The sequence below is a fragment of the Alphaproteobacteria bacterium genome (assembly GCA_035625915.1).
Taxonomy (GTDB): Bacteria; Pseudomonadota; Alphaproteobacteria; order JACZXZ01; family JACZXZ01; genus DATDHA01.
On the sequence record DASPOR010000233.1, the window covers coordinates 1 to 46,412 of the forward strand.

A 46,412-nucleotide genomic window follows, 5' to 3' on the forward strand; every position below is an offset into this window, starting at 1 on the left:
AGCCGGCGCGCAAATCGTGCAGAACCAGTTCCTTCTGACGGGGTCGGCCAGTTGGGACGTTGACCTTTGGGGCCGCATTCGGCGCACCATCGAAAGCGACGTCGCGAGTGCTCAGGCAAGCGCCGCGGATCTCGCTTCTGCGCGGCTGTCCGCCCAGGCGACGCTTGCGACAAATTATTACAATCTGCGATCCGCCGACGAATTGAAACACCTTCTCGACGACACCGTCGTCGCCTTCACGAAGTCCCTGCAGATCACCAAAGACAGGTTCGCGTCGGGTACCGCTGCCAGAACCGACATCCTTCAAGCCCAAGCCCTGCTCGAGTCGACCCAATCCCAGGCGATCAACGTCGGCGTGCAGCGCGCTCAGTTCGAGCACGCCATCGCGGTGCTGATCGGCAAGGCGCCATCCGATTTTTCGATAGAGCCCGTGCGGCTCACGACTGAGTTGCCCGTGATTCCCGCCGGCGTTCCTTCGACGCTCCTCGAGCGACGGCCGGATATCGCGGCGGCCGAACGTCAGGCCGCTGCAGCGAATGCGCTGGTCGGGGTCGCGATCGCCGCCTATTATCCGGATCTCACGCTCTCCGCTTCGGGCGGGTTCAGCAGCAACATGCTCAGCAATCTTCTTCAGGCGTCGAACAGCATATGGTCTTTTGGCGGGCAGTTGAGCGAAACGGTCTTCGACGCAGGCCTGCGCGGCGCCCAGGTGGATCAAGCGCGCGCAGTCTACGACCAGAACGTCGCGACCTACCGCCAGACGGTGCTTTCGGCATTCCAGCAGGTCGAGGACGAGCTCGCGGCAATTCGCATCCTTGCCCAGCAGGCTGAAGTCCAAGCGCTTGCCGTTCGCGACGCGGAGATTGCCGTGCAGCTCACGCTTGAGCAGTATAAGGCCGGCACCGTCGATTATACCGCCGTGATCACCGCCCAGACCAATGCACTGAGCGACGAGGAAACGGCCGTTGGAATATTGCAAAATCGTCTGGACGCGAGCGTCAGCCTCATTCAAGCACTTGGTGGCGGTTGGGATTCGGGGCAACTTCCCGACCCGGATCGGCTGGACGCCAGCATCGGCGCGAACGCCAATTCGACGCAAACGGCTGCAACGACCCAGCAGTAAGTAGCCTGTACCAAGCCGAGGCAGATATTCCAGCGCCCGGGTCGTCCGTATGTCTCCAACCCGATTGCGCATCCAATTTGATAGGATGTCCATCCGCGCCGCCACGCGCGCGGCACCTTCTGCAAAGGACAGTCCGCATGAGCACCAGCAAGACCCTTCGCGAAAAGTTCGACGACAATGGCCTTGCACGAATCATGGCTTCGCACAGCCCACTCTCCGCACGCCTTGCCGAAGAGGCGGGATTCGACGGTCTGTGGGCTTCCGGATTCGAGCTTGCGGCACTTTATGGGCTCGCCGACGTGAGTCTGGTCACCATGAGTCAGCATCTCGAGATGACGCGCGCCATCGCCGAGTGCACAAACCTTCCCGTCGTAGCGGACATCGACACCGGCTTTGGCAATGCGATCAACGTCATTCATACAGTCGCGCGCTACGAGCGTGCGGGTGCGGCCGGCGTCGTCATCGAGGACAAGAGCTTTCCCAAGGTCACAAGCCTCGTTGAGGGCGGGCGGCAGGAACTGATCCGAACAGAAGAGTTCCAGGGAAAAATCGCAGCTGCAGTCGCGACGCGTTTTAGCGTCGATTTTTTGATTATCGCGCGCACCGAAGCCTTGATAGCGAACCTTGGAACGGCCGAAGCGCTAAGGCGTGCTGCGGCCTACGAGGAAGCGGGGGCGGATATGATCCTCGTTCACTCCAAGCAAAAATCATCAGCGGAGATCGAAAGCTTCGCGCACGCATGGAACGGAAAACTGCCGATTGCGATTGTGCCGACGGCCTATCCCGAATTAACCGAGGCCCGCATCCGTGCCCTTGGAAAGATCAAGATGGTCATCTACGGCAATCATGCGATCCGGGCGTCCGTCGCGGCGATGAAAAGTGTTTTCACCAGAATCGTCGCGGATCGAGGCATTCATAATGCCGATCGGGAGATCGCGTCGGTTGAGGAGATTTTTCGACTCCAAGGAATGGACGGCATCCGCGAGGCCGAGCGGAGATTCCTGCGCTAAGCGATATTGTCTCGCATATTGCATTTGATGCGGGCCGAACGCGCCTGTGGCTCAGAAGAGTTCCGGCACGAATGTACGCCCTTCAAGACTTTCCTGATCGTCGTATTTCCCCTTCTTGGAGCGCTTGGGGAGCTTTACCTTGTCGCGCGGCACGTCCTCATAGGGAATGAGCTTCAGTAGCTGCGAAATGCAGTTCAATCGCGCCCTCTTCTTGTCATCGGAGCGCACGATGTACCAGGGCGCAATATCCGTGTCCGTCTGCTTCAACATCGCATCGCGTGCGCGCGAGTAATCGAACCAGCGCGTCCACGACTCGACGTCCATCGGACTCAATTTCCATTGCCGCAGCGGATCGTCGATGCGGGCCTCGAACCGCCGTGCTTGCTCCTCCTGGCCGACCTCGAGCCAAAACTTGATAAGCTTGATGCCGCCCCCCACGACGAAGCGCTCGAGCATCGGGCATAGCATGAGGAAGCGTTCGTATTCCTCCTCGGAGCAAAACCCCATGACATGCTCCACGCCGGCGCGGTTGTACCAGCTCCGATCGAAGATCACGAGCTCGCCGGCCGCGGGAAAGTGCGGCACATAGCGCTGCATGTACATTTGAGATTTTTCACGGTCCGAGGGTGCTGGCAGTGCTACGGATCGGAAGATGCGCGGACTCACCCGCTCCATGATGGCCTTGATGATGCCACCCTTGCCCGCGGCATCGCGCCCCTCGAACACGACCATGATGCGCAGACCCTTGTATTTCACCCAGTTCTGGAGCTTGCAAAGTTCGGTTTGCAGCTTGTGCAACTCCTTGTTGTACTCCTTGTTCTTCATCTTCGGCTTATTGCCGTGGCTTTCCTTCGCCTTGGCCGCCTTCTTCGTCTTGTTAGCCATGTCCTCGCCTCCCCATATCCCGGCTGAAATGTTAAGCGGTCTTGAGTTCTTTTGAAGTTTTCGCAGGGCGGCCGGCGTTCGCTTCGGAATCCCGCGAGGTCGCCGAGGAGTGCTGCAGCCGAAATCAATGACCGTCAGGTGCCGGCACCGTCAGAACGACGGTGCCAAGGCAGAAAATCCTACCTACCAGCAGAGGTACACCCCGATCTCGCCGATCATCCCGCCAGGATAGTTCAAAACGCGAACCTGCAGCTTGTATCCGAGTGGCCGGAGCTCCTTCTCGTAATAATCGTATGCCTTCTTGGCAAATCCATCGAGGGAAGCCGGCCAATCCGGTTCGTTGTTGTTGATCCGCCGGCCCCCGTCGTTGGTGAAGCTCGCCGGGAAAGTGAAGATTTCGACTTCCCGCAGGCCGTTGGAGGCGGCGCGCCGCACCGCATTGTTGATGCGGTCCTTTGCTTGCGGCTGAATCTCGCGCGTCATGAACATGTCGTGGAGGACCTTCGCCTCTTCTTCCTTTTTATGCGCGGAGTCCATTTCCTTGCGGGCCTTGGTCATTTCCACGTCGGTGGTGATCTTCGTGAGGTCCTCAGGTCGTAAAAAGTCGCTCATGGTGTCCCTCGCAGTCCTTCGATCGCGTTTGTCTACCATCCCCCCACCGCCGATGCTGGAAAGATGCACCCATCGCCCTGAAAAGCGGCGCCCCGACAAATCGCAGTTTCTGTATTAAACGTATTTTATCGAGAAATCACACCTATGACTTGGGTCAAATTCGGCGCACCCCTTCGATCGACCTTGATACGATACGATTTATCGAGTGGCACAGGAAAAGCGCAAGTATAAGTTGCAAACGGCCAGCCACACGGAACTCCCGGCGCGCTCAGGAAATATCAAAGAGCGGCATCGCGCAACAGCTATGGCTTTACAAACTCGCACGCGGTGCGACGCTTCGATGACCCATGTCTCCGTCGCTGCCGGGAATCGACCGCACTGAATCGGGAGATCACATGCCCTTCCTGCGAGTGGGTTGCCATCGTATGGTGGTTCCTAGACAACAACCGAGGGGTAACGCGAGGGCCTGCTTACACATGTCCCTTGGATCGACTGCATCGGAGCGCTTGGCGCGCGTGGCGCCTGGATTAGCTGCACTTCTTCGCTACCGGTTCGCGGACGACTTTCGCCATGATCTCGTGGCCGGCATTTCGGTAGCGGCGGTGGCGTTGCCTGTCGCCATGGCGTATGCGGAGCTTGCCGGGTTCAATCCGGTCGTGGGCCTCTACTCGAGCATCTTGCCGCTGGCGGCTTATGCCATCTTCGGCACATCGCGAAATTTGATGGTGAACCCCGATGCGGCCGTCTGCGCGATGATTGCCGCCGCGGTGACGCCGCTCGCTGCCGGCGATCCGGATATGTACGCCTCGCTCTCGATTACATTGACGTTCTTAAGCGGCGCGATTTGCATCGCCGCCAGCTTCCTGCGATTGGGCGCCATGGCGGACTTTCTATCCAAGCCGATCCTCGTTGGTTTTTTGAACGGTATCGCGATCAGCATTCTGTTGGGGCAGCTCGGCAGGCTATTTGGTTTTTCCATCGAGGCCGAAGGAATAGCTCGCCGCCTGCTCGAATTCGTCGCCAAGCTCCGGCAAACCCACGGCCCAACATTAGCGGTCGGGCTGGGCAGTATTGTGCTTTTGCTTGTGTCAAGGCGATTTCTGCAACGCTGGCCGGCAGCGCTGATTGTGTTGGCCGTCGCTGCTGCGGTGGCGGCGCTGCTGAATCTAGACGAACAGGGTGTCGCAACGCTGGGGTTGATTGCGGCCGGACTACCATCGCTTCATTGGCCTGCGTTTCCGATTGAGGACATGCCCTCTTTGGTCGCCAGAGCTGCGGGGCTGGCCCTGATATTATTTACGAGCGGCATGTTGACCGCCCGTAGCTTCGCATCGAAAGGTGGCTACGCGATCGATGTCGATCAGGAGTTTGCCGCCCTCGGCGCTGCCAACCTCGCCTCCGCAATATCCCAAGGTTTCGCCGTCACCGGTGCCGATTCGCGTACCGCCATGGCGTACTCGGCAGGCGGCCGCACGCAAATGACGGGACTGTTAGCCGCAGTGGCGATTGCGATGGTATTACTGTTTTTGACTGGTCCGTTGGGGTACGTCCCAATTGCCGCACTTGGTGCTGTGCTGGTGTTTTCCTCGTTCGCGCTGTTCGACCTGAAAACGCTCCGCGAAATCTGGAAAGTCGATCGCGGCGAGGTCGCATTGTCCGTGATCACGACGCTTGGCGTGGTTACGGTTGGCCCCATCAACGCCATTCTGCTTGCCGTCTCGCTGGCACTGATGCGCTTCGTAAGGCGGATCGCAAGGCCCCGAGACGAAGTTCTTGGAAAGGTGGATGACCTGCCCGGTTTCCATTCAACCGATCGACACCCGGGTGCCAGGACATTTCCCGGCTTGGCCCTTTATCGTTTCGACGCGCCCGTAATCTTCTTCAATTCTGACTATTTCAAGCGGCGTGTCCTGGCTACGGCCGAGGCCGCAGGTCCAGAGCTGCGGTGGATCGTCATCGACGCGATTCCGATCAGCGAGTTCGACATTACAGGGCTCCTTGCACTGCAGGATTTGTCGCAGACGCTCAGAGCGCGTGGAACAACCCTCGTTCTGGCGGGACGCAAGACCGAATTCCTCAATTTCCTGCGCGAAACGGGCCTCTATCGCCCCGAACATGAGGAACGAATCTTTCCAACCCTCCGTGAAGCACTGAAAGCCTATCGACGGGAATTCGGCCAGACTGACGCGCCCACCGATGAGGATTAGTGTGGTGGATTTGAAAGTCCCGTCACTTTGGTGGCACCCGCGTCTAGGAGCTTCAAATCCGAATCCCACACAAGGGCTGTCGTTCCCAGTGCGCAAGCTCTGAGCGGTTAATTTGCGCAGCGATGTCGATACTTCGCAGCAAAATTCGCACATGGCGAAACGGGAGATGAGAATTCGATCGGCCCGATTTCGCCGTGACGGAAAGCGCCTAATGCGCCAGAATTTGCTGGCAACACCTTAGTCCGCTTGCACCGCATCAACCTCGTCAACCCATGCTCGCAACAACGTGTAACCGACCGCGAGGATCGTCGGCCCAACGAAAAGGCCGATGAGCCCGAAGGCGATCAGGCCGCCGATGACGCCGACGAGAACGAGCAGCAGCGGTAGATTGGCGCCTCTTTGAATCAACACGGGACGCAGGACGTTGTCGAGTGTTACCGCGAGTATGCTGAATATGAGCAACACCGTCGCCCAGACGGGGTCCTGCGTGGCATACATCCAAATGATCGCTGGGATCAGCACTAGGCCGGGCCCGAGCTGCGCAATGCACAAAAGGAAAACGAGAGCGATGAGGATCGCGGCGAACGGCACGCCGGCGACGACCAGGCCGATGCCGGCGACGACCGACTGTGCCAATGCCGTAACGACGACACCGAGGGCCACGCCGCGAATAGCTTGAGCACCCATTCGAGCCGATTGAACGCCGCGCTCGCCGGCAAGTCGCCGCCCGAAGCGCAGGCATGCTGCAGCGACTTGCTCGCCGCGCGCATACATGATAGCCGCGATCGCCACTGTCAACAGGAACTCGACTAGAAGCAATCCCAAGCCACCAACGGCCGAGATCAACCACCCCGTAACGGCACCGGCATAGGGCGTGGCCTTCTTCAGCAACTCTTGCGTACCGAGATCGTCGAGGTCCCGCCAGCCCTGGGCGATCGCGGAGCCGACCCAGGGGATGTTGGTGAGCCAGCTAGGCGGGGGAGGCATTTCCATCGTGGAAATCGCTCCCAGCCACTCGGCAATTTGACTGGCGTTATGTACGATTGTGGCGATCGCAAGCCAGAAAGGCACAACGAATAGCAACAGCAGTGTAAGCGTCATTATTGTCACGGCGAGCGCCCGGCTGTTCCACAAACGCGCCTCTGCCCGTCGCATGATCGGCCAAGTCGCGATCACCAACGTTGCGGCCCAGATGGTCGCCGGAAGAAATGGCCGCAGCATCCATAACGACGCGCCGATCAGTACTGCGATGAACAGCACCGCGAGCGTTATCCGAGACAAGTCTTGTTTGAGCTCGGCCATAGGCTGTTTCCCCGAATTTGGGCCGATTTCTCGGGCAATGCGAATGCGCCCTCATGTGGCCTTTAATCCGAAATTCGCTCAGGGTCCCGCACCCAGATGCGGCGAATTTCGGATTCGCCACACTCGCCTGAGCCGGCATCGCCGCCCTGCGCGCGGGTGCCCGCTTGCTCTTCGCACTGCAAAGATGCTTCGAGCATCTGTACGTGTCAAAGGCGAAAGCAAAGCGTTGAGACCAGCGGCTAACCCTGATCCCGGCCTTGTTATCCCAGTCAAGCTACTTCAGCGATCACGATTCCGCAGCACCGGGACCTTGCACGGTGATCACGATGCGGCGATTCTGCGCCCGACCCTCCGGCGTATCGTTGGTCGCAATCGGATGCGTATCTCCGAAGCCTTTGGCCGAGACAATATTCGCATCGATCCCTTGGGACACCAAAAAATTTGCAACGGTTGACGCGCGCCGTGTGGACAAAACGAGATTGTCGGGGATGCCCGCCTGCTGTAACTGCGCCCCGATCGGTGTATTGTCGGTATAGCCATAGACCACGATCTTGACGTCTTTAAAGGCCTTCAGTCGAGGCACGATATTCTTTTTCAGTTCGGTTTGTCCCGCAGAAGTGAGTTGGTAGCCCCCCGGCGGAAACAAAGTGTCCCCAGCTTCGACAAAATTCTGCTGAGCCTGGGATTGCGCGAGCTGGGCCTTGAGCTGCTGGTTTTCCGCCAGCAGTGCGTCGTATTCTGATTTGGACGCGCAGGCCGAAAGGGCCACTGCGCCAACTATGATGACAATCGTTGTTCTAACCCAAGTCCTCGAATTTGGCGTGTTCGATCTCATGGCGACGCACTCCTCTATGAAGCGATCACGAGGTGCACCCAGCCCCTGGGGCTGTGGGATAAATTTCTGAGTGCCCGTGCAATATCCTCCCGACAATGATATGGGTCAAATTCCAGGACGTTGATGATTTGGGTGCGCGCTAGTCGCGGCGGTCAGCGGTCGCCGCGCGCCCTTGAACCGCCTTACATTATCGCCGGGCAATTTTGCGCCACATTTTCGTGCCTTTGATCTAAGTCACAATTAGTCGACCATTTCTGTGATAATGGATTTTGAGCAACACGCAGATCGCCAGGCATGTTGCTGTTGCGTGAATGGAGGCTGCTATGATTGTGATCTTGGCGGTATTGGTGGTGATCTCTGCCGGCGTGGCCATGGATGTACCGACTCACCCCGGGGAGCAATCGCAGACTGATACAATCACGGTATCCAGGATGGAGCACGGCGCAAACTGACAAATTTCTACGATCTTGCAATAATCGGAGCATAGCACGGCCGCGCAGACATGCGCTCAACTGGCCGCAACGCTCATACGCTGTTGATTGTCGGGTCCCTTGTGATCTGCGTTCAGTTCTGCGCAGACGCCGGGTGATCCGAGCGCCTTTCCACAAGGACGGAAATTGCCCTCTTGGCAAAGATGTCGATGATCTCGTATTCGCCGCCCTGCTGACGCGGCACGTAGTGCAACCTCACTTTTCCCTACCGATAGAACAAGCGTATTCCGGCTCGGTTCAGCTCGATGGCAGCGGGATGCCGAACTGCAGGCAGTAATTCCGGAAGCGGTGTACTTCCGCTGCGTCCAGTCCCAAATCGCTCAAGCTCGCATTGCGACGGCGGCGATATTTGGATCGCGTTCCCGTCAGGTGGCGCATCTGCTCCAGGGCTGGTTGGCTCGGCGCGCAGTCCAAGGATTGATAAATCCGGGAAACGGCCTGCATCGGGTCGGCCACCAGCGCGGAATAATCGAGGTCGATGAAGTGGCCGGCCAGTTCGGGGTGACGATCCCGAAAGCGCATGGCGCGACTCATCCGCTCGGCTAGTTCCCGGGCTTCCCGGTCGCGAAGTTCGTCAAGATCCCCCAGCCGCCCAAAGAGTCCTGATAGCACGCCGGTGAGCTGCAGCGACGATCTCAACACCTCAAGGGGATCGCGCTGAATGTAAACGATCACCGCATCGGGGAACACTGCGAATAACTCGTCCAACGCATAAAGATGGTCCGGCGACTTCAGCACCCAGCGCTTGGTCGGTTGGCGCGATTGCAAGTGCTGGAGGAACCGTCGCTGCCAGAGGTAGGCAGGCCCGAGTTTTCCCGAGCGCAGAAATCGCTCGTAGCTCGGGATTCGGCAGGTCGAAATGAAGGCTTCGGACAGGAACGTGAAACTGTGGATTGCCGTGCATTCGTGCGGCGTGCCGGCGCGCATGGGATGAACCTCATCCGCGCGCGGCGCCAGCCGCCGAAACCACCATAACCGCGCGTTTGCACGGTGCATTCGCGAATCACGGTACGCACCTCCCGCTTCCGGGGCCGGGAGCGGAAACATTATCTCCCAGACCTTGGGGCTGCGGCTGTCCGGGTCCTGCGACAAAAGTTCATGCAGGAATGTGGAGCCGCTACGTGGCATGCCGGTGATGAAGACTGGCCGCCGGATCGGAGACGCCTCCAAACTACTCAACCGCGCCCGCCATGCTGCGGCCAAACGGAGGCGCATTTCCAGAAGCTCCGACAGGTGTCCGTGCATGAGAAATCGGCCAAGCGGGTGGAGATCAGCTTCGTTCTCAAGGCTCGTCGCGAGAACTGAGAGTGCCGCCTCGACGGGCGGATCGCCAAAATCCGTCAAGCCGGTACGCCGCTCAGCGCGCGCGCAGAGCGCCTCGCTCTCCAAAGGCCACAGTCGCCGGCTCACCGCATCGCCAAGGACTCGTTGGCCGGTCTTATGGACTTCCGTGTGTCCGCCGCCAACCTGCTTCACGCTTCTTCGCTTCACGCGTCCCCCGCATTTGAAATCCCACCCGTCAGCTTATCGTAATTTACCGTCGTTGTTGACCTAAAGGTCTGTTGCATGATCTCGACCGACTACAATTAACTTAAGGCTTAGATCGCCGACGTGCGAATCTGGCTCACAGATGCATAGACAACAGTGCCGCGCTGACAAAGCCACTCGAGGCTTCGCTAAATGCACGGTGGCGGCAAACCGTCGCATATGCAGACCTGCGACGATCCGGCGGTAACCTACTCATGTGGCGGATCCGAAATTTGCTGCATCCAGGTGCAAGAATGTGATCGAAACTCGGATTCAAAGCCTCACGATCAACATATTGAATTTATTGTGAATTCCATCTCGACGTTGTCTAAGATATCAGACTGCGCCGTGTTCGGCCCTGAGGACCGAAATTGCCCCGCCAATCGACGCCCCCGTCTTCACGCGCGCTCGCCGAACCTATGGGCTGTCCTTACGCTGGATTGTCGGCGCCTATTTGGCCCTTCGATGACCATGCTGTGCCATGTAAGCATCGCTCCAATGCGTTCAATGCAAGACAGCTCCGGAACCTTCGAACCAGTTGGAACAGCGCCCAAAAAATGGTGAAAGATGCGCGCATAATCGAGGCGGTAGCATACGTCCACCGCGTGAACACAAGGAAGGAGCCGAGAGCCCCTCGCGTCAATCCATTCTCGCGAAACGCCGCAGAAAAAAAGCGTTACGTCGATGGCGGGCCATATAGTTTGACATGCATCAAATAGCTGTATCTTGAGCAGATGCCTTTGTGCATCATTGCGGGGGGCCTTGTTTGATCGCCATTAGGTACTATCCAGTGGCGGGTGCGCGCGAATCGCGGCTTGGCCTTTGCGCCATGGTGGGGCGATATCTTTTTTCGCAGGTATTAATCGATCAGGTCTGGATAGACCAAGTGAAGATAGTCGCCCAGCCCACCCGGACGAATTAGATATCCCATACATCGCAGCACGGATGGAGCAGCGCAGACCCTAGGGAAATGACGACATGAACAATGTTTGGGTGGGGAAACTCGATCGAGCTGCCGTCATTTGGCACGGTGGTGAGGATGGACCGGTACGTGTCGGCAGTGAGGCGCACAAGCGCCTTTTCTGCCGCATGCTGCTCGACACACACGATCCTTACAAGCCGACTTCGATGAATTGGCCAGCCCTCACCGAAGGTGAGCGTAATCGACTCATCAGCCTCCCGATCTGGGACATTGCCGTGCAGACCGAGGGCAGGGCCAAGATGCGGGTGCTCAGCTATGCGGAGCACGTCACCGATCCGCTGCTCAAGGAGGCCATAACGCTCAATGGCTTTGAGGAAGGGAGGCACAAGGAGGTCCTTTCCCACATGGTCGCGGCATATGGCATCGAGCTTGCGGCGGAGCCTCCGTACATCAAGCCGCGCGACGCGGAGTGGGCTTTCATGCTGATGGGTTACAGCGAGTGCGTGGACAGCTTCTTCGCTTTCGGTCTGTTCGAACTCGCTAAACGGTCAGGTTTCTTCCCGATGTCCCTGGTTGCGATGTTTGAGCCCGTAATGCAGGAGGAGTGCCGTCACATCTTGTTCTTCACAAACTGGGTCCGCTGGCATCGCAGGAATCTGTCCCTATTGAGGAGAGCGATTTTCGATGTGCGCCGGCTCTCCGTATTCCTCCGTCTCATTCTCGAGCGGATCGAGACCGCACGCGATGTCGGTGGTGGCGACAACTTCACCATGACCGGACACGAGTCGATGGGCATCGAAATCGACCTTGCTGGTCTGATGAAGACTTGCCTCGAGGAAAATGAGCGACGAATGAGCTGTTACGACGAGCGTCTGCTCCGTCCGACGTTCATGCCGCGAATGGTCCGGATTGCCCGTTGCTTCGTGCGAAACCGGAAAAATGCATCCATCGGAGAGAGGATATGAGCGCGGAGCATTATTCCGGCGAGAAATTCTCGTCGCAGCAACGATAGTCCCATCTCAGCGTCGAGAGTTGTCCGACTTTGAGACTGCGGCCCTCTGTTCCTTCCTATTGCGGTCGAAAGACGTCTTGAGACCCCGACCGCCGCTCAGAAGCATCATTCCATTGTAAAGTATAATCACCGTAAGTCCGAACCCGACGACCATCTCCTCATCGAGCCCAAATGCCAGCGCCAAATACATAGCGCCAACGGTGACGCCGACGATAATGAGATTCCACCGCGCGATCGCATGTTCGCGTCCGTTGGAGTCGGTTCCCTGTTTTTGCTGTTTCAACGTTCGTTGGCGCTTTCGCCACCCTGTCGTTGAACAGTCCAAGCCGGCCCCTTCTTGCGACAAGGGCATTGCACGATTTTCCGCGCTCGATCGAATCAGTGTTTCCAGTCAGCGTGGGGGTCACCGTGCTATCGGCAACATGACCCTGCTCGCCGCCGCCCGCAATATATCAAATCGTACCGTGTCTGACCCGTGCGTCGAAATCAATCGGTACCGACCTATCCCGGAGTGGCGACATGCTTGGCAATTGGGACATGCATTGATATTCATCCACCCGCGCGCGCGTATTTTCAACTGCCGTCGCAAGGCAATACAGCGTCCAGATCTCCTTGCGATGATTGCGAACGCCCTTTTGATGATCGGTCCAAAGCCGTTCCATGCTATCACGAGAAAACCAATCGCGGAGCGGCGAGAAATTGTCGAGAATCACGCTTCCGACGGCCTCTTTAAGCGGACCACGCAGAAGTCTTGCGAGCGGAATTGCAAAACCATGTTTCCTGCGTTGGACGATTTGACGCGGCAAATGGCGCAGCGCCAGCTTTTTGAGCAGATACTTCGTCTCAAACCCGCGGATCTTATCGCGCGAGGGGAGGCTCAGGGAAAATTCCGCAAACGCGCGCCCGAGATACGGCGTGCGTGCTTCAAGACTGACATACATCGACGCCCGATCGATTTTCTGGAGAATGTCCTCCGGTAGATACGTCGTCGCGAACAGGTAGAGAAGCTCGGCGGTGGACCATGTTCTCGGTTCGCGTTCGGCGAGTCGCTCCGAGATAGCATCGGCACGACTTGCAGCCACGGCATCGAGCGCTTCGGGGCGCCATAAACGGCCCCACTGCTCTGGAGCGAAGGGCGCCATGCAAGCTGTCCACTGCCGAGCCGGCACGAGACCACAGCTTTGACTCAACTGCCGCAGCAGGAAATCCGCACTCATATAGGACGCACTGTGCGGAAACGCGGCCAGCACTCGACGCCCTGCACGTCCGATCCAGCTCGGGATCATCGCAATCGCTCCCGCGGCGCGGTTTGCCTTGAAATTGATGTAGCCAGCAAACAACTCATCGGCGCCGTTGCCGTCAAGTGCCACGGTCACATGACGCCGCGCTGCGCGGCAGAGTGCCCAGGTCGGCAGCAGTGAGGGATCCGCCAGCGGTTCGTCCATTCTGGCGGTAACGACATTGAACGCATCGAGAAGTGCGGCCTCGTCAAGTGTGATGACCTCGTGGGTAAGCTCGAGGTTGTGTGCGAGCGCCTTCGCGGCCGGTGTCTCGTCGTAGTTCGGTCCGGGAATGGCGACGGTCACGGCCCTTAGCCCAGGCGCATGGCGCGCGACGAACGCCGCGATAAGTGACGAATCGATACCGCCCGACAGGAAAACGCCGACCGGCACGTCGGCGATCAGGCGATCGCGGACGGTGGTATCGAGAATTGCCTCGAGCCGATCGAGCCGCTGGACTTCGGTCTCCCGCGACACGCGCTCGCCGAACTCGTCCGGGTCGGGACGCCAGTAGCTATGGATCTTCGAGCGGCCTTGTACATGCGTCAGTACGTTGCCGGGAAGCAGCTTGCGTAGGCCACGGCGCAATGAGCGCGTGCCAGGCAGATACTCAAAGGTCAGAAATGTGGCAACCGCATCTAGATCGACAGATGCGTTCCGGCACATCGGATGGGCGAGAACGGCGCGCGGCTCGGAGCCGAAAATGAGTGAGCCGTCTCCCTCGGAATAATAGAGCGGCTTCTCGCCGAATCGGTCGCGCGCAAGATAAAGGCATTCGGTCCTCGCCTCGTAATAGGCAAAGGCAAACATGCCATCGATCTTCTCGAGTGTCGCCGCGACGCCATCGCGCTGGAGCAGGCGAAAGAGCACCTCCGTATCGGACCGGTCGGCGAGGTCGACGCCCGCATCAATCAACTCGGCGGCAAGTGCGCCAAACCCGTAAATCTCACCATTGAAAACGAGCGCGTCGCCCGTCGTCCCGTCGACACGGGGTTGATGGCCGCCCGATAGATCGACGATGGCCAGGCGCAGATGCCCGAACGCAATTTTTCCGTCGACGTGAATGCCGTTGTCGTCCGGTCCGCGATGCGAAATCGGCGAGAGCATGCGTCGAAGCACTGCCGCGTCATCGGCGGCGGTACTAGACGAATCGCGGAGAAAACCGACAATGCCACACACAGCAGATGCTCCAAGCAATCATTCGATATTCGTCGTCTTTCGCACGATGTATGCGCGCTTGTCTCGACTTTCAAAATAGGTTCTCATCTCGATCTCGGCGATGACACCGAAAAAGAAGCACAGAAGTGCCGTGACGGTTAGCAGCACCACGAGAAGCGGCAAGGGCGTTTGAATGAATGACGTGCCCTCGAAAAAGCGCAACCACAACGCATATAGACCGGCGAGGAAACCGAACCCAAGTGCGTACAAGCCGAGTACCCCAAAAAATTGCATCGGCCGATCCATCGCCCGATCGATGAAATATAGCATAATCAGATCAAGCACCACTCTGGGGATCCGAGATAGGCCGTATTTCGATGTGCCGTGACGTCGGGGATGATGAGTCACGGGCAACTCAGCGAGTCGCGCACCCTCCCAAGTGGCATAGACTGGGATGTAGCGATGCATCTCGCCGTAAAGGCGTACATTCTCGATGGTCCAGCGGCGATAGGCCTTGAGAGTGCAGCCCAAATCGTGAAGCCGAACGCCCGTCATCCAGGAGATCAATACATTGGCCATGGATGACAGCGACCGCCGGCCCCATTCGGTGTCGCGCCGGTTCTGGCGCCAGCCCGAAACGACGTCATATCCCTCGTCGAGCTTATCGAGCAGACGAGGTATATCGGCAGGGTCATTCTGCAGGTCGGCATCCATCATTATGATGATCTCGCCCGTTGAATGATCGATCCCTGCCATCAACGCCGCCGTCTGTCCGAAGTTGCGACGAAATTCCACGACCTTGAATCGGGGATCGGCCGCCGCGATCTGATCGAGAACATTGCCCGATCCGTCGGTCGAACCGTCATTGACAAAGACCGCCTCCCACGTATGGCCAAGTGGTTCAAGCGCTCCCGTCAATTGCTTGCACAAGGCCGGGAGGTTATCGACCTCGTTAAACACAGGGAGGACGATTGACAGATTCAGCATGATACTTTGCAATCCCGTCGAGTATTAACCAGGCGCTCAGCGCCACTATTCCGCCACGACGATGCCTCGCATAATTTTTGCTGGCAGGCTATCGGATTAGTCGCGCTTGCCGCTACATTCCCGGCCGGAAGACGAAAATTGATATTCTGCGGCCATGACTGATGTTGACCGCATCGATTTGCGCCTCGCGTACGTAGCGCAATCCAATCGCATTGGCGCGCTCCACGAAGCGATTCTCATCGTGCGCCTCGACGATCCCAAACCGGCAGCCGCCACCGTGTAGAAAGTCAGCGACGCCAGCGCCATTTGTCAATACCGTCTGCGTTCCAAGCAGAAATACGAGACTCGGCTCGTGGAATCCGGTGGCCGCCGCGACTGGATTTGCACAATCGGCAGCCCTCAACAGCTGCGCCAAGGTGGCGCTCGGAAAGAGCGGCTTGAGAGCGGGCACGACAACTGCGAATAGTGCCACGGAGCCGACGATGTATGCGGCAGCCGCACGCAACAGCGCGCGCTCGGGGCCATCGGTCTCGTAGTGTCGCCAAGCGAAATAGGCGAATGCCAGAGCCGCTGCGGCAAAGGGCCATGTCATCAATCCCAAATCACCGGTGACCGCGATCAGGCCACCAATCACCACAACAGTGAAAATCGTCGGGATCAGGAACAGTAGGAACGTACCGCCCACCAACCAGCGCGACCGCGACAGAACGTTCGAATCGATGCAGCTTGCGACCAGGATTGCGATTGCTGGGTAAAGCGGCAGCACGTAGTGCGGTAGTTTCGTTTGTACAGCTTCGAAAACGATCCAGGCGGGAATGAGCCACGCGAGCAGAAAGCGAACCGCCGGTTCGCGACGGCTGGAATACACATGTGGCGCCGCCAATGCGGCGAAAATCGAGCCGGGCCAAAATGCGAAGGGGAACATGAGTAAATAGTATCCCGGCGGGGCGCCGTGGGATTCCTGGCCGGTCGCCACCTTGCCCAACATGTCGTGGCCAATCGATTCGGAAAAGAAGGCCGTGCCGGTCCGACTGACGATGGCGATAACCCAAGGCAGCACCAGAACGATAAACCATGCCACGCCCGCCAATGGCTTGAACGCGATCAGCCAGCGGGCCGAGCGGTCAAAAACGACGAGCGTTGCCGCTACGAGTGCGACAAGCAATACGATGAAAGGTCCCTTCAGCAACACGCCGGCCGCGAGCGCGGTCCAGAAAATTCCTGGAAGAAGCCAACTCTTCGCTTCGCTTCCTCGTGCATGTAGCTCGCGCAAATAGATTCGCCCCATTGAACCGAGGATCGCGGTCGTCGACAGAACCAGCATCGAATCCGTTCTCGCAAGCCGGGCTTCGATGGCCATGAGAATAGAGACCGCCAGCATGAGACCAGCGAGCACGGCAGGTCGGCGTGGCACGAAGGCGAGCGCTGACCAATATGTCAAAAGCACGGCACCTATCGCGCCTACGACGGAAGGGACTCGGTATAACCAGATCGCACTCAATGCACTTGGATATCCTAAGAGGACGGCGGTTTTGACGACACCCGCCTGCAGCCAATTGATGCCAGCGGGCTTCTTGAAAAAATCCTCGTTCTGGAAACGAATGTCGACATAGTCGCCGGTCTCCACCATCTGCTTGCTGATTTGGGCAAAGAGCGGCTCGTCGCGGTCAATGGGCGGAACTTCAAAGATGCCGGGGACAAAGGTCAACAACGAGATGAGAACGAGGACGGCAACTGCTCTGCCATGGCTGGCGGTAGCAAAATCAACAAGCGCCACAAGTTTCGCGGTTGGCCAGGACCGTCGCGATTCCCCTGGGGATGCAGCGGTCATGTCGAAGGGGCGCAATGGACACGTTCAATTGATGCCGTGGGGGAAAGCCCACATGGTCTTGGCGAGCTGACATTGAAAAAATTGAAGCAAATCATTGTTGCATCTCGGCGATCTCCTAAGAATTTATAGTCTGTCGCTCCACGAGCCGGGCGGTGATCCGGCTTGGATTTGAAACGGCGATATTGGCTAAGGTCGGACCTCTTTTTGTTCATTTCCGATGCATTCTCGGAGCCGCGTGCTCCAATTTTTTCACCCTCTTCATCAATTCGCAGTTCTCCACAAGGACTCGATCACCGTGTCAAAATTGGCGTATGCGGCGAACCTCTCGATCCTTCTCCCAAGCAATCGCTCACAAACCTCGGCCAGACAATCATCCCGGACCGTCCCGTGAGCGCACGGCGCGCGAGTAGCTTGGAACACGATCTGCGGATGCCGTCATCCTCCTTGCATCGAATTGAAAGAGCGACAATCACGGCCCGCGTCCCACCGGTCCGAACTTGGAGAATTTGAAAACTCAAAGGCGAAGCACTCCCACCGATGGCCAAGTCGATAAGCCATCCATGAATTTGGTGTTCGCCTCCCTCTCAACCGCGCGTCCTAGGTCATCCGGTCCAACGACCATCGAGATTTTGACCGATTATCGATATTGCCGTCCCTGCCGATCATTGATCCCTGCCGATAGACCATATTAGCGGAATCCTCACCTATCGAGTGGGAATTGTCCCGTTTTGCCAAGTTGCAACAAAATACTTCCTTCTCGATTGCTAATTACCTTACAATTACCTGACAGAATGTAAGCCTGCGTGAATCCGTTGCCAGCGATGCCGACAAGAGATCAAGGGCGGCCCATGCGGATCGTCCTTTACGAACTCGACGCGACCTGTCCGACGCGAAATATCTTGGTCATTTGAGCTTCGTCTTGGACAGCCCAATCAAAACGAGTGAGAATTCGACACACACGCTCACGTTACCGCCGCGTCATATTCGTACACCCAGCCCGCCTTGAGGCCAGATCCCCGCGGATTGATCAGGTTGCTAAGTCGATAGCCGACATCTCGGTAAAGGCGAGCCCATGGCGAGACCAGATGGTTTTTTCTGCCCTGCGCACGAGACGCCAGCTGGACCCGGCTCGTACGCGGGATGCGCAGTGCCTCGTAACATCGCAATGCGACCTCGACCTCGGATGTGTCCGAGAGAACCTTTGCCAGGACAAGGCCGTCCTCCATGGCCATTGCCGCACCTTGCGAGAGATAGGGCAACATGGGGTGCGCGGCATCCCCGAGCACCGTGATGCGGCCGATTGTCCAACGCGCCATTGGATCGCGGTCAAAGAGCCCCCATTTGAACACCTGATCCGCCTGCTGGAACAGGATCTGGAGCTTGTCATGCCATCCTGGATAAGCCGCCATCAGCTCGCTCTTGGTGCTCCGCAAATTCCAAGATTCCTCGAGCCACACACGAGTTTCGAGACAGGCGACTATGTTCACGGCATTGCCGCCCTTCACGTAGTAAGTGACGACGTGGCCGTTCGGCCCAAACCAGATTGAGGTGTCCGGCGTCACAAGCTCAAAATCCGGCCGCTCGAAAGGCACGACGCTCCGCCAGCAAATGTTTCCGGTGAATCGAGGGGCGTCGTCTCCGAAGAGATCGCGACGGACGATTGATCGTATGCCATCCGCGCCAACGATTAGATCCGCCTCTATCTCGCGCCCGTCGGCGAAGCGGGCAATTGCAGCCGTGCGCTCATTGCGAACCCCGGTGCACCGCGCCGAGAGATGGATCACGTTTTCTGGAACACTTTGGAGTAGGAGCTTCTGCAGATCGCCGCGATGGACATGGACATACGGAGCGCCATAAATTCTCTCGCATGCGCCGCGCAGGGGAGTCCGAAAAACAGATTTGCCCGTCCGCCAACTTCGGCCGACGATCGCGTTCGGAAAGAACCCATATAATTGCAGGTCATTCTCGCAGCCAAGGGAGCGTAGCACCTTGACGGCGTTCGGCGATACTTGGATGCCTGCGCCGACCTCCACCAGCTCCGCGGCCTGATCGAACACGGCGACCTCAAACCCTCTCATTGAGAGGGCGCGGGCCGCGCTCAAGCCCCCCATCCCAGCGCCAATGATCGCGACTTTGGGAGGTCGTGCCATTTTCCACTCCTTCACCCGGCTCACGGCAGGATGAGGTTCGTCCCTGGGTTGACAATAAATTATACGATCGTGTAATTAATTCAGTCAATCCATTCAAAGGGGGCTCTGTGATGAACACATCCGCTGCGCAGCTGTTGAAGGCCTGGAAGGAGGTGCTGCGGCTATCGAGAGTAAAAACCGGCGAATCGGTGACGCTGCTGACCAGCACGAACACCAACATGGACAACTACCGAGCGGCGGAGATAGCGGCTTCGGAGTTAGGTGCGAACGTCGCCGCCCTTTCGTTGCCTCCATTGAACGGCGATCGTTCGCTGAGCCGTGACCAGACCGCTTATGTTGGCGTGACCGCTCTCAAGGAGAACAAGGCAGCGATGGCTGCGCTGCAGAACAGCGATCTTGTCATCGACCTGATGCTTTTGTTGTTCTCGCCCGAGCAGGCACGCATTCTCGCCTCCGGAACGCGAGTCCTCTTGGCCGTCGAACCTCCGGAGATCTTGACCCGGATGGTGCCGACTATAAGCGACAAGCGCCGAGTCAAGGCAGCCGAAGCCCGGCTCAGACAGGCCAAGACAATGACTGTGGAATCCACTGCCGGCACCAAACTGCTGTGTAATGTTGGCACTTACCCGATCATCTCTGAATACGGCTTTGCAGACGAGCCAGGACATTGGGACCATTGGCCAAGCGGCTTCCTTGTGACCTGGCCGGATGAAGGCACCGCGAATGGAACCATCGTCATGGATAGAGGTGACATTATCTTTCCCTTCAAGGAGTATCTGCGCGCGCCGGTCGAACTGACCGTCCACGATGGTTATATCCGCGAGATCAAGGGTGGCTTCGAGGCCGATTACCTGAAATCGTATATGAGCTATTTCGGGGATCCCGAGGTATACGCTGTTTCGCACCTCGGGTGGGGGCTGCAGCCCAAGGCGCAATGGACCACCCTTGGCCTTTACGACAAGGAGGCCACGCTCGGCCAGGACGGCCGGGCATTTTACGGAAACTTCCTCTTTTCAACCGGCCCGAACACGGAAGCGGGGGGCAATCGGAACACGCCGTGTCATCTCGACATCCCCATGCGCAATTGCTCTGTCTCGCTCGATGGGGAGCCGATGACCGTCAATGGGGACGTGATTCCAGCCGATCAGCGAGCCATATGAGGTCGAAGGCTGGGACTGCGAGGGCGCCCTGCGGTGCCCTGCATTGATGTTTTGAAAGTATCCCTAAGACAGCCACCGTTACTTCCGCAGAACCGACATCACGCTTGGAGTCCCATTGAGCACGAAGAAGACCAACGCCAGACCGGCACGGCGGCAGGGCCCGGGACGACCTGGTGGGATTAGTCAAGGGCGAGACCAAATCCTTGATGCAGCCGAGGCGGCATTTGCCGAATTTGGCTACGTCGGCACCTCAATGCGAGAAATTGCAAACCGGGCAAACGTGACGACAGCTCTCGCCACCTATTACTTCGGAACCAAGGAGAAGTTGTTCGAGGAGATTTTCCTACGGCGCGGCCTTCCAATTGTGGAGGAGCGCATGGCTGAGCTATCGGAGTTAAAGGAGCGAAAAGGTCGCTCCATCGAGGTGCGCGATCTCGTGAAGACCTATCTCGCACCGATCTTGCGTTTGCCCAGAACGGCAGAGAGCCGGAACTTTCTTCGGATCCATGCCAGGTTACATATGGAACCGGAGGAGTTTGGGCTGCGGCTGCGTCGAAAAGTCTACAACGAGTCGACCAAAGCCTATGCGGAAGCGTTTCACGAAGCTTTGCCTCATCTACCACTCAAGACCTTATATTGGCGTCTGATTCTCCTCGTAGGCTCCACCCTGTATGTCATCTCCGGAACGCATCGGATCGCGGAGCTAAGCGGTGGTGCCTGCAATCCCCATAACGTGGACGAGTTCGGGGAGCACATTGCCGATTTTGTTTGCGCAGGTATGCTCGCACCGATTGGACTCGTCGGTGACGTTGCTGAGAAGTCAAGAAAGCGTCCGCTGCATCAAATGGCAATCAGGCGATGAGCCCTCTCTGAGTACTGACCGGCCCCCGATCTTTGGTCCAGTTGTTAAGTTAGTCGAACATTGATTTCGGCGCGAGGCCCGGGCACGCGGAACGCTTCAATAGGAGTGCTCCGTTGGGCTAGCTGCAGCACGATGGTTGCCGGCGCCGACTTGGCGAGATTCGGTCGCGCAAAGGGTGGATATGCAATACCGGGCCGACATGGGGTCGACAATTGATGAGATGCTCTATCTAGTTGCCCGCTAATTTATTGAAAATATTGGCTGGGGCGCCAGGATTCGAACCTGGGATCACGGAATCAAAATCCGTTGCCTTACCACTTGGCCACGCCCCAATCCACGTGGGCGTTAGGGTTTAACGCCGTGCGCCAAAAGCCGCAACCCTCCTCGAGCGACCGGGGACTGGCTGCCAGGGCCCCGGCTTGACGGGGAAATGCCGCTCACCCCGTGCGGTCGCGCCGCGCCGCCTCGCGACCGATCGCCGCGAGGTCCGCTTCGACCATCTCGCGCACCATCCGAGCGAAGCTTGTTTTGTGCCGCCAGCCCAATATCTTGCGCGCCTTGGTGGCGTCGCCTTGCAAGCAATCGACGTCGGTTGGCCGATAATAACGGGGATCGATTTCGACAAGCGTTTGCCCCGTCTTGGCATCGAGCCCTCGTTCCTTGGCAGCTTTGCCCTGCCAGTCGATCTGCCGGCCGACCTCGGCAAAGGCACGCTCGACGAATTCGCGCACCGTGTGGCTCTCCCCTGTGGCCAGCACGAAGTCGTCCGGCTGCTCTTGTTGAACGATCAGCCACATCCCTTCGACATAGTCGCGCGCATGGCCCCAGTCGCGTGCGGCATTGAGATTTCCTAGATAAAGACGGTCCTGGAGGCCGCACTCTATCGCGGCCACGGCACGCGTAATTTTTCGCGTGACGAAGGTTTCACCTCGAATCGGGCTTTCGTGATTGAAAAGGATACCGTTAGAGGCATGGAGACCATAACCCTCGCGGTAATTTACGGTGATCCAGTAGGCATAGAGCTTGGCCACGGCGTAGGGACTGCGCGGCTCGAACGGCGTGGTCTCGCTTTGGGGCACCGGCGCGTTGCCGTAGAGTTCGGATGTCGAGGCTTGGTAGAACCGCGCCGTCTTTTCCAGTCCGAGAATGCGGATCGCCTCAAGCAAGCGCAGCGTGCCGAGTCCGTCGGCGTTCGCCGTGTATTCCGGTGTTTCGAAGCTCACTTGCACATGGCTTTGCGCCGCAAGATTATAGATTTCCGTCGGTTGCGTTTCTTGAACGAGCCGGATGAGGTTCGTCGGGTCCGTCATGTCCCCATAGTGAAGGAAAAAACGCACGCCTTTTTCGTGGGGATCCTGGTAGAGGTGGTCGACGCGCTCGGTATTGAACGAGGAAGACCGCCGTTTCACGCCGTGGACGACGTATCCCTTAGCGAGGAGAAATTCGGCGAGGTAGGCGCCGTCCTGGCCGGTTGCACCGGTGATCATAGCGACCTTGCGCTGGTTCGTTTTTCGACTTGCCATCGGTGTCCGCAGCCTCTCCAATTCGGCCGCAAGCTATCCGATCCGCGGATGCAGCAAAAGGCCCGAGGCGCCTGTGCCATCGCAAACGCGCCCGTTGTCTCGATCGTGGAGTCCGAACTGTCGTGCAAATTATTGTTTCATTGAGATAATCTTGTATAGTTTTGGCTGGACCCGCTCACTCGGAACGGCTGAATGGCTACGGACGAAGAAACCCTTAAATCCACTGCCCATAGTGAAGATGCCCCGGCCTCCGCGTCAGCGCGCCGACAGCCGGACCAACCGCCGCCCCCTACCGGGGTCGCGGCGGATGCAGCGCGCCGCGCCGCCGACGCGATCGGGCTAACGCCGGCGGATTGGCTAAACCAGCTGGTGCGGGAAGAGAGTGCCGCCCAGATTGCGCCTGCTCAAGATGGGTCGGCGAGAGAAAAAGCCACACCAACTGCCAGCAACGGACCTGCGGTAGACGATCTGCCGGCAGAGGTAGGGCAAACGGTCGCCGAGGCAGCAGCAGCGGCAGGCATACCTGTCCACACCTGGCTCGCTCAACTTCTCAAAGAAGCGAGCATGGAGGAAGCTGGCGTCGTCGATGTGCGTAAGTCGGGCCGCCCGGCGGAACCGGGCGGAAAAGCCACGGATGAGGCGTCCGATGTGATGGAAGCGGCTGCGAGGCAAGCGGCAGCAGCGGGCGTGCCAGTGAGCACTTGGCTCAGCATGCTCATCAAGGATGCAAGTGCGGGCGGATCCGCGACCGCGGACGGAGCGTCTGCCTTGACGCCCACCTTGCTGCAGGTTTCGACAAAGGCACTGGCGCCAAGCCAGTTCCAGATGCGGATATCATTCGATCCTGAGGCAATCGCCTCCCTCGCGAGTTCGATCCGAAGCCGCGGCGTGCTCAATCCAATCATCGTGCGCAAGCGCGGCACGACAGATAACGAGTACGAGATCATCGCGGGCGAGCGGCGCTGGCGGGCGGCGATGGAAGCCGGGCTTGCGGATGTGCCTGTGCTCTTGCTCGACGCACCGGATCGCGATGCAATGGAGATCGCACTGGTCGAAAATCTCCAGCGCAACGACCTTTCTGCCCTCGAGGAGGCAGAGGGTTATCGCCGGCTGGTGGAAGAGTTGGGAGAGACGCAGGACGCACTTGCGCGCGTCGTCGGCAAGAGCCGCAGTCACATCTCGAACACGCTACGCCTTCTGCGTCTACCGCCTTCCGTCAAGACGATGATCAATGAAGGTCGGTTGAGTGCGGGACATGCGCGGGCGGTGCTCGCGGCCCAAGATCCCGAGGCTCTTGCCAAGCGCGCGGTCGAGCATCGCCTCACTGTGCGCGAGACAGAGCGCCTGGCGCAGGGCCTTCCGGCCGGCACTAGTACCAGTCCGCGCCAGAGCCCGGAAAAGGACCCCGACCTGGAACAAATCGAAGATGAGCTTTCGCGGCTGTTTGGCGTCGCGGTCACAATTGCACTGCGTGGTGGCGATCGCGGGGCGCTCACGATCCGATTCAAGGGCCTCGAGAAGCTCCACGAGGTCATTGCACGCCTTAGAATGTAGTAGGCGAATTGCGGCCGCACGGCGAACTGCCATATCAAGAAAATATTTGCCGATCTGATGTATAAAGAAGGCGGATTTATTACGATAGGAAAGCTCACGGCGCGCTCTACCCTTGATACCTCTAAGCGCTCGTGAGATTAGAGTTGGCCATGGCTGCTGATCGACGCTTTTCTATCGCGGACCTCGATCCCGAGGCTTATGCTTTGGCGGAAAAGGCCGCTCGGGCCGCCGGCATCGGCATTGAGGAGTGGATCACCCGCGCCATCGTGCGCAAGATGTCGGCAATTGCCCAGACGCCGCAGAAACCGCAAGCGCCCGCGAAAGCTTCACCGTCACCGCAACCGCATGCCGACATGCCATCCGACACTCGACTCGACGCCCATTTCGCGCCGGTCGAGCGGTCGACGTCGACACCTTCGATTGGCAACGTGTCGCCGGCAGGTACTTCAGCGCCCCTTGTGGCCGAAGGACTTGTTGCCGGCGCCACGACGGAGCCGCTTAGCGAGAAGGTACTTCTCGCCGCACTCAATGCGGTATCCGGCAGCGAGAGTGGCGCAAGCCCTTTCCCAGCGCGCCATTCGCAAGCGACGCCAATGGCCGCACCGGAGATCGATCCAACTCAGCGACACGCGATCCAAGAACGTGACACCGATCTTGCGCTACCGTCTGGCTTGCAATCGGCACCACCGCATGACCTTGCGGAATTGAAACGCGTGCTCGAGAGGCTCGGCGCTCACAACGCTGGTCCATCGGCCGTCACAGCTCCGGCACCAAGCGAGCAGCCTTCCCGCCCACCTTTTCATGACACCTCCTCCCCGTCCCACGCCGCGATGCCTCAAGCCCCGTCGCCAGAAACGCTGCGGGCGCGTCTTCCGGCGTCCGGCCCCCGTGTCCAAGGGCCGGCTTTGGCCGCGACGGTCACCCGGTTGAGCGGGGTCAATATCAAAGCGCAAACGGCGCTCGCGAGTGCTGACCCGCCGTCGGCAGAAACCGCGAACGTCAATATGACGCCGATGAAATCAGTCGCCGCTCCATCTCTCTCGCCTCGCGAACCCAGCGAAAGTGAAAATGCGGCCCCAACGACGCAAGGAGCTCGGGGCCAATCGTTGCGCGAAGACGACCCTCTTGAACTCGACGAGCCGATCACTGAGGCCGAAGCGAAACTTCTCGAAGAGGACTCGGGCGATCCGTGGCAAGAGACGGCAGCCTCCAAGGAAAAAAGCGATGACGACCGTGGGTCCGCACGCGCCGGCCGGCTACGTGCGATCGCGGCACTTATACTGATCGCCGCGGGATCGGCGGCTGCCGTCTACTATTGGCCGAATATCGACGCCGCGACCGGTGTCGATAAATTCGTCGATGGGACTGTGTTGAGGGTCGAGCGGACGCTTGAGACCGCCAAATGGCGAGCGATCATCGCAATAAGGTCGAACACTGGGACGAAGGCGGGGCAACCGGTCGAGATGACGGTGCCCGTTGCGCATTCCCCTACTGAAGCAGAGCCAAACGGTGCTACGGCGGCGCAAACTGCGGCAAATCCGGCCGTAGCGAGCACCCCATCCGCTCCGTCGCCGGCTTCAGCTAATGGGGCAGCCGACGAACACGCCTCTGACGCTTCGGGCGAAGTTCCGCCGGTGCCGCAAGCGGCACCGCCGGCACCTGACAGTGGATCGCCGTCAAGCTCAACCAGCGCACAATCCAGAGCCGCGACTGCGGGCATGGCCGACAGCACGCCACCCCAGATCGCCGCCGTGCCGCCGCAGGCAAGTACCGCACCAGCACCTCCGACGACAATGGCGACGCCGCAAACGGATACCGTGGCACTCCCGCCATCGATGAAGGTCAAGGATATCGAAGCGCTCGCCAAAAAAGGGGATGCGCGCGCCCAGCATGATCTCGGGGCACTCTACGCGCGAGGCGACCGCGTGCCCCAAGACTACAGCAAAGCGTTTTATTGGTTCCGAGAGGCCGCACTTCAAGGTGTCGCTTCGGCGCAGTACAATCTCGGCGTTCTCTACGATCGGGGCCTCGGGGTCGAAAAGAATCCCCTCGAGGCGTTGCTCTGGTACCTCAGCGCCGCGGAACAAGGGCACGTTGCCGCTCAATACAATGTCGGAACAGCGTACTCCGACGGAAAGGGCGTGCCAAAAAATTATACCGAGGCTCGCAAGTGGCTGACCAAGGCGGCGGAGCAGGGCCTTGCACAGGCGTCTTACAGCCTCGGCGTCATCAACGAACTTGGGCTTGGCGCGAATGCCGATCCGATCGAGGCCTATGCGTGGTACAAGCTGGCTTCCCGCGGTGGCGAGAGCGACGCGGAAAAACGCCTTGGCGAGGTCGCGGCTACGCTTTCACCCGCGCAGATCGCCGAAGCGAACAAGCGCTACGATGCCGCAGTCGCAAGCATTCCGCTCACACCTGCGGCTCCAGCGGACCGTTTCGCCACACCCCCGTTGCAACATCAGGACTTGCCACCTGCAGCACCGGGCGGAGGTTCGGGTGCGCTGCCATCGCGAAAATCGACGTCACCGCCGGCCGCGTCCGCACAGCCGGTTCCATCGCGCGCGGCACCGGCCCCACTTGCTTCCACACCGTCAGCGACGGTCGACCAGCCATCCGCGGTAATTGCCGATATTCAGCGTTCCCTTGGCGAGCTCGGCTACAACCCAGGCCCCGCAAGCGGCCGCGTCGATCTGCAGACAGCAGCCGCGATTCGCGAATTCCAAAAAGAAGCGGGTCTGCCCGTCGATGGCCAGGCGACGCCTCAGCTCCTCCACTTTATTAAGCAGCTCGCGGGTAAGTCATAGCGAGATCGGCGCCCGTCGCGTTCACGCCGCTGTCGAGCGCCGATGTCCGCTTCAATGACGCCAATCGCAGTACTATCGCTTGCCGCCTGTTTGTCATGATAGGGCGTGCGAGGGAAGAGTCGGAGCCATCGACGTCACAATGAAGCGGCGCTGCATCACTCGCAAGCAAGACAAGAAGTATCGTGCAAAAGACGGCCGGGAGCCACCCACCAGGGAGGCCGCGCGAGCGATTGCGCTGCGCGCGAAGCTGCGCCCTCGTCGTCGAAAAGGCCAAAGCAGGTGGCGCCACTTCCCGACATGCGGGCGAGGCGGCAACCCGGCGCGCCGCGCAACGCGTCGAGGACGTCCCCGATCGCGGGACAGATGCTCATTGCTGGTTCGGTAAGGTCGTTTTGCCGGGACGCAAGAATCCCAGCGAGCGCCCGCGCATCGTATGGAACTTCGGAAAATCGACCCGGTGTTGAAAAGTCGCCCCGGCGCGCCCGAAAGACATCGGGCGTCGCAACGGCGATTCCGGGGTTCACGAGAAGTATCCCGGCAGCCGGTAATGTCGGGCTCGATTCCAGCAATTCGCCAATCCCGCCAACGAACGCCGACCGACCGGCGAGACACATGGGCACGTCAGCACCGAGTGCCAGCGCAATCGCCATCGATTGGTCGACGCTAAGCGACAGATTCCAGAGCTTGGCCAAAGCGCGCAGGGCAGCCGCCGCGTCAGCCGAGCCGCCACCGATGCCCGATGCAACGGGAAGACGCTTCGTAAGCGTAATTGCGGCGCACGGCGTTTGCGGCGCGTATGCGGCCAGTCGCCGTGCTGCGCGTAGTACGAGGTTTTCCGGACCACTCCCGAGTGCCGAACTGAAAGGACCATCGATAGCGAGGGAGAGCTCCGTGGCCGAAGACACGCTCAGCGTATCGTATACGGACACGAACGCGACGAGGCTATCGAGCAGATGATAACCGTCCGCACGTTTGCCGACCACGTGAAGGTACAGATTGACTTTGGCCGCGGCAGCGACGCTAAACGCGCCGAATTTCAACTGTTGTGCTCGCCCGGCTTGCCCGCATCGTTCAAACCGTGGTCGAGCTTCGCCCCGATCTGCCCTACGAGATCCGGCTCGGGCTTAAGGCTTAGTGCGCGGCGCCATTGGAATTGCGCCTCGTTGTAGCGCCCGACGCGCCAATAGGCGTCGCCCAGATGGTCGTTGATCACCGGATCCTCCGGCCTCAGCTCGACCGCGCGCTCGAGGTGGGTGACGGCGCGCTGATAATCGCCCTCGCGATAAAGGACCCATCCCAAACTGTCGACGATATAGCCGTCGTCCGGACGAAGCTGTACTGCGTGCTCGATCATCCCCTTGGCTCTGTCAAGGTTCTCGCCCCGATCGACCCAGGAATAGCCGAGGTAGTTGAGGACGCTCGGCTGGTCCGGCGAGAGTTCCAGCGATTTCAGGAAGTCCGCTTCCGCGCGCGGCCATTGGCCTGAACGCTCGAGAGCTATGCCGCGCGCGTAATAAAGCGACCAGTCGCTTGCATTCGGAGTGCCAAGGCGCGCAATCGCCATGTCGTATGCAGTAACCGCATCGGAGAAGCGCTCGGCGCTGCGCAGGAAATCGCCCTCGGTCGCGTAGGGTTCGGCTCGATCGGGCCATTTCTTGCCGATCGCCTCCAACTCGGCGACCGCATCGTCGAGCTTATCCATCTGGCGCAATACGTCGGCAATTCGTAGCTGCGCCGAGAAATAAAGCGGATCTTCCGGTTGGATCTCGCGATAGAGCGCTAGCGCTTCGTCATTACGATCGTCGGCGGCCAACGTGTCTGCGAGGGTCAGTTTCGCGACCGTGAAGTCGGGCGCCATGAACACGGACAGTCGTATGTATTGAAGTGCGAGCCGCGCACTCGCGTCCTGGCGCAACGCGCTTCCGAGATCGAACATGGCTTCGCCCATGCCGCGCTTCGCATCGGCTACCTCGGGCTTCGGCTTCTCGCCGCTCTGCAGCGCCTTCAACGTGAGTTCGATCCGCACAGTGTCCGGCGCACCGGCCGAATAACGTCGAAAGAGAGCCTCGGCTTCTTCGAAGCGACCTTGACGGGCATAAAAGTTGGCGAACGCGTCGACCACCCGGAACGAGGGATTACTCTCGCTTTCGATCGCCTTCTTGTAAGCTGCCTCGGCAGCGGCAGTGCGACCCGCAACGTCGTTGATGAATCCCGCATGAAAGTCGCTCAGCACTCCGAACCCGCGAACGCTAGACAGCTGATCGAGTGCCTTAAGCGCCGCGTCAGTGTTGCCTTCGCCTTCGAGCGCCCAAGCGAGAAGCAACGGCGCTGTGACCGAGCCGAGGCCAACCCGTGGCATTTGCGACATTCGCATTTCGGCCGCGGCGAATTGACCGGCTTTCGCATCCTCGAGCGCAAGCATGACGTTCGCGAGCTGGTTGTCGGGAAGCGCCACGACCAGGCGATGAGCCAACCGATCGGCCTCCTCGAACTGCCCTTCACCAAGTACAAGCTGGAACGTCTCGCGCAAGAAATCGACGTTGTCCGGGTCGCGCTTGAGCGCCTCGCTCATGTATTTGGCGGCAGTGGCGCGATCACCGTCATTTTCAGCTTGCTTTGCGGCGAGGTAGTACCCGGCCGCCGACTGAAATATTCCTGCGTCCGGATCTTCGGACGTGTTAACGCTCGCGGCGCCATGGGCAGCCGCGACCACCGCGGAATCGGCGGCGTCCTGATCGCCGGATTCACCGCAGCCGACAAGCAGAAGTGCAAGAACCAACCCGGTCGCTGCGCGCAGGGTCGCAATCCTCTCAATACCCAAATCGACCAATGCAAACCTCCGTGCCCGGCGATAATACGCGCGTACATCCCACGGCCGCAATTGAGTGAAACGCCAGCATCTTTGCCACCGATACGCGCCGGTGCGCCCATATCCGACGCTTCATGTACCAAGATTTGATTAATGTTGGTACAGAGGCCGCGATTCTTTGCCTATTTCTCCGCAAAGTCCAGCGTTCCGCCACGGGGGTTTGTCAAGCCGGAGCGAATTGAATTTTCGCCAAGTCAATGATATAATTCACATATTCGGATAATTTGGCCCGCCGCCGCCTTCCGGGGCGACCCAGTCGATATTTTGGGTCGGGTCCTTTATGTCGCAAGTTTTGCAATGGACGCAATTTTGCGCATTTATTTGCAGCCGTGGCGCACCGCTGTCGTCGCGCAGAATCTCGAATACACCGGCTGGGCAAAAGCGCTGTTCGGGCGCGTCGTAGACGGCAAGATTGACCGAGATCGGCACTTTTGGATCCCTGAGTTTTATGTGGGCTGGTTGATTTTCCTCGTGGTTCGTGTTCGAGATGAAAACCGAGCTTAATTTGTCGAAGGTGATCTTCCCATCGGGCTTTGGATACTCGATCTTGGGGCACTCGCGCGCCGGCTTGAGGCACTTGTTATCCGCATGCTGCCGCAATGTCCAAGGTGCGCGGCCGCGCAAAACATATGTATCGAACCCGGCGTGAATGAGACCGGCATGAAGCCCCCAGCGGAAGCCCGGGCGGATGTTGCGCACACGGCGAAGTTCCTCCCAAAGCCAGCTCGATTTCAGTTTCTCGGTATAGGATCGCGGCTCGCCGCGGCCGTCGCCCTCGCCGAGCGTGTCGAACACCGCTTCCGCAGCGCATATCGCCGATTTCATAGCGCCATGAGTGCCCTTGATCTTGGGGACGTTTAGAAAGCCCGCGGTGCAGCCGATCAATGTCCCGCCGGGGAATGTCAAGCGCGGGATCGACTGAAAGCCGCCCTCGTTGAGCGCGCGAGCGCCATAGGCGATGCGTCGTCCCCCTTCGAAATAAGAAACGATTGCGGGATGAGTCTTGAAGCGCTGGAATTCGTCAAAGGGTGACAGATACGGATTCTCGTAGTCGAGCCCGATCACAAAACCGACGGCCACCTGATGATTTTCGATATGATAGAGAAATGAGCCGCCATAGGTGCGCCGGTCGAGTGGCCAGCCGACTGTGTGGATGACCAGGCCTGGGCTGTGATTCGACGGAGTTATCTCCCATAACTCCTTGATGCCGATGGCAAAGGTCTGAGGGTCCACGCCGTCGCGCAACTTGAACCGATCGAACAGCATTTTTGTGAGTGAGCCGCGGCAGCCTTCGGCGAAGAGAGTCTGCTTTGCGCGCAATTCCACGCCGGGCGTGTAACTCTCCAAATGCTTGCCATCCTTGGCGATCCCCATATCACCGGTCGCGACGCCGACCACCCGGCCCGCTTCGTCGTAAAGAACTTCCGAGCCGGCGAAGCCTGCATAGATCTCAACGCCGAGTGCCTCGGCCTGTTTCGCAAGCCATCGGCACACATTGCCGAGGCTGACGATATAGTTGCCCGCATTGTGCATCTGGGGTGGGGTCGGCAGCCGAAACGCGGATTTTTTCGTCAGATAGAGGAAGCGATCGTCGCTTGCAGGCGTATTGAGTGGTGCTCCCCTTTCCCGCCAATCGGGTAAAAGCTCGTTGAGGGTACGCGGCTCGATGACCGCACCCGACAAAATATGGGCGCCGACCTCAGAGCCCTTTTCGATGACACACACGGAGATTTCGCGCCCCGCAGCGGACGAAAGCTGCTTCAATTTGATCGCGGCCGAGAGACCGGATGGCCCTGCACCCACGATGACGACATCGAATTCCATGGCTTCGCGCGACATATTTTCCCCTCCCCGCGGCGACGTCCGCCTGAAACGCCTTGCCGGTTGCACGCATGCGGACCGCTTAAGCTGACACACCGATCATCGGACTGATAGAATTATGCCATGAAGGGAAGAAGGGATAGAGCTTCGATGGTCGCGGCGCTCGCTTGGCAGATCGATGCCGGGGCGGATGAAGCGATCGGTGAGATACCCATCTCCCGCTATCGAAATGCCGTTGGACTGGCGGAGGCGGTCGGGAACCCGATTGGTCCAGTGCCGAACGAAGGGGCATCCGAGTCAAAACCTGCGCTGACGACTGCGACCTTCACTCGCACGATTTCGCGGCCGACACCGACCCTCAAACCGGCTATCGACAATACGCGCGCCGCGCGCGAGCTTGCGAATGCGGCGAATACGCTCGAGGATCTCAAGGAAGCGCTTCGCGCCTTCGATGGCTGCCCGCTCAAGGAGACAGCGACCAACCTCGTTTTCGGCGACGGCAATCCGCAATCGAAAGTCATGCTTATCGGCGAGGCGCCCGGTGCTGATGAGGACCGCCAGGGCAAACCCTTCGTCGGCGTTTCCGGTCAATTGCTCGATCGTATGATGGCGTGGATCGGCCTTGACCGGACGAGCTTCTACATCACGAACATCCTTTATTGGCGACCACCCGGCAATCGGCAGCCGACCGCCGCCGAGATCGCCGCTTGCTTGCCATTTGTCGAGCGCCACATCGAGATCGTCGACCCGTCACTATTGGTGTTCGTCGGCGGCTCATCTGCCAAGACGCTGCTCGGACGAAACGAGGGCATCATGCGCCTGCGCGGACAGTGGTTCCAATATCAGAGCACCGGAATGTCTCGACCGATTCCCTCGACGGCAATTTATCACCCTGCTTATCTCCTGCGCTCGCCCGGACAAAAACGCAGTGCCTGGCGGGATCTTCTTGCGGTGAAGGCGCGTCTTCAAACGGTACCGTAAACGTTTGCGATAGCGGAATATCTTGACAATTCGCGTTTCGCGAATATGCCAGCAAGTCTCCAAGGGTTGCCACAGCGGTCACGATCCGCTATTTAGGTCTCGTGACGTTGCGACAAATACTAAAACAAAATGTGAATATACGGGCACCGCGCGTGCCGACGGGGGGCGGTTTCCTACTGCTCCTTAGCTTGGCATGTATATCCGGCACGATGCCGGTCGCGGCCGCTGCAGAGGGCGATGGCGTGGAAACCGCATCTCTCTCCGCGGGCGGGTTGCGTCCATACGACGAGATTCCTTTGCCGCTGCCGCTCAAAGACGAGGACGCGGCTCGTTATCGCCATATCTTTAAGCTGCAGGAGCAAAGCCGTTGGTCCGAGGCGGACCGCGAAATCGCGAGGCTCACCAACAGAGTCCTCGTCGGAGAGGTGTTGGCCGAACGCTATCTATCGTCGAATGCTTATCGCGCTAAGTTCATCGAGTTGAGGAATTGGCTGGCAAACTACGCCGATCACGCCGATGCGCCCGGCATATACAAGCTTGCCGCGAAACGCATGCCACGAGGGGCGACACGCCCCCGTAATCCGGAAGGCACCACTTTTAATGCTGCCGCCGACGAGACCGCGGTCAGCGATAGCGTTCGATCTCTCAGCCCGTCGGCTCGGCGGCGGCTTGCCCGCATGCGAAGCGCAATCCGACACGACATCGACGAAGGCTCCTATGGTGCGGCTCGCGAATTGCTCGCGAGCCCCGAGGTGCAACGTCTTTTCGATCCGGTCGAATACGGCCGGCTCGACGCCGAGATCGCCGACGGCTACGAAGCGCTCAACCAGGGTCGCGACGGGCTTGAGGGTTTGCCGGCCGTGCGAAGCAAGCGGGGCCCTGCGGCCGAGGAGTGGGACAGTGGACTGGCCGCTTGGCAGTCAAAGAAATACGACGTGGCGGCCCAGCATTTCGAGCGGCTGGCGATGATCGACTCCATCGATTCCTGGACCCGTGCCGCAGGTGCCTATTGGGCCGCGCGGAGCAACCTTCGCGCGGGCGAACCCGACAAGGTCCCGCATTGGCTCGAGATCGGCGCAAATTTTCCCTATACCTTTTACGGCATTCTTTCGCGCAAGCTTTCCGGCAAGTCGTTTGACTACAACTGGGACCTACCGGCCTTCACCCGCGTAGACTCGGCCCAAATCAACGCAACCGGTGCCGGCCAGCGCGCGCTTGCGCTTATCCAAATCGGCGAAGACGCCCGCGCCGAGCGGGAGCTTCGACGCATAAACTCAGCACAGCCCGAGATGGCGCATGCACTGCTCGCCGTGAGCCAGCGAACCGACATGCCCTCCCTCGCCGTGCAGCTTGCTAAGCAGGTAACGGACAAGAACGGGCGACACTACGACGCGGCACTCTATCCGGTTCCGTCCTGGCAGCCGGCGGGCGGTTATCGCGTCGATCGAGCATTCGTTTTTGCGCTCATTCGACAAGAGTCGAATTTTTCGGCTCAAGCAAAGAGCCAACGGGGTGCACGCGGATTGATGCAGCTTATGCCGAGCACGGCGCGCTTCATCTCTAGCGGAACGAGCTATCGCGGTGCTAGCCGTCAGCTTTCCGACCCCACTCTCAATATAGCGCTCGGACAGAATTATCTCGCTCATCTCATGGGCACGGACTTCATCGGCGACAATCTTTTTTGGATCGTGGCCGCATACAATGGCGGCCCGGGGAATCTCGCGCGCTGGCAGCGAGAGATCCAACCGGCCGACGATCCGCTCGCCTTTCTCGAGAGCATCCCAAATCGCGAGACTCGCGAATTCGTCGAGCACGTCATGGCGAATTATTGGATCTACCGCGATCAGCTTGGTCAGACGGTACCCGAGCTCGACGCTATTGCCGAGGGCAAATGGCCGACCTATAAGTCAACCGACGGCAATTTCATTCCGGCGGTGACGAAAAATGGCGGGAATTGATGAAAATCGCCCCTTCGTTCCGGTCAACATCGCGGTCCTGACCATTTCCGACACACGCGAGGCTGCTGCCGACAAATCGGGCGACACACTCGCCGAGCGTCTCGTCGGCGCGGGCCACAAGCTCGCGGCGCGAGCGATCGTCAAGGACGATATCGCCGCGATCGTCGCCAAGCTCAAGGAATGGATTGCCGATCCCACAGTCGATGTCGTGATATCGACTGGCGGTACGGGGGTCACCGGTCGCGACGTGACACCCGAAGCACATCTCGCGGTGTACGAAAAGGAAATCCGCGGCTTTGGCGAGCTATTTCGGATGCTTTCCTACGAGAAAGTCAAGACCTCGACCATGCAATCCCGTGCTGTGGGGGGGGTTGCAGGTGGGACCTACCTTTTCGCCTTGCCCGGAAGCCCGAGCGCATGTCGCGACGGCTGGGACGAGATTTTGCGCTGGCAGCTCGATTCGCGTTATCGCCCCTGCAATTTGGTCGAATTGATGCCGCGGCTTCAGGAACATCTGAAGCGCGCAAGCTGAGAACGCTCGCGCCAACGCAAATAGCTCTCGCCGTCATCCACGTCATCGAGCTCTGCGAGCATTGCCACGCGTAGGCGCGGCGCCACACCGGCGAGTGTATCCGCCAGCGCATATGCACTCGACCAGCGAACATTATGGAAGAGTGGCGGCAATCGAGGCCGGCGCCTTGCGCCGACCAGCCAGTAACCCCCGTCCTTCGCCGGTCCGAATACGAGATCGTGACTGCCCAATGTGCGGAAGGCGGCGTCGATTTGCCAACGCTCGATTTCCGGGATGTCGCTCCCGACAATCACGACAGGACCGGGCGGCAATTCGTTCAATGGACGACGCATGCGCGCGCCTAGGTCGCCCCGACCCTGCGTGCGCCGCGTGATTCCGCGCGGCGAGATACGAAGCGTCTTCACCCGCCCCTCCGGCGAAACATAGAGCCAGCATTTCCAGCGCCTGTCGCGCCCAAGGCGGCGCATGACGAGAGCAAGCGAGTTACGGTAGAAACCAAGTGCGGCAATTCCGCCGATATCGGCAGCCAGGCGGCGCTTGACCCTGCCGAGGCGTGGGATTTTTGCCATGATGACGAGATGCCGCCTCACTCTCATGCGTAGAGCCGGCGTATGAGGCCCGGCGGAATACCGAGGAAATAGAGCGCGAGGCAGGACAAATTACGCATCGAACGCAGGAGCCACCCGTCGCGCCGATAGCGTTCTGCCGATGTAACGGCGCGCGAATTAAGCATGATGAGGCGCCTGCGCCCAATGCGTCGCACCATATCGACGTCCTCCATGAGCGGCAGGGGCGCGAAACCCCCAAGTTCGCGGTAAAAGTGCTGGGCGATCAAAAGACCCTGATCGCCGTAAGGCATTGCAAGGAGGCGGCATCGCAATGCGACGATGCGCTCAAGGCGGCGTGCCGAAGCACTATTGTCGTCGAGCGCAAAGCGAAATACCGCGGCGTGCTCAGCATTCTCCGGCCGCTCGATGAAATGCGTAACCTCGCGGCTCCATCCTGGCACGAGACGCGTATCAGCATGGAGGAAAAGGAGCCAATCGCCCCGTGCCGCTTCACCACCCGCCCTGAGTTGACTGCCGCGTCCCGCTTCGATGGCGAGCACTCTGGCGTTGTGGCCGCGCGCGCGGGAAACGGAATCGTCCGACGATCCGCCGTCGACGACAACGTACTCAAACGTGATGGCGGCTTCCCGCAGCTCGGCAAGTGCGTTAAATGTGGCATCGAGCGTCGCGGCTGCGTCGAGAGTCGGGATCACGATGCTGAGCGAAGGTGTCACGCGTTTCCATTGGGCGAGTTGCGGCGATACACTCGCCTACCACAGACGGGTGCATGGCCCAACTGAAAACCATGGCGATTGCTGAGGACAATCCGATATCGATGCTGCCCAACCTCGTGGCTTGCCTCGAAGCCTTGCGCGCACTGCCGGATTTTGCGGCACTTGACGCCAATGCGCTCGAGCCGGCCGGCTTCACCGGAATGGCGCACGATCACATCCGCATCAAGGGGCAAGGCCTCATCCTGCGCGTCCCCCGTGTTTCACAGTGGGGCCTCGCCGCCGTCGTCAATCTCGCCTATCAAAGTGCGTGCTTCCGCCGCGCCTACGCAAGCGGCCATACGCCAGCACTCCATTCGGTGCTGCCGCCGAGTACCGATTTGCCGATGGGGGCACTTCTCGTCGAGGAGATCGAGGGCCGTAAGCCTCGCCTTCCAGGAGATTTGGCTGCAATCGGAGCAGCGATCGGCGCCATGCACGGCCTCACGCTCCCGCGAATCGAGGATCGCCGCCCACTCCTCTCACCGATCAATTCGCTTGCGGCGACACTTAAAACCATCACATTGCAAGCGGCTTTTCTCGAGTCCGCCGGACTCAATGTGGACACATTGAGAGCTCTCCGCGACGAGCTCGATTGGGCCCGAAAATTCGTCGACCGATATGCACAGCCGACCGAGCCGACATCCCTCATTCTGACCGACAGCCATCCGGGCAACTTCGTGATCCACCTCTCCGGGAAGGCCTTTTTTGTCGATCTCGAAAAGGCGCTCTATGGGCTACCCGCAATCGACTTGGCGCATGCAACACTGTACACCTCGACGCGCTTCGATCCCGATATCGACGCCGTCCTGACCGAAGGGGAGACGGCGAGCTTCTATCGGGATTATTTGGCGAAGGTAGAGGCGAGACGTGCTGCGCAGCTTCGGCCGTGGCTCGCCCCGCTTCGGCGCCTCGTTTGGCTGCGGACAATGACTTGGTGCGCCAAATGGACGGTCGAATCGCGCGGGAGCGGCGGGTGGTCGCGGCAGCGGCTCGATGCGCGCACGCGCAGCCATATGGAGGCGTGCCTCAAGGACTTCTTCGATCCTGCGACGGTCGCGCGTCAGCGCAGCGAATGGAGCGGCGGGCGAGCCGTCGAGTTCGGCGCGTGAGCAAAAAGGCCGCTGCGGAATTTCCGAACATCGATCCCGCAGCCCTCGCTGCGGGCCTCGATCGGGACGGCTATACAATCGTCCCCGCTCTTCTTGGTGCCGATGCTTGCCGCGATCTTGCGGCACTCTATGACCGCGAAGAGCTTTTCCGAAGCAGGATCGTGATGGCGCGCCATGCCTTCGGCCTCGGCGAGTATAAATACTTTCGCTATCCCCTGCCTTCGGTCATTCAGTCGCTCCGCGAAACCCTATATTCCCACCTCGTCGTAACGGCCAACCGTTGGTGCGAGTGGCTCGGCGCCGAGGAGCGCTATCCCGCGACACTTGTCGACTATCTTGCAATCTGCCACGAGGCGGGACAGGCACGCCCCACGCCCCTCATCCTCAAATACGAAGCGGGCGGCTACAATTGCCTCCACCAGGACCTCTACGGTGCTCTGGCCTTCCCGCTCCAGGCGACGATACTGCTTTCATCGCCGAGGGACGATTTCACCGGCGGGGAATTTCTCCTCGTTGAGCAGCGTCCGCGTGCCCAATCGAAAGGCGAGGTGGTAGCCCTCGCTCGGGGAGACGCCGTCATCTTTGCGGTCAATCGGCGGCCTGTCGCGGGCAAGCGCGGATTCTACCGCGTTGCCTTGCGCCACGGCGTGAGCCGCGTGCACAGCGGCCATCGCCACACCCTGGGCATCATCTTCCATGACGCCGCGTAAGCACGCCAAAGGGCATTGCCGGGTTCCCGATCGATGTTCTTGAAATGTTCTGGCAACTACACTAAAGTCCCGCGATGGACGAAAGGCTGCCTGATATGCCTCGCAAAGGGCGAGGAGCAGTGTCGAACGCGACCGGCCGCTTCGAGCCTACGCATTATGAGCGCACCGACGACGGTTGGGGCCGAGCGACACCGGGCGACAGCGACGACGAACCGCCTCCCCTACGCACGACGGTCACACTCGATACCTCGCGTTCTGCGATTGTGCGCAACCAATCGCCTGACATCCCATTCGACCGTTCGATCAATCCCTATCGGGGCTGCGAGCATGGCTGCATTTATTGCTTCGCCCGGCCGACACACGCGTATCTTGGTCTGTCACCCGGCCTCGACTTCGAGAGTCGGCTTCTTGCGAAGCCAGACGCTCCAAAACTTCTCGCAGACGAGTTGCGCAAGCCTGGCTATCAGGTCGAGCCGCTAGCCCTCGGCACCAACACCGATCCGTACCAGCCGATTGAGCGCGAGTTCAAGATCACGCGCGGCATTCTCGAAGTCCTGCGCGACTACAATCACCCCGTCATGATCACGACGAAGTCGACGCTCATCCTGCGCGACCTCGACATTTTGGCGCCGATGGCAGCCAAGGGCCTCGCGCGCGCTGCCCTCTCCATCACGACCCTTGACCCCGATACAGCCCGAGTGATGGAACCACGGGCGCCGCGCCCGGAGCGGCGACTTGAGACGGTTCGCGCGCTGAGTGCCGCAGGCATTCCGGCGTCCGTGTTGACGGCACCCATCATTCCCGCCCTCAATGACTGGGAAATCGAGCGTTTGCTCGAAGCCTCGGTTGCGCATGGCGCGGTCGATGCGGGTTACGTGCTGCTGCGCCTTCCGCTCGAGATCAAGGACCTCTTCATCGAGTGGCTCGAGGCGCATTTCCCCAAGCGCGCCAAGCATGTGCTGGCGCTCATGCGCGAGATGCGCGGCGGCAAGCTCTACGACGCAGAGTTCGGCACTCGCTTTTCGGGAAAAGGACCCTATGCCGAAATGATCGCGAAGCGATTTCGCCTCGCCTGCAACAGGCTCGGCATCGGGAAAAAGCGCCGGCGCCTCGATTGCTCACAATTCATGCCGCCGCCGCGAACTGGCGATCAGCTTGCACTATTTTGAGTCCGAAATTTCAATCGGACGAATCGCCGATGGATCGACCCAGTTTTCCGGCTGATTGGGATCGGGTGTACTCTGGAGCTCTCAGGAGATAGAATTACGCCCTATTCTTTCGAGGAGCGTCCCAGCATGAAGGCAATCCTGAAGGATCGCGTGGTCGCGGAAAGTGACGACATTGTGGAATGTGGCGGCTATCAATATTTCCCGAGTAATGCGGTAAGGAAGGAATGGCTCGTGAAGGCGCCCAAGACGGAATCGGATCGCGCCTGCCCTCACGGGGTCCAATTCTATGATGTCGTGATCGATGGGGTGCCCCACAAGCGCGCCGCCTGGTCCTACGAGGCGCCACGGCCCTCGATGAACCAAGTCGCCAACCGTTTTGGCTTTTGGGAAGACGTCGAGGTGCGCTGAAACTCATATCCCTTGATGCACTGTCGCCGTGCCGAATCTCTTCCACGAGCTTGAAGCGACGGGCGTCGTCTGCGGCGTGGACGAGGCCGGACGCGGACCCTGGGCGGGGCCGGTTGTGGCCGCCGCCGTCATTCTCGGGCGCAGCCGTGCTGCACTCTGCGCGCTGCCCGCAGTTTTCCTCAAAGATCTCGACGATTCGAAGCGCCTCGCGCCAGAGCGCCGTGAACGGCTTTGCCATGCCCTCCGCGAAGCCGCGCGGGACGGATCAGTCGTTTTCGGCATCGCGGCGGCGAGCGTTGCGGAGATCGATCGACTCAATATCCTAGGCGCTACACACCTTGCCATGGCAAGGGCCGTTGTCGCACTTCGCGTGCGTCCCGACCTCGCGCTGATCGACGGCAATCGCGCGCCGCCGCTTCCTTGTGCAGTCAAAACGATCGTTCGCGGCGACGGGCTGAGCCTGTCGATTGCGGCCGCTTCGGTGCTTGCCAAGGTCACCCGCGACCGCCTCATGTCGCGACTTGGTGCGCGCTACCCCGACTTCCGTTGGGAACAAAATATGGGGTATGGCACGCAATTTCACCGCGAGGCCTTGTATCGCCATGGTCCCACCCCTCATCATCGCCTGAGCTTCGACCCGGTGCGATCGCGGCAGGGTTCGTTAAGTATTTGACTCCCAATATAAAAATTCTTGACCCGCCGAGTCGCTTGACTCAAAGTGTGCTCCCTCCAGGGGAGCCGAATGAAACTAAACCAGATCCTGATCGGCGATTGCATCGAGCAAATCGGCTGGCTGCCATCGGGCTCGGTCAACATGGTGTTCGCCGACCCGCCCTACAATCTTCAGCTCGCTGGCGAGCTTCACCGGCCGAACAATAGCCGCGTCGACGGCGTTGACGCCCTGTGGGACAAGTTCGACGATTTTGCCGCCTACGACTCGTTCACCCGCGCCTGGCTCGCCGCCGCCCGTCGCGCACTCAGCGACAATGGCACTCTCTGGGTGATCGGCAGCTACCACAATATCTTTCGCGTCGGCGCCATCCTTCAGGAACTTGGCTTTTGGATCCTGAACGACGTGATCTGGCGCAAGACGAATCCGATGCCGAATTTCCGCGGCCGTCGCTTTACCAACGCGCACGAGACGCTCATCTGGTGCGCCAAGGACCAGAGCGCGAGGTACACCTTCAATTACGAAGCAATGAAAGCCCTGAATGAGGAGCTCCAGATGCGGAGCGACTGGCTGATCCCCCTTTGTACCGGCGCCGAGCGTGTCAAGAACGGCAGCGGAAAAAAAGCGCACCCCACGCAAAAACCCGAAGCACTCCTTCACCGCTGCATCATGGCCGCGACCAAGCCCGGGGACCTCGTGCTCGATCCATTTTTCGGCACCGGAACCACCGGCGTGGTCGCCCATCGGCTCGGACGCAGGTTTATCGGCATCGAGAAGAATGCCGAATATGCGCGGATCGCGCAGGATCGCATCGCAGCCGTCGTGCCGAGCGACGATCCCGCTGTGATCGCACTCAAGGCCAAGCGCGAGGAGCCACGTATTCCTTTTGGCACGCTCATCGAGCAAGGCCTCGTGCGACCGGGCGAAATCCTGGTCGATCCCGCGCGCCGATTTAGCGCCAAGGTGCGGGCGGACGGTACCGTCATCTCAGCGGAGCATAGGGGTTCAATTCACCAGGTGGGGGCCGCCGTGCAAGGTGCTCCCGCCTGCAACGGCTGGACGTTCTGGATGGTGGTCCGAAAGGGTCGTCTTGTTCCAATCGACCTTCTGCGTCAGCAATTTCGCGCGGAGATGGAGCGAGTGAGCTAAACGCTCTCGCAAACTCCTCCTCTCATGTGCTCAACTCGCCGCCGCGGCCGCATCGACACTCGGCAGAACGAGCGTAACACGAAGCCCGCCGAGACTTGCACTCCCGAGCGAAACGCTGCCGCCGTAGAGCTCCGCGATATCGCGCACGATCGCAAGCCCGAGCCCTGTGCCGGGGACGGCCTCGTCGAGGCGCTTACCGCGCTCGAACACTTGCGCACGCTCCTCCGGGGAAAGCCCGGGTCCATCGTCCTCGACGTCGACGACCGCGCGCTGGTCCGCGCGCGCGAGCTTCACCACGACGCGTTTTCGTGCCCATTTGCAGCCATTGTCCATGACGTTGCCGAGTATCTCCTCGAGGTCCTGCCGCTCGCCACGAAAGGCGATCCCGGGATCGCCTTCGACGGCGATAGTGATTCCCCGATCGATGTGGATGCGCTCGAGCGTGCGCTGAAGATCCTCGACAACCGGCAGGATGTACGTTCGCGCGCCGAGCACGCGGGCGCGCGCCGCCGTCCGCGCACGCGCGAGGTAGTGGTCGACCTGGCGTCGCATGACGCCGGTTTGTCGCGCCACGGAGTCGGCGAGCGGGCCCGTGGAGTCGCCCGACTCGTTCGAGAGAACTGCAAGCGGTGTCTTCAGTGCATGTGCGAGGTTGCCGACATGGGTGCGTGCGCGTTCGACCACGTCGGCGTTGTGCTCGAGCAGTGCGTTGAGCTCGTCCGCAAGCGGCTGCACTTCCTTTGGAAAGCTGCCCTCGAGCCGCTCCGCTCGCCCGGCGCGAATTGCCGCCAGTGCGGCCTCCATGCGTCTCAGCGGAATGAGGCCGAAGCGCACTTGGATGAATACCGCCGCAATCAATCCACCGCCGAGGAGTGCAAGCGCCCATGCAAGCGCTTTGTCGAACCGAGCCACCTCGCTGCCGATTTCACTTTGCTCCGCAGCGACAATGTAATGGAGCCGATCGGGCATATTTGGCAATGAAACGTCCCGCTCGACGACCCGTAGACGATTCTCGTCGGGGCCGTCGATTTCATAGATGAGGAGTGTACCGCCCTCGTCCGGCCGCGCGTCGAGCACCATGTCCCAAAGAGACCGCGAACGCAGGATTGGGCCATGCGGCCCCGCAATCTCCCAGTACCAGCCGGAATAGGGTTGCGTGAAGCGCGGTTCGCCGAGCCCACGCGCAAGCTCGAGCCGGCCCGCAGCACCCGCCCGGCTTACCGCGATAAGCCCGTCGAGATAGACTTCAAGGCGTGCGTCGAAGCTGCGCTCGACCGAGTCCTCGAAGATGCCGGATAGTGCAAAGCCGCCTGCGACCAGCGCGGCGGCGATCCATAAGCCCGCCCCTGCCACAAGGCGAAAGGCGAGCGAATTGAATTTCACGGCGAAGCCTCGGGACCCTTGGCCCGTGAATCGGGCGGGGTGAGCTGATAGCCGAGCCCCCGAACGGTTTGAATCAGCTCGGCGCCAATCTTCTTCCTCAATCGTCCGATGAAGACCTCGATCGTGTTCGAGTCCCGATCAAAATCCTGGTCGTAGAGATGCTCCGTCAGTTCTGTGCGCGACACGACCCGGCCGCGATGGTGGAGGAGGTATGCGAGCAGTCGATATTCCTGCGCAGTGAGCTTGACTGGCACGCCGTCGCGAGTGACGCGAGAGCTGCGCGTATCGAGGCGGAGTGGACCGCATTCGAGCTCTGCACTTGCATGGCCGGCGGCCCGCCGGATAAGCGCCCTTAGCCGTGCGAGCACCTCTTCCATTTGGAACGGCTTCGTGACGTAGTCGTCCGCACCGGCATCGAAGCCCGCCACCTTCTCGCTCCAGCGATCGCGTGCGGTCAGGATGAGGACGGGCATGTTGCGGCCGGCACGACGCCACCGCTCGAGCACGGTAATGCCGTCGACCACCGGCAGTCCGAGATCGAGCACCACCGCATCATAGGCCTCGGCCTCGCCGAGGTAATGAGCTTGCTCGCCATCGTGGGCGAGGTCGACCGCGTATCCCGCCCCTTTTAACGCCTCCGCGATCTGGCGTGCGAGTTCAGGGTCGTCCTCGACGGCGAGGATACGCATGGCTCACGAGCCCGCGTGGCAGGCGTCCAAGGCGCCCTGTCCCTTCACTTTGAGGATTTGGGTCGTCGCCGCATCGACGTCGAGGCGAAGGATATCCCCTTTGGGCATCATCATGCGCAGTTGGTAAAGCCAGAGGTCGCCGCCCTCGCGGGAGGTGCGTTCAAGTTCGACCTCGATCACTTTGCCGCGGCAGCGACTCTGGACCGAATTCACGATCTCGCCCAAAGGCCGGATTTGACCGGAGGTGAGCGCTTCGCGTGCGAGTTCGTGGTCGTCGCTGGCCACAGCCAACCCTGGCGTTCCCGGCACTAGCGCCAGGGCCGCGACCAACGCACGTATTGGATCTCGCATGGTGCCTAAATAGGCCGCACCAGCTGAACGCGAGATGAACGCTTCTCTCAGCATAGGTTCAGGGAGAATAGTCGAAATTCAGAGCCGAAACAAATGGACCAGACAACAGCCGACGGCGTTCGCACCGCGCAAGGTCGGACTTGCCCGCTAACGCTGGACTTGAAATGCGAGGGCTGGAGACGGGGACATTCACGCATGCGCGACACACGTCTTTATACCACGGCCTTCGCGGCGGCTTTCGCCTCCTTTCTCGGCCTCGGGTCCGGCGCCGCCGCCGGCCTTGCGACCCCGCCGCAAAGTTACGAAAGCGAACGGATCGCCGGAGAGACGCTGCCAATTTGGCTGGTGCGCTATAAACTTCGTCAGCGCGGCTATCAGGACATCTATCGGGTCAATGTCGAGGGCGACGGTTTTGCGGTGCACGCGCACGACTGCTGGGGGCGTCACGTCAAGCTCTATGTCGACGGCTGCAGCGCTCAAGTGATTCCGCGTCCCGGTTTTGGCTTGGCGCACCTTTGTCTTGAAGATGTAGCACCCCATCTTGCATCGCTCGGCTACGACTGCCTGACCGAGCCGACTTACCGCGACGATCACTTTCAAGCGCTCGCTCGCGACACGGCGGGTGTGCGGAGTATCGTCAACATCGATCCGCTGAGCGGTGCGGTGTGGCTCGCGGATGCATAAATCGGCTTGAACGAGGCAAACAGGCATACATGCGCTGACCATCGACATTGAAGGCGTCCTTGCGCAACCCCTGAGCGCAAGGATTGCCGGGTCTGGACGCCGCGAGGCGACCTTGGCCGCTCTGCCTACCCTCCGTTTGCCAGAGCGTGCTCGACGACCTTCTTCATGACGGTGGGCAACGCGTGGTCGGAGAGACGGTCGAGGCGACACCAGCAGGGCATTTGCCCCTCGTTAGCCCCGATGGTGCGCCCGACCGTCTCTTCGAATTTTCCCGCCAGGACCGTGAGCTCAAGCTCGAAATGCGTAAAGCCGTGGCGTACTACGCCGGGGAGTGTGCGCCACGATGCCTCGGCCGGCGCGGCATGGCCTGCATCGGCAAGCGGCAATCCACCCACGCACCAATCGGTCGAAGGCAGCTCCATCAAGCCGCCAAGGAGGCCGTTTTCCGGCCGGCGCCGAAGCAACACCTCGGTGCCGTCGCGGATCAACCAAAACACATAGCCGGCGCGCAAGGGCCGCGCGGGCTTGGCCTGCCGGCGCGGCAGCACCTTCTCAAGGCCCCGCTTGTGCGCAGCGCATTGGCTGAACCACGGGCAAAGCGAGCATCGCGGCCGACGCGGTGTACAAATTACCGCCCCCAGATCCATCATCGCCTGCGCATGATCGCCCGGCCGCGCATCGGGCGTGAGCGTTTCGGCAAGCGCTCTGAGGCTCGCCTTCGAGTCCGGAAGCGGCTTCTCATTGGCAAAGAGGCGCGCCACGACACGTTCGACGTTGCCGTCGACAACCGTCGCCTTGCGATCGAAGGCGATCGCAGCGATGGCAGCCGCGGTATAGGACCCCACGCCCGGCAAAGCGCGCAAAGCTTCCTCGCTTTCGGGAAACTTGCCGCCGCGGTCATGACTCACGGCTTGGGCGCAGCGATGGAGATTGCGCGCCCGGGCGTAGTAGCCGAGTCCTTGCCATGCGTGGAGGACATCGTCGAGACTTGCTGCGGCCAACGCCTCGACCGTGGGCCAGCGCGCGAGAAAATCTACGAAGTAGGGCGCGACGGTTTTCACCGTTGTCTGCTGCAGCATGATCTCGCTGAGCCAGACTCGATAAGGATCGGGGCGCTCGCCCGCTGCAACGCGCCAGGGCAACGTGCGGCGATGGCGGTCGTACCAGGTGAGCAACGCGCGACGGAGCCTAACGATTTCACCGGATGAGAATGCGGCCGCATTCTCGCACGCCGCAATTTTTTTGGAGGCGGTAGTCGAGCGCATCATCAGGGCGTAACATAGGCGCGTTGGCGTTCCGTTGATAGCAGGAGATTGCCTTGTGAGCCGTTCGGGTGGCAGGCCGAGAAGCCTCGCGCTGCTCGTGCCGGG

At 60.0% G+C, this 46,412-nt stretch carries 37 protein-coding genes and 1 tRNA gene; 18 read left to right on the top strand and 20 right to left on the bottom strand.

Features of this window, described 5'->3' with window-relative positions:
• Nucleotides 1–1,123, top strand: a 1,123-nt coding sequence (locus VEJ16_18820) for an efflux transporter outer membrane subunit (GenBank protein HYB11717.1), incomplete at its 5' end; no start/stop codon positions are given.
• Between the two features lie 137 nt (nt 1,124–1,260).
• A complete protein-coding gene (locus tag VEJ16_18825; protein HYB11718.1) occupies nt 1,261–2,133 on the top strand; it encodes a phosphonopyruvate hydrolase in 873 nt (290 codons plus the stop codon).
• Between the two features lie 51 nt (nt 2,134–2,184).
• Here VEJ16_18825 and ppk2 read toward each other — a convergent pair whose 3' ends face one another.
• Both ppk2 and VEJ16_18835 read right to left on the bottom strand, forming a co-directional pair.
• Nucleotides 2,185–3,018 carry a polyphosphate kinase 2 gene (ppk2, locus tag VEJ16_18830; GenBank protein ID HYB11719.1) on the bottom strand — a complete coding sequence of 278 codons (834 nt, stop codon included), beginning with the start codon at nt 3,016–3,018 and terminating at the stop codon, nt 2,185–2,187.
• A 183-nt stretch (nt 3,019–3,201) separates the two neighbouring features.
• The gene (locus VEJ16_18835) at nt 3,202–3,630 is read right to left on the bottom strand and encodes a hypothetical protein (GenBank protein ID HYB11720.1); all 429 of its coding nucleotides are present in this window, start codon (nt 3,628–3,630) and stop codon (nt 3,202–3,204) included.
• Nucleotides 3,631–4,145: 515 nt separating this feature from the next.
• On the opposite strand from VEJ16_18835, the gene VEJ16_18840 reads away from it, so the two are divergent.
• Nucleotides 4,146–5,837 (top strand): SulP family inorganic anion transporter, encoded by a 1,692-nt coding sequence (locus VEJ16_18840; protein ID HYB11721.1) that lies wholly within the window; start codon nt 4,146–4,148, stop codon nt 5,835–5,837.
• 237 nt (nt 5,838–6,074) lie between these two features.
• Here the strand turns inward: VEJ16_18840 and ydiK are convergent, their stop codons facing one another.
• The 3 genes from ydiK to VEJ16_18855 all read right to left on the bottom strand — a co-directional run bounded on the left by ydiK (nt 6,075) and on the right by VEJ16_18855 (nt 9,710).
• The gene (ydiK, locus tag VEJ16_18845) at nt 6,075–7,139 is read right to left on the bottom strand and encodes an AI-2E family transporter YdiK (GenBank protein ID HYB11722.1); all 1,065 of its coding nucleotides are present in this window, start codon (nt 7,137–7,139) and stop codon (nt 6,075–6,077) included.
• A gap of 286 nt (nt 7,140–7,425) precedes the next feature.
• Entirely contained in the window at nt 7,426–7,974 is a 549-nt protein-coding gene (locus VEJ16_18850; protein ID HYB11723.1) for an OmpA family protein, read from the bottom strand.
• Between the two features lie 728 nt (nt 7,975–8,702).
• Nucleotides 8,703–9,710 (bottom strand): sulfotransferase, encoded by a 1,008-nt coding sequence (locus tag VEJ16_18855; protein ID HYB11724.1) that lies wholly within the window; start codon nt 9,708–9,710, stop codon nt 8,703–8,705.
• A gap of 1,260 nt (nt 9,711–10,970) precedes the next feature.
• Between VEJ16_18855 and VEJ16_18860 the strand changes: the two genes are divergently transcribed.
• On the top strand, nt 10,971–11,879 hold the full coding sequence (locus VEJ16_18860; GenBank protein HYB11725.1) for a ferritin-like domain-containing protein: 909 nt from the start codon (nt 10,971–10,973) through the stop codon (nt 11,877–11,879).
• Between the two features lie 499 nt (nt 11,880–12,378).
• Here the strand turns inward: VEJ16_18860 and asnB are convergent, their stop codons facing one another.
• The 4 genes from asnB to VEJ16_18880 form a co-directional block, all read right to left on the bottom strand.
• The gene (gene asnB, locus VEJ16_18865; protein ID HYB11726.1) at nt 12,379–14,385 is read right to left on the bottom strand and encodes an asparagine synthase (glutamine-hydrolyzing); all 2,007 of its coding nucleotides are present in this window, start codon (nt 14,383–14,385) and stop codon (nt 12,379–12,381) included.
• Between the two features lie 18 nt (nt 14,386–14,403).
• A complete protein-coding gene (locus VEJ16_18870) occupies nt 14,404–15,351 on the bottom strand; it encodes a glycosyltransferase family 2 protein (GenBank protein HYB11727.1) in 948 nt (315 codons plus the stop codon).
• A gap of 112 nt (nt 15,352–15,463) precedes the next feature.
• Nucleotides 15,464–17,128, bottom strand: a complete 1,665-nt coding sequence (locus tag VEJ16_18875; protein HYB11728.1) for a glycosyltransferase family 39 protein — start codon at nt 17,126–17,128, stop codon at nt 15,464–15,466.
• 1,016 nt (nt 17,129–18,144) lie between these two features.
• Nucleotides 18,145–19,332: an FAD-dependent monooxygenase gene (locus VEJ16_18880; protein HYB11729.1), complete on the bottom strand. Its 1,188-nt coding sequence runs from the start codon at nt 19,330–19,332 to the stop codon at nt 18,145–18,147.
• A gap of 110 nt (nt 19,333–19,442) precedes the next feature.
• Between VEJ16_18880 and VEJ16_18885 the strand changes: the two genes are divergently transcribed.
• The gene (locus VEJ16_18885) at nt 19,443–20,492 is read left to right on the top strand and encodes a 2,5-dihydroxypyridine 5,6-dioxygenase (protein HYB11730.1); all 1,050 of its coding nucleotides are present in this window, start codon (nt 19,443–19,445) and stop codon (nt 20,490–20,492) included.
• 115 nt (nt 20,493–20,607) lie between these two features.
• Nucleotides 20,608–21,354: a TetR family transcriptional regulator gene (locus VEJ16_18890; protein ID HYB11731.1), complete on the top strand. Its 747-nt coding sequence runs from the start codon at nt 20,608–20,610 to the stop codon at nt 21,352–21,354.
• A gap of 258 nt (nt 21,355–21,612) precedes the next feature.
• Here the strand turns inward: VEJ16_18890 and VEJ16_18895 are convergent.
• Together VEJ16_18895 and gmd are read right to left on the bottom strand one after the other, a co-directional pair.
• Nucleotides 21,613–21,686 (bottom strand) — tRNA-Gln (locus VEJ16_18895).
• 105 nt (nt 21,687–21,791) lie between these two features.
• Entirely contained in the window at nt 21,792–22,877 is a 1,086-nt protein-coding gene (gmd, locus tag VEJ16_18900) for a GDP-mannose 4,6-dehydratase (protein ID HYB11732.1), read from the bottom strand.
• Nucleotides 22,878–23,069: 192 nt separating this feature from the next.
• On the opposite strand from gmd, the gene VEJ16_18905 reads away from it, so the two are divergent.
• A complete protein-coding gene (locus tag VEJ16_18905; GenBank protein ID HYB11733.1) occupies nt 23,070–24,431 on the top strand; it encodes a ParB/RepB/Spo0J family partition protein in 1,362 nt (453 codons plus the stop codon).
• Nucleotides 24,432–24,580: 149 nt separating this feature from the next.
• Nucleotides 24,581–27,238 carry a peptidoglycan-binding protein gene (locus VEJ16_18910; protein ID HYB11734.1) on the top strand — a complete coding sequence of 886 codons (2,658 nt, stop codon included), beginning with the start codon at nt 24,581–24,583 and terminating at the stop codon, nt 27,236–27,238.
• Nucleotides 27,239–27,393: 155 nt separating this feature from the next.
• Here the strand turns inward: VEJ16_18910 and VEJ16_18915 are convergent, their stop codons facing one another.
• From VEJ16_18915 to VEJ16_18925, 3 genes are all read right to left on the bottom strand, one after another.
• The gene (locus VEJ16_18915; GenBank protein HYB11735.1) at nt 27,394–28,278 is read right to left on the bottom strand and encodes a 4-(cytidine 5'-diphospho)-2-C-methyl-D-erythritol kinase; all 885 of its coding nucleotides are present in this window, start codon (nt 28,276–28,278) and stop codon (nt 27,394–27,396) included.
• Complete coding sequence (locus tag VEJ16_18920; protein ID HYB11736.1) at nt 28,275–30,068, bottom strand: tetratricopeptide repeat protein; 1,794 nt, start codon at nt 30,066–30,068, stop codon at nt 28,275–28,277. The genes VEJ16_18915 and VEJ16_18920 overlap by 4 nt, the downstream gene beginning before the upstream one ends.
• 246 nt (nt 30,069–30,314) lie before the next feature.
• Nucleotides 30,315–31,946 (bottom strand): electron transfer flavoprotein-ubiquinone oxidoreductase, encoded by a 1,632-nt coding sequence (locus tag VEJ16_18925; protein HYB11737.1) that lies wholly within the window; start codon nt 31,944–31,946, stop codon nt 30,315–30,317.
• Between the two features lie 132 nt (nt 31,947–32,078).
• Between VEJ16_18925 and VEJ16_18930 the strand changes: the two genes are divergently transcribed.
• From VEJ16_18930 to moaB, 3 genes are all read left to right on the top strand, one after another.
• Nucleotides 32,079–32,909: a uracil-DNA glycosylase gene (locus VEJ16_18930; protein HYB11738.1), complete on the top strand. Its 831-nt coding sequence runs from the start codon at nt 32,079–32,081 to the stop codon at nt 32,907–32,909.
• A 242-nt stretch (nt 32,910–33,151) separates the two neighbouring features.
• Nucleotides 33,152–34,867 (top strand): transglycosylase SLT domain-containing protein, encoded by a 1,716-nt coding sequence (locus VEJ16_18935; GenBank protein HYB11739.1) that lies wholly within the window; start codon nt 33,152–33,154, stop codon nt 34,865–34,867.
• Nucleotides 34,854–35,399, top strand: a complete 546-nt coding sequence (moaB, locus tag VEJ16_18940; protein HYB11740.1) for a molybdenum cofactor biosynthesis protein B — start codon at nt 34,854–34,856, stop codon at nt 35,397–35,399. Before VEJ16_18935 ends, moaB begins: the two co-directional genes overlap by 14 nt.
• Here moaB and VEJ16_18945 read toward each other — a convergent pair.
• Together VEJ16_18945 and VEJ16_18950 are read right to left on the bottom strand one after the other, a co-directional pair.
• Nucleotides 35,372–35,968 (bottom strand): TIGR04282 family arsenosugar biosynthesis glycosyltransferase, encoded by a 597-nt coding sequence (locus tag VEJ16_18945; GenBank protein HYB11741.1) that lies wholly within the window; start codon nt 35,966–35,968, stop codon nt 35,372–35,374. The two genes, moaB and VEJ16_18945, sit on opposite strands and share 28 nt — an antisense overlap.
• 23 nt (nt 35,969–35,991) lie before the next feature.
• Nucleotides 35,992–36,681, bottom strand: coding sequence for a TIGR04283 family arsenosugar biosynthesis glycosyltransferase (locus tag VEJ16_18950; GenBank protein HYB11742.1), 690 nt, complete (start codon nt 36,679–36,681; stop codon nt 35,992–35,994).
• A 53-nt stretch (nt 36,682–36,734) separates the two neighbouring features.
• Here VEJ16_18950 and VEJ16_18955 point away from each other — a divergent pair, with 53 nt between their 5' ends.
• From VEJ16_18955 to VEJ16_18980, 6 genes are all read left to right on the top strand, one after another.
• Nucleotides 36,735–37,829 (top strand): phosphotransferase, encoded by a 1,095-nt coding sequence (locus tag VEJ16_18955; protein ID HYB11743.1) that lies wholly within the window; start codon nt 36,735–36,737, stop codon nt 37,827–37,829.
• Complete coding sequence (locus VEJ16_18960) at nt 37,826–38,539, top strand: 2OG-Fe(II) oxygenase (protein HYB11744.1); 714 nt, start codon at nt 37,826–37,828, stop codon at nt 38,537–38,539. Before VEJ16_18955 ends, VEJ16_18960 begins: the two co-directional genes overlap by 4 nt.
• Nucleotides 38,540–38,613: 74 nt before the next feature.
• Complete coding sequence (locus VEJ16_18965) at nt 38,614–39,708, top strand: PA0069 family radical SAM protein (GenBank protein HYB11745.1); 1,095 nt, start codon at nt 38,614–38,616, stop codon at nt 39,706–39,708.
• A gap of 126 nt (nt 39,709–39,834) precedes the next feature.
• Nucleotides 39,835–40,116 (top strand): DUF427 domain-containing protein, encoded by a 282-nt coding sequence (locus tag VEJ16_18970; GenBank protein HYB11746.1) that lies wholly within the window; start codon nt 39,835–39,837, stop codon nt 40,114–40,116.
• Between the two features lie 28 nt (nt 40,117–40,144).
• On the top strand, nt 40,145–40,789 hold the full coding sequence (locus VEJ16_18975) for a ribonuclease HII (protein HYB11747.1): 645 nt from the start codon (nt 40,145–40,147) through the stop codon (nt 40,787–40,789).
• Between the two features lie 69 nt (nt 40,790–40,858).
• On the top strand, nt 40,859–41,935 hold the full coding sequence (locus tag VEJ16_18980) for a site-specific DNA-methyltransferase (GenBank protein HYB11748.1): 1,077 nt from the start codon (nt 40,859–40,861) through the stop codon (nt 41,933–41,935).
• A 30-nt stretch (nt 41,936–41,965) separates the two neighbouring features.
• Here VEJ16_18980 and VEJ16_18985 read toward each other — a convergent pair whose 3' ends face one another.
• Genes VEJ16_18985 through VEJ16_18995 form a run of 3 tightly spaced genes read right to left on the bottom strand, consistent with a single transcriptional unit; the run spans nt 41,966 to nt 44,298 of the window.
• Complete coding sequence (locus VEJ16_18985; protein ID HYB11749.1) at nt 41,966–43,318, bottom strand: ATP-binding protein; 1,353 nt, start codon at nt 43,316–43,318, stop codon at nt 41,966–41,968.
• On the bottom strand, nt 43,315–44,007 hold the full coding sequence (locus VEJ16_18990; protein ID HYB11750.1) for a response regulator transcription factor: 693 nt from the start codon (nt 44,005–44,007) through the stop codon (nt 43,315–43,317). Before VEJ16_18990 ends, VEJ16_18985 begins: the two co-directional genes overlap by 4 nt.
• A gap of 3 nt (nt 44,008–44,010) precedes the next feature.
• Nucleotides 44,011–44,298 (bottom strand): peptidase, encoded by a 288-nt coding sequence (locus VEJ16_18995; GenBank protein HYB11751.1) that lies wholly within the window; start codon nt 44,296–44,298, stop codon nt 44,011–44,013.
• 255 nt (nt 44,299–44,553) lie between these two features.
• Here VEJ16_18995 and VEJ16_19000 point away from each other — a divergent pair, with 255 nt between their 5' ends.
• Nucleotides 44,554–45,042 carry a hypothetical protein gene (locus VEJ16_19000; GenBank protein HYB11752.1) on the top strand — a complete coding sequence of 163 codons (489 nt, stop codon included), beginning with the start codon at nt 44,554–44,556 and terminating at the stop codon, nt 45,040–45,042.
• Nucleotides 45,043–45,167: 125 nt separating this feature from the next.
• Here VEJ16_19000 and mutY read toward each other — a convergent pair whose 3' ends face one another.
• Nucleotides 45,168–46,307, bottom strand: coding sequence for an A/G-specific adenine glycosylase (gene mutY / locus VEJ16_19005; protein ID HYB11753.1), 1,140 nt, complete (start codon nt 46,305–46,307; stop codon nt 45,168–45,170).
• Nucleotides 46,308–46,412: the final 105 nt, after the last annotated feature.

What these genes read in the sequence shown, in the direction of transcription:
- VEJ16_18825 (HYB11718.1), top strand. Translation starts at nt 1,261, where the DNA reads ATGAGCACCAGCAAGACCCTTCGCGAAAAGTTCGACGACAATGGCCTT.
- ppk2 (HYB11719.1), bottom strand. Translation starts at nt 3,018, where the DNA reads ATGGCTAACAAGACGAAGAAGGCGGCCAAGGCGAAGGAAAGCCACGGC.
- VEJ16_18835 (HYB11720.1), bottom strand. Translation starts at nt 3,630, where the DNA reads ATGAGCGACTTTTTACGACCTGAGGACCTCACGAAGATCACCACCGAC.
- ydiK (HYB11722.1), bottom strand. Translation starts at nt 7,139, where the DNA reads ATGGCCGAGCTCAAACAAGACTTGTCTCGGATAACGCTCGCGGTGCTG.
- VEJ16_18850 (HYB11723.1), bottom strand. Translation starts at nt 7,974, where the DNA reads ATGAGATCGAACACGCCAAATTCGAGGACTTGGGTTAGAACAACGATT.
- VEJ16_18855 (HYB11724.1), bottom strand. Translation starts at nt 9,710, where the DNA reads ATGCACGGACACCTGTCGGAGCTTCTGGAAATGCGCCTCCGTTTGGCC.
- VEJ16_18860 (HYB11725.1), top strand. Translation starts at nt 10,971, where the DNA reads ATGAACAATGTTTGGGTGGGGAAACTCGATCGAGCTGCCGTCATTTGG.
- VEJ16_18870 (HYB11727.1), bottom strand. Translation starts at nt 15,351, where the DNA reads ATGCTGAATCTGTCAATCGTCCTCCCTGTGTTTAACGAGGTCGATAAC.
- VEJ16_18880 (HYB11729.1), bottom strand. Translation starts at nt 19,332, where the DNA reads ATGGCACGACCTCCCAAAGTCGCGATCATTGGCGCTGGGATGGGGGGC.
- VEJ16_18885 (HYB11730.1), top strand. Translation starts at nt 19,443, where the DNA reads ATGAACACATCCGCTGCGCAGCTGTTGAAGGCCTGGAAGGAGGTGCTG.
- gmd (HYB11732.1), bottom strand. Translation starts at nt 22,877, where the DNA reads ATGGCAAGTCGAAAAACGAACCAGCGCAAGGTCGCTATGATCACCGGT.
- VEJ16_18905 (HYB11733.1), top strand. Translation starts at nt 23,070, where the DNA reads ATGGCTACGGACGAAGAAACCCTTAAATCCACTGCCCATAGTGAAGAT.
- VEJ16_18910 (HYB11734.1), top strand. Translation starts at nt 24,581, where the DNA reads ATGGCTGCTGATCGACGCTTTTCTATCGCGGACCTCGATCCCGAGGCT.
- VEJ16_18925 (HYB11737.1), bottom strand. Translation starts at nt 31,946, where the DNA reads ATGTCGCGCGAAGCCATGGAATTCGATGTCGTCATCGTGGGTGCAGGG.
- VEJ16_18930 (HYB11738.1), top strand. Translation starts at nt 32,079, where the DNA reads ATGGTCGCGGCGCTCGCTTGGCAGATCGATGCCGGGGCGGATGAAGCG.
- moaB (HYB11740.1), top strand. Translation starts at nt 34,854, where the DNA reads ATGGCGGGAATTGATGAAAATCGCCCCTTCGTTCCGGTCAACATCGCG.
- VEJ16_18945 (HYB11741.1), bottom strand. Translation starts at nt 35,968, where the DNA reads ATGGCAAAAATCCCACGCCTCGGCAGGGTCAAGCGCCGCCTGGCTGCC.
- VEJ16_18955 (HYB11743.1), top strand. Translation starts at nt 36,735, where the DNA reads ATGGCCCAACTGAAAACCATGGCGATTGCTGAGGACAATCCGATATCG.
- VEJ16_18965 (HYB11745.1), top strand. Translation starts at nt 38,614, where the DNA reads ATGGACGAAAGGCTGCCTGATATGCCTCGCAAAGGGCGAGGAGCAGTG.
- VEJ16_18970 (HYB11746.1), top strand. Translation starts at nt 39,835, where the DNA reads ATGAAGGCAATCCTGAAGGATCGCGTGGTCGCGGAAAGTGACGACATT.
- VEJ16_18980 (HYB11748.1), top strand. Translation starts at nt 40,859, where the DNA reads ATGAAACTAAACCAGATCCTGATCGGCGATTGCATCGAGCAAATCGGC.
- VEJ16_18990 (HYB11750.1), bottom strand. Translation starts at nt 44,007, where the DNA reads ATGCGTATCCTCGCCGTCGAGGACGACCCTGAACTCGCACGCCAGATC.
- VEJ16_19000 (HYB11752.1), top strand. Translation starts at nt 44,554, where the DNA reads ATGCGCGACACACGTCTTTATACCACGGCCTTCGCGGCGGCTTTCGCC.
- mutY (HYB11753.1), bottom strand. Translation starts at nt 46,307, where the DNA reads ATGCGCTCGACTACCGCCTCCAAAAAAATTGCGGCGTGCGAGAATGCG.